Annotated in this window: 45 protein-coding genes and 1 pseudogene; 23 read left to right on the forward strand and 23 right to left on the reverse strand. The window is 68.9% G+C overall.

From position 1 onward, the window contains the following. The first annotated feature begins 40 nt into the window (after nt 1-40). From hpnJ to AC3WQZ_RS25545, 3 genes are read left to right on the forward strand one after another with little or no spacing between them, the layout of a single operon-like run. The gene (gene hpnJ / locus AC3WQZ_RS25535) at nt 41-1465 is read left to right on the forward strand and encodes a hopanoid biosynthesis associated radical SAM protein HpnJ (protein ID WP_010810964.1); all 1425 of its coding nucleotides are present in this window, start codon (nt 41-43) and stop codon (nt 1463-1465) included. Nucleotides 1466-1503: 38 nt separating this feature from the next. Then, nucleotides 1504-2307, forward strand: coding sequence for a hopanoid biosynthesis-associated protein HpnK (gene hpnK, locus AC3WQZ_RS25540; protein WP_081050141.1), 804 nt, complete (start codon nt 1504-1506; stop codon nt 2305-2307). Between the two features lie 9 nt (nt 2308-2316). Beyond that, nucleotides 2317-3321 carry a lysylphosphatidylglycerol synthase domain-containing protein gene (locus tag AC3WQZ_RS25545; RefSeq protein ID WP_037024770.1) on the forward strand — a complete coding sequence of 335 codons (1005 nt, stop codon included), beginning with the start codon at nt 2317-2319 and terminating at the stop codon, nt 3319-3321. Between the two features lie 13 nt (nt 3322-3334). Here AC3WQZ_RS25545 and AC3WQZ_RS25550 read toward each other — a convergent pair whose 3' ends face one another. Beyond that, nucleotides 3335-3979: an MlaC/ttg2D family ABC transporter substrate-binding protein gene (locus AC3WQZ_RS25550; RefSeq protein ID WP_011617691.1), complete on the reverse strand. Its 645-nt coding sequence runs from the start codon at nt 3977-3979 to the stop codon at nt 3335-3337. 171 nt (nt 3980-4150) lie between these two features. Between AC3WQZ_RS25550 and hpnN the strand changes: the two genes are divergently transcribed. After that, nucleotides 4151-6787: a hopanoid transporter HpnN gene (hpnN, locus tag AC3WQZ_RS25555; RefSeq protein WP_011617692.1), complete on the forward strand. Its 2637-nt coding sequence runs from the start codon at nt 4151-4153 to the stop codon at nt 6785-6787. 42 nt (nt 6788-6829) lie between these two features. After that, complete coding sequence (locus tag AC3WQZ_RS25560; protein WP_058696612.1) at nt 6830-7624, forward strand: MlaA family lipoprotein; 795 nt, start codon at nt 6830-6832, stop codon at nt 7622-7624. Between the two features lie 9 nt (nt 7625-7633). Here the strand turns inward: AC3WQZ_RS25560 and AC3WQZ_RS25565 are convergent, their stop codons facing one another. After that, nucleotides 7634-8068, reverse strand: coding sequence for an FKBP-type peptidyl-prolyl cis-trans isomerase (locus tag AC3WQZ_RS25565; RefSeq protein WP_010810958.1), 435 nt, complete (start codon nt 8066-8068; stop codon nt 7634-7636). 217 nt (nt 8069-8285) lie between these two features. On the opposite strand from AC3WQZ_RS25565, the gene AC3WQZ_RS25570 reads away from it, so the two are divergent. From AC3WQZ_RS25570 to AC3WQZ_RS25580, 3 genes are all read left to right on the forward strand, one after another. Further along, complete coding sequence (locus AC3WQZ_RS25570; protein WP_011617693.1) at nt 8286-9614, forward strand: tetratricopeptide repeat protein; 1329 nt, start codon at nt 8286-8288, stop codon at nt 9612-9614. Between the two features lie 61 nt (nt 9615-9675). Continuing rightward, nucleotides 9676-10047 carry a DUF6152 family protein gene (locus tag AC3WQZ_RS25575; protein WP_492301473.1) on the forward strand — a complete coding sequence of 124 codons (372 nt, stop codon included), beginning with the start codon at nt 9676-9678 and terminating at the stop codon, nt 10045-10047. 15 nt (nt 10048-10062) lie between these two features. Beyond that, a complete protein-coding gene (locus AC3WQZ_RS25580; RefSeq protein ID WP_010810955.1) occupies nt 10063-10575 on the forward strand; it encodes a DUF6644 family protein in 513 nt (170 codons plus the stop codon). Nucleotides 10576-10587: 12 nt separating this feature from the next. Here AC3WQZ_RS25580 and copD read toward each other — a convergent pair whose 3' ends face one another. Genes copD through AC3WQZ_RS25600 form a run of 4 tightly spaced genes read right to left on the reverse strand, consistent with a single transcriptional unit; the run spans nt 10588 to nt 14821 of the window. Next, the gene (copD, locus tag AC3WQZ_RS25585; RefSeq protein WP_010810954.1) at nt 10588-11520 is read right to left on the reverse strand and encodes a copper homeostasis membrane protein CopD; all 933 of its coding nucleotides are present in this window, start codon (nt 11518-11520) and stop codon (nt 10588-10590) included. Next, nucleotides 11521-11907 (reverse strand): copper homeostasis periplasmic binding protein CopC, encoded by a 387-nt coding sequence (gene copC / locus AC3WQZ_RS25590; protein WP_010810953.1) that lies wholly within the window; start codon nt 11905-11907, stop codon nt 11521-11523. It abuts the gene before it with no gap. 35 nt (nt 11908-11942) lie between these two features. Next, nucleotides 11943-12941: a copper resistance protein B gene (locus AC3WQZ_RS25595; protein ID WP_143010641.1), complete on the reverse strand. Its 999-nt coding sequence runs from the start codon at nt 12939-12941 to the stop codon at nt 11943-11945. Between the two features lie 26 nt (nt 12942-12967). Further along, nucleotides 12968-14821 (reverse strand): copper resistance system multicopper oxidase, encoded by a 1854-nt coding sequence (locus AC3WQZ_RS25600; RefSeq protein ID WP_439672110.1) that lies wholly within the window; start codon nt 14819-14821, stop codon nt 12968-12970. 165 nt (nt 14822-14986) lie between these two features. Between AC3WQZ_RS25600 and AC3WQZ_RS25605 the strand changes: the two genes are divergently transcribed. Continuing rightward, nucleotides 14987-15682: a heavy metal response regulator transcription factor gene (locus AC3WQZ_RS25605; RefSeq protein ID WP_010810950.1), complete on the forward strand. Its 696-nt coding sequence runs from the start codon at nt 14987-14989 to the stop codon at nt 15680-15682. After that, entirely contained in the window at nt 15679-17058 is a 1380-nt protein-coding gene (locus AC3WQZ_RS25610; RefSeq protein WP_439669364.1) for a heavy metal sensor histidine kinase, read from the forward strand. Before AC3WQZ_RS25605 ends, AC3WQZ_RS25610 begins: the two co-directional genes overlap by 4 nt. On the opposite strand, the gene AC3WQZ_RS25615 is transcribed toward AC3WQZ_RS25610, so the two are convergent. Beyond that, on the reverse strand, nt 17048-18094 hold the full coding sequence (locus AC3WQZ_RS25615; protein WP_492301475.1) for a LysR family transcriptional regulator: 1047 nt from the start codon (nt 18092-18094) through the stop codon (nt 17048-17050). The two genes, AC3WQZ_RS25610 and AC3WQZ_RS25615, sit on opposite strands and share 11 nt — an antisense overlap. A 144-nt stretch (nt 18095-18238) precedes the next feature. Here AC3WQZ_RS25615 and AC3WQZ_RS25620 point away from each other — a divergent pair, with 144 nt between their 5' ends. Beyond that, nucleotides 18239-19423, forward strand: coding sequence for an NAD(P)/FAD-dependent oxidoreductase (locus AC3WQZ_RS25620; protein WP_439669366.1), 1185 nt, complete (start codon nt 18239-18241; stop codon nt 19421-19423). A 43-nt stretch (nt 19424-19466) separates the two neighbouring features. On the opposite strand, the gene AC3WQZ_RS25625 is transcribed toward AC3WQZ_RS25620, so the two are convergent. Further along, nucleotides 19467-20081: a helix-turn-helix domain-containing protein gene (locus AC3WQZ_RS25625; RefSeq protein WP_439669367.1), complete on the reverse strand. Its 615-nt coding sequence runs from the start codon at nt 20079-20081 to the stop codon at nt 19467-19469. A 150-nt stretch (nt 20082-20231) separates the two neighbouring features. On the opposite strand from AC3WQZ_RS25625, the gene glnT reads away from it, so the two are divergent. The 4 genes from glnT to AC3WQZ_RS25645 are packed head-to-tail and all read left to right on the forward strand — an operon-like array spanning nt 20232 to nt 24587. Beyond that, nucleotides 20232-21626: a type III glutamate--ammonia ligase gene (gene glnT / locus AC3WQZ_RS25630; protein WP_492294139.1), complete on the forward strand. Its 1395-nt coding sequence runs from the start codon at nt 20232-20234 to the stop codon at nt 21624-21626. Nucleotides 21627-21641: 15 nt separating this feature from the next. Further along, on the forward strand, nt 21642-22550 hold the full coding sequence (locus AC3WQZ_RS25635) for a class II glutamine amidotransferase domain-containing protein (protein WP_010810944.1): 909 nt from the start codon (nt 21642-21644) through the stop codon (nt 22548-22550). After that, nucleotides 22538-23230 (forward strand): GltB/FmdC/FwdC-like GXGXG domain-containing protein, encoded by a 693-nt coding sequence (locus AC3WQZ_RS25640; RefSeq protein WP_010810943.1) that lies wholly within the window; start codon nt 22538-22540, stop codon nt 23228-23230. The genes AC3WQZ_RS25635 and AC3WQZ_RS25640 overlap by 13 nt, the downstream gene beginning before the upstream one ends. A gap of 1 nt (nt 23231) precedes the next feature. After that, the gene (locus AC3WQZ_RS25645) at nt 23232-24587 is read left to right on the forward strand and encodes an FMN-binding glutamate synthase family protein (protein ID WP_492301476.1); all 1356 of its coding nucleotides are present in this window, start codon (nt 23232-23234) and stop codon (nt 24585-24587) included. A gap of 181 nt (nt 24588-24768) precedes the next feature. Here AC3WQZ_RS25645 and AC3WQZ_RS25650 read toward each other — a convergent pair whose 3' ends face one another. From AC3WQZ_RS25650 to AC3WQZ_RS25695, 10 genes are all read right to left on the reverse strand, one after another. Then, a complete protein-coding gene (locus AC3WQZ_RS25650; RefSeq protein ID WP_492301477.1) occupies nt 24769-27192 on the reverse strand; it encodes a CHASE2 domain-containing protein in 2424 nt (807 codons plus the stop codon). Beyond that, the gene (locus AC3WQZ_RS25655; protein WP_454751049.1) at nt 27167-28858 is read right to left on the reverse strand and encodes a FecR family protein; all 1692 of its coding nucleotides are present in this window, start codon (nt 28856-28858) and stop codon (nt 27167-27169) included. Before AC3WQZ_RS25655 ends, AC3WQZ_RS25650 begins: the two co-directional genes overlap by 26 nt. Continuing rightward, nucleotides 28851-29579: a response regulator transcription factor gene (locus AC3WQZ_RS25660; RefSeq protein ID WP_010810939.1), complete on the reverse strand. Its 729-nt coding sequence runs from the start codon at nt 29577-29579 to the stop codon at nt 28851-28853. The genes AC3WQZ_RS25655 and AC3WQZ_RS25660 overlap by 8 nt, the downstream gene beginning before the upstream one ends. Nucleotides 29580-29888: 309 nt before the next feature. Beyond that, nucleotides 29889-31259, reverse strand: coding sequence for an exopolysaccharide Pel transporter PelG (gene pelG / locus AC3WQZ_RS25665; RefSeq protein ID WP_010810938.1), 1371 nt, complete (start codon nt 31257-31259; stop codon nt 29889-29891). Nucleotides 31260-31261: 2 nt separating this feature from the next. Then, nucleotides 31262-32860: a GT4 family glycosyltransferase PelF gene (pelF, locus tag AC3WQZ_RS25670; RefSeq protein ID WP_010810937.1), complete on the reverse strand. Its 1599-nt coding sequence runs from the start codon at nt 32858-32860 to the stop codon at nt 31262-31264. Beyond that, the gene (locus AC3WQZ_RS25675) at nt 32857-33843 is read right to left on the reverse strand and encodes a tetratricopeptide repeat protein (protein WP_010810936.1); all 987 of its coding nucleotides are present in this window, start codon (nt 33841-33843) and stop codon (nt 32857-32859) included. The genes pelF and AC3WQZ_RS25675 overlap by 4 nt, the downstream gene beginning before the upstream one ends. Continuing rightward, nucleotides 33836-35275, reverse strand: a complete 1440-nt coding sequence (locus AC3WQZ_RS25680; protein WP_010810935.1) for a PelD GGDEF domain-containing protein — start codon at nt 35273-35275, stop codon at nt 33836-33838. Before AC3WQZ_RS25680 ends, AC3WQZ_RS25675 begins: the two co-directional genes overlap by 8 nt. A 66-nt stretch (nt 35276-35341) precedes the next feature. Beyond that, entirely contained in the window at nt 35342-35908 is a 567-nt protein-coding gene (locus tag AC3WQZ_RS25685) for a penicillin-binding protein activator LpoB (RefSeq protein ID WP_340530739.1), read from the reverse strand. Between the two features lie 59 nt (nt 35909-35967). After that, complete coding sequence (locus tag AC3WQZ_RS25690) at nt 35968-40062, reverse strand: tetratricopeptide repeat protein (RefSeq protein WP_439669371.1); 4095 nt, start codon at nt 40060-40062, stop codon at nt 35968-35970. Then, complete coding sequence (locus AC3WQZ_RS25695) at nt 40025-42931, reverse strand: bifunctional glycoside hydrolase/polysaccharide deacetylase family protein (RefSeq protein WP_492301478.1); 2907 nt, start codon at nt 42929-42931, stop codon at nt 40025-40027. Before AC3WQZ_RS25695 ends, AC3WQZ_RS25690 begins: the two co-directional genes overlap by 38 nt. Before the next feature lie 1016 nt (nt 42932-43947). Here AC3WQZ_RS25695 and AC3WQZ_RS25700 point away from each other — a divergent pair. From AC3WQZ_RS25700 to AC3WQZ_RS25715, 4 genes are all read left to right on the forward strand, one after another. Beyond that, entirely contained in the window at nt 43948-44151 is a 204-nt protein-coding gene (locus AC3WQZ_RS25700; protein ID WP_010810931.1) for a cold-shock protein, read from the forward strand. 228 nt (nt 44152-44379) lie between these two features. Continuing rightward, nucleotides 44380-45249: a presqualene diphosphate synthase HpnD gene (gene hpnD / locus AC3WQZ_RS25705; RefSeq protein ID WP_041688204.1), complete on the forward strand. Its 870-nt coding sequence runs from the start codon at nt 44380-44382 to the stop codon at nt 45247-45249. A gap of 59 nt (nt 45250-45308) precedes the next feature. Continuing rightward, nucleotides 45309-47327 carry a squalene--hopene cyclase gene (shc, locus tag AC3WQZ_RS25710; protein ID WP_010810929.1) on the forward strand — a complete coding sequence of 673 codons (2019 nt, stop codon included), beginning with the start codon at nt 45309-45311 and terminating at the stop codon, nt 47325-47327. Then, a complete protein-coding gene (locus tag AC3WQZ_RS25715) occupies nt 47324-48010 on the forward strand; it encodes a phosphorylase (protein WP_011617714.1) in 687 nt (228 codons plus the stop codon). The genes shc and AC3WQZ_RS25715 overlap by 4 nt, the downstream gene beginning before the upstream one ends. Nucleotides 48011-48053: 43 nt before the next feature. On the opposite strand, the gene AC3WQZ_RS25720 is transcribed toward AC3WQZ_RS25715, so the two are convergent. Then, a complete protein-coding gene (locus tag AC3WQZ_RS25720; RefSeq protein ID WP_492301481.1) occupies nt 48054-49310 on the reverse strand; it encodes an Hsp70 family protein in 1257 nt (418 codons plus the stop codon). A gap of 173 nt (nt 49311-49483) precedes the next feature. On the opposite strand from AC3WQZ_RS25720, the gene AC3WQZ_RS25725 reads away from it, so the two are divergent. Next, on the forward strand, nt 49484-50683 hold the full coding sequence (locus AC3WQZ_RS25725) for a CaiB/BaiF CoA transferase family protein (protein ID WP_010810926.1): 1200 nt from the start codon (nt 49484-49486) through the stop codon (nt 50681-50683). Then, nucleotides 50680-51555 carry a citryl-CoA lyase gene (locus AC3WQZ_RS25730; protein ID WP_011617717.1) on the forward strand — a complete coding sequence of 292 codons (876 nt, stop codon included), beginning with the start codon at nt 50680-50682 and terminating at the stop codon, nt 51553-51555. The genes AC3WQZ_RS25725 and AC3WQZ_RS25730 overlap by 4 nt, the downstream gene beginning before the upstream one ends. A 5-nt stretch (nt 51556-51560) precedes the next feature. Here the strand turns inward: AC3WQZ_RS25730 and AC3WQZ_RS25735 are convergent, their stop codons facing one another. Then, nucleotides 51561-52814 (reverse strand): GGDEF domain-containing protein, encoded by a 1254-nt coding sequence (locus AC3WQZ_RS25735; protein ID WP_492301483.1) that lies wholly within the window; start codon nt 52812-52814, stop codon nt 51561-51563. 212 nt (nt 52815-53026) lie between these two features. Continuing rightward, nucleotides 53027-53776 carry an IclR family transcriptional regulator gene (locus AC3WQZ_RS25740; protein WP_010810923.1) on the reverse strand — a complete coding sequence of 250 codons (750 nt, stop codon included), beginning with the start codon at nt 53774-53776 and terminating at the stop codon, nt 53027-53029. Nucleotides 53777-54223: 447 nt separating this feature from the next. On the opposite strand from AC3WQZ_RS25740, the gene AC3WQZ_RS25745 reads away from it, so the two are divergent. Both AC3WQZ_RS25745 and AC3WQZ_RS25750 read left to right on the forward strand, forming a co-directional pair. After that, nucleotides 54224-54457 (forward strand): hypothetical protein, encoded by a 234-nt coding sequence (locus AC3WQZ_RS25745; protein WP_010810922.1) that lies wholly within the window; start codon nt 54224-54226, stop codon nt 54455-54457. Between the two features lie 161 nt (nt 54458-54618). Next, nucleotides 54619-54987: a helix-turn-helix domain-containing protein gene (locus tag AC3WQZ_RS25750; protein WP_454751045.1), complete on the forward strand. Its 369-nt coding sequence runs from the start codon at nt 54619-54621 to the stop codon at nt 54985-54987. 2 nt (nt 54988-54989) lie between these two features. Here AC3WQZ_RS25750 and AC3WQZ_RS25755 read toward each other — a convergent pair whose 3' ends face one another. Both AC3WQZ_RS25755 and AC3WQZ_RS25760 read right to left on the reverse strand, forming a co-directional pair. Beyond that, nucleotides 54990-55760 (reverse strand): class I SAM-dependent methyltransferase, encoded by a 771-nt coding sequence (locus AC3WQZ_RS25755; RefSeq protein ID WP_010810920.1) that lies wholly within the window; start codon nt 55758-55760, stop codon nt 54990-54992. A 67-nt stretch (nt 55761-55827) separates the two neighbouring features. Then, a pseudogene (locus AC3WQZ_RS25760) lies at nt 55828-55990 on the reverse strand (ABC transporter permease); the annotation flags it as partial.

Below are 55990 nucleotides of genomic sequence, written 5' to 3' on the forward strand. Positions count from 1 at the left end.
CAACCCCACCCTTCACCGGCATCCATCCCCAGAGGCCGCAATGAAAAAAACCCTGTTCCTCCAGGCCCCTTCCTTCGACGGCTTCGACGGCGGCGCGGGCTCGCGCTACCAGGCCAAGCGCGAGATCAAGTCGTTCTGGTACCCGACCTGGCTGGCGCAGCCCGCCGCACTGGTGCCGGGCAGCCGCGTGCTCGACGCACCGGCCGACGGCCTGACCGTGCAGCAGACGCTGGATATCGCCGCTGACTATGAACTGGTCATCATCCACACCAGCACGCCCTCGTTCCCCACCGACGCCAAGTTCGCCGAGGAACTGAAGCAGCGCAAGCCGGACGTGATGATCGGCATGGTCGGCGCCAAGCCCGCAGTCGATCCGGGCGGCACGCTGGGTGCCAGCGAGGCCATCGACTTCGTCTGCCGCGAGGAGTTCGACTACACCTGCCAGGACGTGGCCGCGGGCAAGCCGCTCCAGGACATCCTGGGCCTGTCCTATCGCTTGCCGGACGGCTCGCTCGAACACAACGGGCAGCGCCCGATGATCGAGAACATGGACGAGCTGCCCTTCGTGGCGCCGGTCTACCAGCGCGACCTGAAGATCGACAACTACTTCATCGGCTACCTGAAGCACCCCTATGTGTCGATCTACACCGGCCGCGGCTGCCGTTCGCGCTGCACCTTCTGCCTGTGGCCGCAGACCGTGGGCGGGCACCGCTACCGCACGCGCTCGGCCGAGAGCGTGATCGCCGAGGTCAAATGGATCAAGGAGAACATGCCCGAGGTCAAGGAGATCATGTTCGACGACGACACCTTCACCGACTTCAAGCCGCGCGTGGAAGAGATCGCGCGCGGGCTGGGCCAGCTGGGGGTCACGTGGTCCTGCAATGCCAAGGCCAACGTGCCGTACAGCACGCTCAAGATCATGAAGGAGAACGGCCTGCGCCTGCTGCTGGTGGGCTATGAGTCCGGCGACGACCAGATCCTGCTGAACATCAAGAAGGGCCTGCGCACGGACATCGCGCGCCGCTTCACCGAGGACTGCCGCAAGCTGGGCATCCAGATCCACGGCACCTTTATCCTGGGCCTGCCGGGCGAGACGCGCGAGACCATCGAGAAGACCATCGAGTACGCCAAGGAAATCAACCCGCACACCATCCAGGTGTCGCTGGCCGCGCCCTACCCCGGGACCACGCTGTACCGGCAGGCGGTGGAGAACGGCTGGCTCGAGGAAAACAAGGTCATCAACCTGGTCAACGACCAGGGCGTGCAGCTGGCCGCGATCAGCTATCCGCACCTGTCCAGGGAAGACATCTACCACGGCGTGGAGACCTTCTATAAGCGCTTCTACTTCCGCCCCGGCAAGATCTGGGAAATCGTGCGCGAGATGCTGGGCAGCTGGGACATGATGAAGCGGCGCCTGCGCGAAGGCGTGGAGTTCTTCCGCTTCCTGCGCTCGCACGAGGCCTGATCCTGGCCCACGCGCTTTCCTGTGCCTCGCAACGCGCGCTGATCGTCACCGCCGACGACTTCGGCCTGCACCCCGCCGTCAATGAGGCGGTGGAGCTGGCCCACCGCGACGGCGTGCTCAATGCCGCCAGCCTGATGGTGGGCGCGCCCGCCGTGGCGGATGCGGTCGAGCGCGCGCGCCGGCTGCCGTCGTTGCGCGTGGGGCTGCACGTGGTGCTGGCCGACGGCCCGGCCACGCTGCCGCGCGCGCGGATCCCCGACCTGGTCGACGCCGAAGCCCGCTTCGGCTCGGCCATGGCCCTGGACGGCTGCCGCTTCTTCTTCCTGCCGCGCGTGCGCCGCCAGCTGGCGGCGGAGATCCGCGCGCAGTTCGAAGCCTTTGCCGCCACCGGCCTGCCGCTTGACCACGTCAACACGCACAAGCATTTCCACCTGCACCCGACGGTGCTGTCGCTGATCCTGTCGATCGGGCGCGACTACGGCCTGCGCGCGATGCGCCTGCCGCGCGAGCAGGGCGCACCATTGCCGCTGCGCCCCTGGCTGGCGCTGCTGCGCCGGCGCCTGGACCGCGCCGGCATCGCGCACAATGACTACGTGGTCGGCATCGCGCGCAGCGGGCAGATGGACGAGGCAGCCCTGCTGCAGGCGCTGGCGCAGTTGCCCGCGGGCGTGGGCGAGATCTACCTGCATCCGGCCGTGGTCTCTGGCGAGGCCATTACCGCATCGATGCGCGGCTACCGCCACGCCGACGAGCTGGCCGCGCTGCTGTCGCCGCGCGTGCGCGCCGCGCTGGAGCGCGCGGCCAACCGGCGCGGCGGCTTTGCCGACGTGCTGGTGCCCTGATTGTTCAAGATGAAACGCATTGCTTACCTGACCGGCCTGATCGGGCTGCTGGCGCTCACCGCGCTGGTGATCCACCAAGGCGCCAGCGACATCGCCGCCATCGTGGCGCAGGGCGGCTGGCTGCTGCTGTTGCTGGTGCCCCTGCATGCACTGCCGCTGCTGCTCGATGCGCAAGGCTGGCGCGTCCTGCTGACCTCGGCCGACCCCGAGGAGAAGGCGGGGCTCGGTTTCCTGTGGTGGGTCGCCACGGTGCGCGAAGCGGTCAACCGCCTGCTGCCGACGGTGGGGGTCGGCGGTGAACTGGTCGGCATCCGCCTGACGCGGCTGCGCATCCGCGACACCACCGCCGTCACCGCCAGCATCGTGGTTGAAGTGATGCTGACACTGTTCTCGCAGTACCTGTTCTCGGCCATGGGGGTGCTGCTGCTGGTGGCCGCGCTGCAGGACAGCGGCGGGGCCTGGATCATCCTGGCCGGGCTGCTGCTGTCATTGCCGGTGCCGGTGCTGTTCGCGCTGTCGCTGCGGCACACCGCGATCTTCGAGAAACTGGAAGGCGCGGCGCGCAAGCTGTTTGGCGAAGATCACCGCATCGTCGCCTTGATCGACGGTGCGCGGCTCGATGCCCATATCCGCGCGCTCAACCGGCGCCGGCGCGAGCTGCTGGCGGCACTGGGCTGGCAACTGGCAGGGCTGGTCAGCGGCACGCTGGAGATCTGGCTGGCGCTGATGCTGCTGGGCCATCCGGTGCCGGTCTGGCAGGCGCTGGCGATCGAATCGCTGACCCAGGCCGCGCGCCACGTGGCCTTCTTTGTGCCGGCCGGGCTGGGCGTGCAGGAAGCGGTGGTGATGCTGCTGGGGCAGGTGCTGGGGATGGATGCGCAGGTCTCGCTGGCGCTGGCGCTGGTCAAGCGCGCGCGCGAGATCCTGTTCGGCGTGCCCGCGCTGCTGTCATGGCAATGGGTGGAGCTGCGCCACTGGCGGCGCAGCCGGCACACGGGCCACGCCTCGCCCTGATGGCGTGCGGCGCTCAGGCGTCAGACGCCTGGCGCGCGTTATGGGTGGTCAGGTACTTCACCAGCCCGTCGACCCCGCTGCGCGCGACGATGTCCGCAAACTGCTTGCGATACACCTCGATCAGCCACGCCCCCATCATATTGATGTCATAGATCTTCCAGCCGTTGGCTGTGCGCTGCAGCCGGTAATCGATCTGCATCTCGTCGGCATTGTTGATCACACGCGTCTGCACCACCACATCGGTGGCGCCGCTGCCGGACTTGACCGGCTGGTAGCGGAACTTGACGCTCTGCTCGCGCAGTTGCGCCAGCGACACTGCATAGCTGCGCACGAGCAGCATCTGGAACTGCTCATGGAGCTGTTGCTGCTGCTCCGGCGTGGCCGTGCGCCAGGCACTGCCCAGCGCCAGCCGCGTGGTGCGCTGGAAATCCGTGTAGGGCAGGAACTGCTTCTGCACCACCGCGGTAATCTTGGCGAGGTCGCCGGCGCGGGTGTCGGGATTGGACTGGATGGTGCCGATCACGCCCTCCACCGCGGCCTGCACCAGCCGCTCGGGGCTGGCGCGCAGGTCGCCGGGCTGGACTGCCTGGGCGTGCGCTACGGAAACCATGGCCACCGCCGCAAGCGGCGCCAGGGGAAGCAAACCGTGAATCGTCATCGATATGAGAACCAGGAAGGACGGTGAAGCGGCGCCGGCGCTGCAGCGCCGATGCCAGGCTGACAGTTTATAGCGGATCGGCCTGAATCGCGGATGCCCGGGCCGCGCATGCCGCATGCGCCACGCTGCCAGCCGATATACTCGCGGTTCGTGCTCCTTCCGGATCCGCCCATGCTGACTTCGCTGCTGACACGCATTGTCCGGCTTGCCACTGCCTGGCCGTGGCGCGTCATCATCCTGGCGGCATTGCTGACCGCCGTCAGCGGCGTCTACGTGGCCCGCAACTTTGCGATCAACACCGACATCGGCCGCCTGCTGGAATCCGACGCCCCCTGGGCGGTGCGCGATGCCGCCATCGGCGACGCCTTTCCCCAGCGTAACCAGTTGATCCTGGCGGTGGTGCAGGCGCCCGCGACCGAGCTGGCCGATGCCGCCGCCGACGCGCTGGCCGAGGCGCTGCGCCGCCAGCCGGCACGCTTCACCGCGGTCAGCCAGCCCGGCGGCGGTGCGTTCTTCGCGCGCAACGGATTGCTGTTCGCCAGCACCGATGAAGTGCGCCAGCTCACGCAACAGCTGATGCAGGCGCGCCCGCTCGTCAACGCACTCGCGCATGACCCGACCCTGCGCGGCCTGTCCGATCTCCTCGCCACCACGCTGGCGCTGCCGCTGCAGATGGGGCAGGTAAAGCTGGGCGACATGGCCAGGCTGCTGGGCAGCAGTGCACGGACACTAGACCAGGTGCTGGCCGGCAAGCCCGTCGCGCTGTCCTGGGCAGGGCTGCTCGACGACAGCCTCAAGCCCGGGCCCGATGGCCAGGTCTACAGCTACATCGCGCTCAGCCCCGTGCTGGACTACAGCGACCTGCAGGCCGGGGCCGCCGCCTCGCGCGCGATCCGGCAGGCGGCGGCCGAGCTGCAGCTGGCGCAGCGCTACCAGGCCACGGTGCGGCTGACCGGCCCGCAGGCGCTGGCCGACGATGAATTCGCCTCGGTCAGCGACGGCGCCGTGCTCAACGGCGTGCTGACGGTGCTGGTGGTAGTGCTGATCCTGTGGCTGGCCTTGCGCTCGGCGCGGCTGATCGTTGCGGTGCTGGCCAGCCTGTTTGCCGGGCTGCTCATCACCGCCGCGCTGGGGCTGGCCATGGTTGGCGCGCTGAACATGATCTCGGTGGCGTTCGCGGTGCTGTTCGTCGGGCTGGGGGTGGACTTCGGCATCCAGTTCGGCGTGCGCTACCGCGCCGAGCGCCATGACCGCGACCATATCGTCGAAGCGCTGGGGCTGGCCGCGCGCGCGGTGGGCGCTCCGCTGGCGCTGGCGGCCGCGGCCACGGCGGCGGCGTTCTTCTGCTTCCTGCCCACCGACTACCGCGGCGTGGCCGAGCTGGGGCTGATCGCCGGCGTGGGCATGATGGTGGCATTCGCCACCACCTTCACGCTGCTGCCGGCGCTGATCTGCGTGCTCAAGCCCGGCGGCGAGCCCGAGGCGCCGGGCTTCGCGTGGCTGGCGCCCGCGGACCGGTTCTTCGACCGCTATCGCAAGCCGGTGCTGCTGGTCACCCTGCTCGCGATCCTGGCAGGCGCGCCGCTGCTGCCGCACCTGCGCTTTGACTTCGACCCGCTGCACCTGAAGGACCCCAGGTCCGAATCGATGGCCACGCTGCTGGCGCTCAAGGACGCGCCGCAGGCCGGCACCGACGATGTCAGCGTGCTGGCGCCTTCGCTGCCGGCCGCGCGCGATCTGGCCGGCAAGCTGGCGGCGCTGCCCGAGGTGGCGCGCGCGGTCACGCTGCAGACTTTCATCCCCGCAGACCAGCCGCCCAAGCTGCAGGCCATCGGCCAGGCCTCGGCCGCGCTGATGCCGGCGCTGACGCAGCCCACCGCCACGCCCGCCACCGACAGCGCGCGCGTCAGTGCGCTGCGCAATGCCGCGCGGCAGCTGGCCATCGCCGCCGACGAGCATCCCGGTCCGGGCGCGGCCGAAGCCGCGCACTTGTCCGCCACGCTGAAGCAGCTGGCGGCCGCCGACGCCGCCACGCGCGACCGCGCCGAGCGCGCCATCGCCGTGCCGCTGCAGCTGGCGCTGGCACGGCTGAAGCTGGCGCTGGGCCCGCAACCCGTCAGCGAGCAGACGCTGCCGCCCGAACTGGTGCGCGACTGGATCACGCCGGACGGGCGCGCGCTGGTCAACGTCAGCCCGAAGCTGCCGCCGCCCGCCAGCGCACAGCGCGAGGCCGCGCTGGACCGCTTCATCACCGCGGTGCAGCGCGTGGAGCCGACCGCCACCGGCGGGCCGATCGCGATCCGCGGCTCGGCCGATACCATCATGGCCGCCTTTGCGCAGGCCGGCATCTGGGCGGTGGTGTCGATCACCATCCTGCTATGGATCACGCTGCGCCGCTTCGGCGATGTGCTGCGCACGCTGATACCGCTGCTGGTTTCGGCCATCGTCACGCTGGAGTTGTGCGTGCTGTTCGGCATTGCGCTGAACTTTGCCAACGTGATCGCGCTGCCGCTGCTGCTGGGCGTGGGCGTCGCGTTCAAGATCTACTACGTGATTGCCTGGCGGCACGGCAAGACCCAGCTGCTGCAGTCCAGCCTGACGCACGCCGTGCTGTACAGCGCGGCCACCACCGCCACCGCTTTCGGCAGCCTGTGGCTGTCGCAGCATCCCGGCACCGCCAGCATGGGCAAGCTGCTGGCGCTGGCACTGGCGTGCACGCTGGTCGGCGCGGTGTTCTTCCAGCCGATCCTGATGGGCCGCCCGCGCGAAGGCGCCCATCACAAACATGACAAGGCCGCCCGGTCATAATCACAAACCCGATGCGGCCGACCCCCCGATCCCCTTCGTACGATGCCTTTACGCCAGCGCGCTACATCCGTTGCCACCACCGCCATTGCCGCCGCCCTGCTCGCCGGCTGCGCCACCGGCCCGCAAGCCAGTCCCGACGATCCGCTCGAGCCGATGAACCGCGCGGTCTTCACCGTCAACGACAAGCTCGACCAGTACGTGGCCGTGCCGGTGGCCAAGGGCTACAAGGCGGTCACGCCGGAGCCGGTGCGCACCGCGGTCACCAATTTCTATTCGAACATCGCGGACATCGGCAACTTTGCCAACAACCTGCTGCAGGGCAAGGGCGTTGAGGCAGCGGAGAGCTTCATGCGGGTCGCGATCAATTCCGTGCTGGGTATCGGCGGACTGATCGACATCGCCACGCCCGCCGGGCTGCAGAAGCATTCGCAGGATTTCGGCCTGACGCTGGGCACGTGGGGCGTGCCGTCGGGACCCTACCTGGTGCTGCCGCTGTTCGGCCCCAGCTCATTCCGCGACGGCGTGGGCCTGTATGTGAATTTCCAGTTCGACCCGACCACCTATGCCGAGCCGGCGGTGCGCAATTCGATGTTCGGGATAAACGTGGTGGACGTGCGCACCAACCTGCTGGGCGCCACCGACCTGCTGAAGCTGGCGGCGCTGGACAAGTACGCCTTTGTGCGCGATGCCTACCTGCAGCGGCGCCGCTACCTGCTGGGAGAGAACACGTCGCTGCCGGACTACGACGAAGACGACGACGGCGGCACGGCCGCAGCACCCGCCGCGGAGGCGCCGGCGGGCACGCCTGCGCCCGCGCAGCCGCAGGCGCCGCGCTGACGCGGGGTCTTAGCCGCCGATCCCCAGCAGCACCACCTCGAAGGTAAGCGTGGCGTTCGGCGGAATCGTGCCCGGCACGCCGCGCGCGCCGTAGGCCGTGGCCGGCGGGCAGGTCAGCTTGGCCTTGCCGCCCACCTGCATCGCCTGCACCCCTTCGGTCCAGCACGGGATCACGCGGTTGAGCGGGAACGAGATCGGCTGGCCGCGCTTGTACGAGCTGTCAAACTCGGTGCCGTCGGCCAGCGTGCCGCGGTAGTGGACCTGCACCGAGTCGGTGGCCTTGGGCGAGGCGCCATTGCCCTTGATCAGGTGCTGGATGGTCATGCCCGACGCCAGCGTCTGCGGCGCCGCAGCGGGTGCGGCCGGGGCCGAGGCGGCCGGGGCGGCAGCGGAGGCGGCGCAGGCCAAGGTCAGGGTGCCGAGGAAAAGCGCAAGTGTTTTCATGGGAAACCTGGTCGTGAGGTCGTGATTGGGGATGCGGCAGTTTAACCGACACACGGCAACGATATGGCGGCAGCGGCATATAGCGCACAACGCACCCCGGCCGTGCGCCTTGCGGCAGGCATGGTGCGGCGCACCCCGCCGCATCCGTTACATGGGGCGTTTTGCCGTCTACGATGGTTCGTGACAGCCCCGCTGCCGCGGGCGCACGGAGATTGCCATGGCACTCACGGATTCACGGGACCTTCCGGTCTCGACCCAGAACGCCCGCTCGGTCGAGCAGTATGAGACCGCCCTGCAACTGCTGAACGGCTACTACGGCGACCCGCTCGCCGCCATCGACACGGCGCTGGCCGCCGACCCCGACTTCGCCATGGGCCACGCGCTGCGCGCCGCGCTGATGGTCACCTCTGGCGACGGCATGGCCGAGCCCATGCTGCGCCAGAGCGTCGAAGCCGGCGAAGCCCGGCACGCCCGCGCCAACGACCGCGAGCGCCGCCACATCGCCGCGGCACGGGCCTGGCTGGACGGCGAGTTCGAGCGCTCGGTCCGGCTCTACGGCGATATCGTGATCGACTATCCACGCGACCTGCTGGCGATCCAGACCGCGCATCTCGGCGACTTCCTGCTGGGGCAGTCATCGATGCTGCGCGACCGCGTGGCGCAGGCGCTGCCGCACTGGGATGCCGGCATGCCGGGCTACGGCTACCTGCTCGGCATGCATGCCTTCGGCCTGGAAGAAACCCAGCTCTACGAGCGCGCCGAGGAAAGCGGCCGGCGCGCGCTCGAGCTCAATCCGCGCGACCCGTGGGCCGTGCACGCGGTGGCGCACGTGATGGAGATGCAGGGCCGGCTGGACGACGGTATCGCCTGGCTGGACGGGCGCCGCGACGACTGGTCCGACGACAATATGCTGGCCGTGCACAACTGGTGGCACCTGGCATTGTTCCAGCTGGAAGCGGGCAGGACCGACGAGGTGCTGGCGCTGTACGACCGCTATATCAAGCGCCCCGCGCCGGCGATCGCGCTGGACCTGGTGGATGCCTCCGCGCTGCTGTGGCGGCTGCACCTGCGCGGCGTGGACGTGGGCCGGCGCTGGCAGCCGGTGGCGGACGACTGGCTCGGCCGCGGCGCGGCCGGCTACTACGCCTTCAACGATGTCCATGCCGTGATGGCCAGCCTGGGCGCGCACCGGCCCGCTGCCGCCGACCAGGTCCGCGCCGCGCTGGAGCGCGCCGCCCTGGGCAACGGCACCAATGCCATGATGTCGCGCGATGTGGGGCTGCCGGTGGCCGATGCCCTGATCGCGTTCGACCAGGGCGATTACAGCACCGCCATCGACCTGTTGATGCCGGTGCGCCTGATCGCCCACCGCTTCGGCGGCAGCCATGCACAGCGCGACATCGTCAGCCTGACCCTGCTCGAGGCGGCGCTGCGCGGCCGCCGCAGCAACCTGGCGATCGCGCTCACGGCCGAACGCGCCGCGCTCAAGCCCATGAGTCCTAGCCTGCACCGGCTGGTGCAGCGCGCCGACTCGTGCCGCGCATAAGTCTCCCTGCCGCGGCCGGGATCGGCGCCTATACTGCACCTGTCCTGACCGGAGACCACCCATGCCCAGCTTCCGCGCCCTGTTCCGCCCCGCCCTCGTTGCCGCCAGCGCCGCGCTGGCGCTGGCGGCCGTGCCGGCCATTGCCCATCACGGCTGGTCCACCTACGACGAGACCAAGCCGCTGACGCTGACCGGCAAGATCGTCGAGAGCCACTACGAGAACCCCCACGCGCATATCCGCATCGATGCCGGCGGCAAGCGCTGGCTGGCCGTGCTGGCACCCGTGTCGCGGATGGAGGCGCGCGGCGCCACCGCCGACAAGGTGGCCGTGGGGCGCGAGGTCACGCTGGTCGGCTACGCCAGCAAGGAAAAGGCCGACGAGCTGCGCGCCGAGCGCATCACCGTGGACGGCAAGACCGTCGAGTTGCGCTGAGCGGGCGCGCGCCGCATGTCGGTGCTGTTCGCGCAATGGACGGAGTGGGCCGGCGCGCTGGCGCGGCTGCCGTTCCCGATGGCCCTGCGCAGTTCGGCCTGGGCCTATCCCGCGGTAGAGATCGTCCACCTGGCCGGCATGGCGCTGCTGTTCGGCTCCATCTTCGTGGTCGACATGCGCCTGGCCGGGCTCGGCCGGCGGCTGCCGGTGAGCCTGCTGTTGCGCCATGCGCTGCCCTTCACCGTCGGCGCCTTCATTGCGGTCGCGGCCAGCGGCGTGCTGCTGTTCCTGGCCCATGCCGATGAGCTGGCCGCCAATCCCGCGTTCCTGGCCAAGCTGTGCCTGATTGCACTGGCGCTGGCCAATGTGCTGTGGTTCCACTTCGGTCCCTATCGCAGCCTGCATGCCGGGCAACCGGGCTGGGACAGCGGCGTCGCGCCGCCGGCCGGCGCGCGCGTCAGCGCCATTGTCTCGATGGTGACGTGGTCGCTGGTGATCTGCGCCGGGCGTCTGATTGCTTATGTCTGATGGCCGCGGGACTCACGGCGGCGCCGGAGACAGCATCCCCAGCATGGCTACCAGGGCCATCACCAGCGCGGCGGCGCACGCCTCCAGCAGCAGGCTGCGCCGCAACGCCAGTGTCGCCGCCCGATGCTCCCCGGCCTGCACCGCCAACGCCAGCCGCGGGCTCAGGCGGAAGCGGTTCGCGGCAGCCAGGCCAAGCATCGCCACGAACAGCGCGAGTTTTGCGACAAGCAGCCCGCCATAGGACATCGGCGCAAGATCCGGCAGCGCCGGGCCCACGATGAACCAGTAGTTGAGCGCGCCGGTCAGCAGCAGCGTGGCAACAATGATGGTGCCGATACGGGCAAACCCGTTCGAGGTGCGGCTCAGCAGCACCACCGCCGCCCGGTCCGATACCGGCCGCGCCAGCGACAGCAGCACGAACGCGGCCAACGCGCCGACCCAGGCGCCGGCGGCCAGCAGGTGCGCCACGTCGGCGCTCAGGTGGAGATAGCGCAAGGCGCCCTCATGCATCGCGCCGTGGCCGCCCCAGGCCAGCGTCGCCAGCGCAATCCCGCCGAACCCGGCCAGCGCAGTGAAGCGCGCGCCCGGCCGCCTGCGCCAGGACACGCAGGCCAGCACGAACAGCAGCAGGGCCGCCAGGCGCACCGACCACGCCAGCCCGAAATCCGTCCCTGTGACGATCATGGCGAAGACGTGGGCCTGCAACGCGGCGTAGTCGGACTCCCCTGTCATGGCCAGCGCCATCACCACAAGGGCAGCCAGCGAAAGCCCGATGCCGGCGATGGCGCAGCCCAGCGCAAGCGCCTGGCAACGCTTTGCAAAGCGTGAGGCCCGTTCCCCCCGATGCAGCGCATAGGTGCAGAACAGCGGCAGCCCGAACAGCAAGGCCAGGTCGAAATAGAGCGCCAGGCGCAGCCCGGCGGCCACCCAGTCCGGCTGCTGCAATCACTTCACCGTGAAGGCAATCTTGCCGTTGACGGGATGGGTATCGGACGACACCGCCCGCCAGTCCACCCGATAGCTGCCCGGCGGCAGCGGCTGCGTGGGCGTGATCACCATGGTCTTGGGGTCGTCGCTGCCGGAGACTTTCACGGCCATTTTCATCGGCGCATGGTCAGCCATGCCCGGCATGCCGGTCATCACCAGGTTGGCGCCGGAAAACTGGGTGACCAGGCTCTCGGAGAACTGCAGTTCGATCTTCTGCGGCGCGGCCACCTCGGCCTTGTCCGCCGGCGTGGACGACACCAGCTTCGGGTGCGCGAAGGCGATGCTGCTGGCCAGCGCGGCGGTTGCGGCAAGCAGGGTCTGGATCAGGGGGCGATTGGCATGCATGGTTGTCTCCGCTTGGGGATGATGAAGTTGTGGTGTCAGAACCAGACCCGGACACCGGCGACGAAACGCGTTTCGCCCGCCTTGCCGCCAGAGGTCCGGATCATGTCGGCGGTATTGCCGAAGGTCTGGTAGCGCTCCACGCCGATATACGGCGCGAACTGCCGGCTGAACTCATAGCGCAGCCGCAGCCCCACGGTGCCGTTGGACAAGCCGCTGCCGATGCCCACCTCCGGGTCGTTCTTGCCATAGAGGTTGGCTTCGATGACTGGTTGCAGGATCAGGCGCTGCGTCAGCAGCAATTCGTATTCGGCGGACAGCCGCAGCGCGGTGCGGCCGCTGGTGCCGACATAGGCAGTGGCATCGACCTCGAACCAGTACGGCGCCAGCCCCTGCACCCCGAACGCCAGCCAGTTGCGCGCCGGGCGCCCGCTGCCGGTGTCGTTGCGCAGGCCCAGTTGCGTATCCCAGTAGCTGGCCACGGCGTGTCCCCACAGCAGCTCGGTGCGGGCCTCGTGCAGCTTGCCCTTCGACGCTTCGCCCTCGGCCTTGAGCACCAGCTTGTCGTAGCTGTTGCCGAACCACGCCTGCGCTTCATAGGCGGCGGCATTGCTGCCATTGGCGTGGGCCCACTCCAGGCGGTCGACCAGCACCGAGGCGAACAGGTGCTCGTCGGCCATCACCAGCTGGCGTTTGTCGCCCAGCGCGTACTTGCCGACGCCCAGCTGGTAGCCGCCGGAATAGGCATGCGGATCGCGGGCGTCGGGCGGCGCGCTGCCGCCCTGCATCTTCATGTCGCCGTGGTCCATGGCAGGGGCGGCCATGCCCTGCGTGTCCGGCATCGGCGCACCGCCACCGTCCATGGTCTGGATCCCGTCCTGCTCCATGCCCTGCATCTGCCCATGGTCCATGCCCTGCATGGCGGCCGGGGCATCGTGCTGGTGCGCATGGCCGGCATGCGGGTCCTGCGCCTGGGCTGCGCCGATTGCGGTCAAGGCCAGCGCCACGGCCAGTATCGTCTTCTTGTGCCTGTGCATGGAGATTGCGAATTCAGGTTGAACCATCACGCCACCACCACTTCGCGGAACATGCCCGCATCCATATGCAGCATCAGGTGGCAATGCCAGGCCCAGCGTCCCAGCGCATCGGCGGTGACCAGGAAGCTGATGCGCTGCGCCGGCTGCACCGGGATGGTGTGGCGCCGCGCCTGGAAGCTGCCGTCCGGCGTTTCCAGCTCGCTCCACATGCCATGCAGGTGCATGGGGTGGGTCATCATGGTGTCGTTGTGCAGGATCACGCGCAGCCGTTCGCCGTGCTTGAAGTGGATCGGCGTCGACTTGCCGAACTCGACGCCGTCGAAGGACCAGGTGTAGCGCTCCATATTGCCGGTCAGGTGCAGCTCGACCTCGCGCCCGGGGCCGCGCGCATCCATGGCGCCGCCGATGGTGTGCTGGTCGGCCAGGGTCAGCACGCGCCTGCCGTTGTTGCGCAGGCCGATGCCGGGATCGTCCAGGTTGGTGCGGGCCATGTCGACGCGCATGTCGGTGCCCGGACCGTATTCGGTGCGGGCGTGGCGGGCGGTCTTGCTGGGGACCTTGAGCGGGTCGGCGGCGGCCATGGCGTGCTGGCTGTGGTCCATGCCGGCGTGGTCCATGCCCTGCATCGGCGTGGCGCCGTGCTGCATGCCGCCGTGTCCCGCATGACCGCCATGGCCGCCATGCCCGCCGTGGCCCGTCATCGCGCCCATCATGTCGGTCATGGTCAGCCATTCGGCCCGGTCTAGTGCGGGCACCGGCGCCGCCAGCCCTTCCCTGACCGCCAGCGTGCCGCGCGCGTAGCCGGTACGGTCCATCGATTGCGCGAACAGCGTGTAGGCGTCGTCGCGCGGTTCGACAATCGCATCGCAGGTCTCGCCGGGGCCGAAGCGGAATTCATCGACCGTGACCGGTTCGATATCCTGGCCGTCGACCTGCACCACCCGCAGCTTCAGCCCGGGGATGCGCACGTCATAGAAGGTGTTGCCCGAGCCGTTGATAAAGCGCAGGCGCACGGTCTCGCCGCGCCGGAACAGCCCAGTCCAGTTGCCGGCCGGCGTGACGCCGTTGGCCAGGTGCGTGAGCGTGGCGCGGGACAGGTCGGCCAGGTCGGTCGGGCTCATCCGCATCTGGTTCCACATGCTGCGCTTGTCCAGCGCCTGCTTCAGCCCGTCGCGCGAGACGTCGCGGAAGAAGTCGACCACGGTCGGCTGGTTGTAGTTGTAGTAGTCGCCCTGGACCTTGAGCTTGGTCAGCACCCGCATCGGATCTTCGTCGGTCCAGTCCGACAGCAGCACGGTGTGGTCGCGGTCGGCCCGCACACTTTCCTGGCCCGTGGCCGGATCGATGACGATGCCGCCGTACACACCGGTCATTTCCTGGAAGCCCGAATGCGAGTGGTACCAGTAGCTGCCGGTCTGCGCGACCTTGAAGCGGTAGGTGAAGGTCTGGCCGGGCGGGATGCCGGCAAAGCTGATGCCCGGCACGCCGTCCATCTCAAACGGCAGGATGATGCCGTGCCAGTGGATCGAAGTGGCCTCGCGCAGGCGGTTGGTCACGCGGATGGTGACCGTGTCGCCCTCGCGCCAGCGCAGCGTCGGGCCCGGCAGCATGCCGTTGATGGTGGTGGCAATGGCCGGCTTGCCGGTAAAGTTGACCAGCGACTCGCCGATCACCAGGTCGAACTCGGTGCCGCGCAGGACCGGCGCCGAGCCGGAGCCGGCCGGGGCAGCCTGCCCGGCGCGCTGGCCCGCATGCTGCGCCCACGCGCTGCCGCCGACGCCAGCAAGGCTGGCCACCACGCCGCCGGCAACCAGCCCTTGCACGAAGCGGCGGCGGGGTAAATCGGGCAGCACAAGGCCGGTACTGGGGTGGCGTCGCATGTCATCAGTCCTGGTAGAAAGCATGCCAAGCGTAGCCAAGGCCACCCTACGCACGTCTGACCGGAACATGACATTGCGGTAATCTTCCGGTCATGTTGGCGCCCGCGTTGCCGGCGTAGAGTTGCCGGACCCTGCCCAAAGGGCCGATCGATCAAGGAAAGTGCTGTGAAACTGCTAGTGGTGGAGGACGAGTCCAAGACCGGCGAATACCTGCGCCAGGGGCTGACCGAGGCGGGCTTTGTCGTCGACCTGGTGGCCAACGGGCTGGACGGCCAGCATCTGGCGATGACCGAGCCCTATGACCTGGTCATCCTGGACGTGATGCTGCCGGACGTAGATGGCTGGCGCATCGTGCAGGCGCTGCGCGCGGCGGAGATCGCCGTGCCGGTGCTGTTCCTGACCGCGCGCGACAGCGTGGCCGACCGCGTCAAGGGGCTGGAGCTGGGTGCGGACGACTACCTGGTCAAGCCCTTCGCCTTTTCCGAGTTGCTCGCGCGGGTGCGCACGCTGCTGCGCCGGGGCACGGCGCAGATGGCGCTGGACCGCATCCAGGTGGCCGACCTGGTGCTGGACCTGGGCCGCCGCCGGGCCACGCGCGCCGGGCGCCGCATCACGCTGACCAGCAAGGAATTCGCCTTGCTGGAACTGCTGGCGCGCCGCCGCGGCGAAGTGCTGCCGCGCTCCTTGATCGCCTCGCAGGTGTGGGACATGAACTTCGACAGCGACAGCAATGTCATCGACGTCGCCATCCGGCGCCTGCGCGCGAAGATCGACGATGAGTTCGAGCCCAAGCTGATCCAGACCGTGCGCGGCATGGGCTATGTGCTGGAAGCCCCCGAGGCAGCGGAGAACGCTGAATGAAGGGCCGGATGTCGCTGACGGCACGGCTCACCATCCTGTTCTCGCTGTCGTCGGCCGCGGTGCTGCTGGGGCTGGGCGTGCTGATCTGGCTGGCGATCGACAATCATTTCGCCGACGAGGACTACGCCGTGCTGGGCGACAACGTGCGGCTGATCCAGAAGATCGCGGCCGAAGGCCCGGCGGCGTCGCTGGCGCAACGCCTGGGCCCGGTGCTGGAACACCATGCCGGCTTCGTCGCCGAGGTGCGCGCCGCGGACGGCAAGCGCCTGTATGCCACGCAGGACTTCGATTTCGGCATGGCCCTGGCCGCCGCCGCGCAACTGCCGGCGCAGCGGCATGCCTTCACCTGGGAACAGGGTGGCCAGACCTACCGCGGCATGCGTGCGCTGGCGCAGGTGCCGCCCGGACAGCCGGGGCCGCTGCAGGTCGTGGTCGGCATGGACACGGCACTGCATGCCCACTTCATGCACGCCTTCCGCCAGTCGCTGGCCTTCTACGCCGCGCTGGCCGCGCTGGCGAGCGGGCTGCTGGGCTGGTGGGCCGCGCGCCGCGGGCTCTCGCCATTGCGCACCATGGCCTCGCGCGCGCGCACCGTCACCGCGCACAAGCTCGACGAGCGCATGCCGGTCGATGCCGTGCCGGTGGAAATGGCCGACCTGGCCGCGACGCTCAACGCCATGCTGGAACGCCTGCAGCGCGATTTCGCGCGCCTGTCGGAGTTCTCATCGGACCTGGCGCACGAGCTGCGCACGCCGATCACCAACCTGATGACGCAAACCCAGGTGGTGCTGTCGCAGCCGCGCGATGCGGACAAGTACCGCGACGTGCTGGCATCCAACGTGGAAGAGCTGCAGCGGCTGTCGCGCATGGTGTCGGACATGCTCTACCTGGCGAAGATGGAGCACGGCATCACCCTGCCGAACGCCGAGCCGATCGAGGTCGCTGATGAGGTCGCTGCGCTGTTCGATTTCTACGATGCGTTGGCTGAGGACAAGGGTGTGCGCATGGCCGTGCGCGGCAGTGGCCGCATCACCGGAGACCGGCTGATGCTGCGGCGGGCGCTGAGCAACCTGCTGTCGAATGCGCTGCGGCATACGCCGGCGGGCAAGGGCATTGTGGTGGAGATCTTGCCCGCTGCCGAACGGGTGACGGTGGTCGTCGAGAACGAAGGCGAGACCATCCGGCCTGAACTGCTGCCCTCGCTGTTTGACCGGTTCTTCCGCGCGGACAAGTCGCGGGCGCGGCCCGAGTCCGATGGTGCGGGGCTGGGGCTGGGTCTGGCGATCACGCAGGCGATTGTGGCTGCGCATGGCGGGGGCATTGGAGTGGAGTCGGAGGGGGGGCGGACGCGCTTTGTCCTGACGTTCAGGGCGTAGGGAGTGAGGGAGACTGCGCCGTGCCAGCGCTGATCGCATCCGCCGGCAACCCAGGCAGCATGGCGCGTATCGCGGGGACGAGCTCCCGCGTGAGCACCGTCCGCGTGATCCGGGCAATGTCTTCGGCAAGGTCGGACCATTCCGCCATTCGGCAAAGCAGGTAAAAATCGCGCTGGCCCAGCCGCGATGGCGGGATCGGCACCAGCTCGACCTGATCCAGCCACACCCGCGATTGCCAGAGGCAAAGGGGCGTGCTGACGGCCCACCCAAGTCCCGCAGCCACCAGGCTCAGCAGCGGATCGGTCGCATCGAACTCGAATCGACGTGCCGCTTCCACGCCGATGTGGCGCAGGTATCGCTCGACTTGCTGGCCGATGACCGAGCGCTGCGTGTACCGGATCAGCGGCAGATCGCCGACACGGTCGGCGAGGTCTTGCGCCTTGGACAACGGCAGTACATGGCTGCCTTTGGGAAATACGGCCACCCAGCTTTCGGAAAACAGAAGTCGCTGGGCAATGCGTGCTTCGGCTACCGGCACTTCGGTGCAGATCGCCAGGTCCAGCTCCCGGCCCAGCAGCTGGGCATTCAGGCCCGGGGTCAGGCCAGACCATAGCTGCATTTGCCTGGCAGACCCTGACAGCCCGCGAATCAACGCCGGCCCCAACGTCGCTGCAAAGGAGTCCACACAACCGAGCCGTATCTGGGCGTGGTCCAGCCGCACGCGCTTGCGCAACTCCTCATCCACATGCCGGGCCTCGGCCAGCAGGCGGTCCGCCATCTCCAGCAGGATGTTCCCTGCGCGCGTGGGCCTGGCAGGCCGCACTTCCCTGTCGAACAGCTGGATCCCGTATTCGACTTCGAATGAGCGGATCATCTGGCTGACCGCGCTTTGGCTGACGCCGAGCCCTTGTGCGGCAAGGGCCATGGAACCGGATTCACAGACAGCCATAAAGACCTGTAGCGCGTGCAGGTCGGGCACGCGCGCGCGGCGCCGGGTCGGGGAAATCGCGGAGGGCATGGGAGCGGACTTGGCCATGTGCTTGCCTGCAACAGGGAGCGGTGTCGGCCACTATAACTTAAGCAAATCTAAATTTTTCTATAAATATCTCTTCAACTAAGGCTCCGGGGCTGCCGTCGCTCCTAGGCTTGCATCCAGTTCTGATCCCACCAGGAAATCTCCATGCAAAGCTACGACGCGATCGTTATCGGAGCCGGCGTGATCGGCAGTTCCGTCGCCTGCCATCTCGCCCGCCAGGGCTGCACTAACGTGCTCGTGCTCGAGCGCATGCAGATCGGTACAGGAACCACCTCCCAATCCAGCGGCATTCTGCGGACGCACTACTCGGTCATCGAGAACGTCCGGCTGGCGCAAGCGTCGTGGCAGGTGTTCAACGACTTTGCCGCTTACCTGGGCGACGAAGAGGCCTCCGCGGGCATGGTCAAGTGCGGCTACCTGATCGCCGCGCCGGATGGTCCCAGGCTGTCCCCGCTGCGTGCCTCGCTGGAAGCCCAGCAGGCACAGGGGATCGAAGTGCGGCTGCTCGATGCAAAGGAAGCGCAAAGCCTGCTTCCGATTGCCCGCTTCGACGACGCTGCGCTGATCGGCTACGAGCCGGAAGCCGGCTTTGCCGACGCTTACCTGGTCGCCACCGGCTTTGCGCGGGCGGCACGCCGCCTCGGGGTCAGGATCCTCGAAGGCGTCGGAGTCGAACGGTTGTTGCTCGACGGCGGCAAAGTCGCCGGCGTTGAAACCTCGCGAGGAACCTTCCTCGCCGGCACCGTCATCAGCACCCAGAATATCTGGGCGACCGAAATCGAGCGCTGGACCGGCATCGCCAGCCCGGTCGTCCCCGAGCGCCATGCCGTGCTGGCACTGGAAGCGGCATCGCCCTATACGTTCCAGATGCCGGTGTACAAGGACCTCGGCTCTCCCGGCATGCTGTATTGCCGCAGTTACGGCGGCAGGCAGATGCTGGTCAGCGAGGGCACCGTCGGTGAGACGCTGTCGTCGCCGGACAACGAGCAAGGCGACATCAGCATGAATTACATGGTCGAAGTCGGCGCGCAAGTCGCCGAGCGCTTCCCCACCTATGCGGACGCCGGGATTGCTTCGTCCTGGACCGGCGTCTACGACGTGACGCCCGACTGGAACCCGGTGCTCGGGTGTCTGCCCGAGGTACCGGGTCTCGTGGTGGGTTACGGCTTCTCGGGCCACGGCTTCAAGCTGGCTCCCGCGGTCGGACGCGTGCTGGCCCAGGCAGCGCTGGGCATCGAGTCCGAGATTGACATCGCCCCCTATTCCCTGGAGCGCTTCCGCAATGGTGCGCTGCTGACTGGCAAGTACGGTCTCGGCGCGGTGTCCTGAGCCCCGCGTTTGCAGTGCTGCCGATCCGGGTCGCAGGGCACCATCACTCCCCTTGTCGCGGATAGATGGTGATGGACAGGAACCTGATCGGACACCTGGTCAGGCCTACCGGGCCATGCGGTATCTCGCCGGCGAAGGTCAGGGCATCGCCGGGTTCGAGCGTATAGGTTTGCTGTCCGCAGCGATACTCGACCACGCCCTCCAGCATGTACAGGAATTCGGTGCCGGGGTGCTGGAAGGTCGGGTAGCGCTCGGTGTCGTCCTCGATCGTGATCAGGAACGGCTCAAAGGCTTTCACGGGGCCCTGGTCATAGGCCAGCAGATGATAGGTATGACCGCTCCTGGTGCCGCGCCGCACCACCTCCATCCCCGCTCCATGCCTGACATGCTGCGCGGCAGCCGACGCGCCATCGTACTTGCTGAACAGCACCGCCATTGGCACGCCCAGCGCGCGGGCGATACGGGCAAGCGTATCCATGCCGGCCATGGTGCTGCCGGTCTCGATCTTCGACAGCATCCCGCGGCTCAGGCCTGCCTGTTCCGCGACCTGGGCAATCGTCAGCCTTTCCCGCAGCCGCAGTTCGCGAATGACCATGCCCACCGATTCCTCAATGTGGGGCACTTGGGCTTCAAAAGGGGGCTCGGCATGGGTCTTCATGTGGGTCTCTCAGTCATTGACGCACCAGGAGGATGATTCATGATGGGCACATTTGTTGCTCCACAGGAATCATCGCAGATTTGCGTCCCAGTGAGCAAGTCATGCGCCTGGCGCTGCGAGGCGCATTCCAAAGTCGGAAGGAGCCGATCCATGAAGTCAGAGTTGAGTGCGCATCTTGCGGCGCCAGCCGGGGCGCTGACCCCGGCTCCGCGGTTCAACACCGTCGAAGACGCTCAAGACTATCTGCTGGCGCGCGGCGTCAGCTACGTCCTCGCGCAGTTCGTCGATATCCACGGCGTCGCCAAGGCCAAATCGGTGCCAGTGGCGCATCTTGGCTCGGTCCTGGCAGAGGGTGCGGGCTTTGCCGGCTTTGCCATCTGGGGCGTCGGCATTGAACCGCATGGCCCGGACTTCATGGCTCGCGGGGATCTCGACACCATCGGGCTGGTGCCATGGCAGCCGGGCCTGGCCCGGATCGTATGCGAAGGGCATGTCGATGGTGCGCCATGGCAGTACGACAGCCGGGTCGTCCTGAAGCGGCAGATCGCCAGGCTCTCGCAAGGTGGCTACACGCTTTATACCGGCCTCGAGCCTGAGTTTTCGCTGCTGCGCCGTGACGACAAAGGCGGCATCGGTCCGTGCGACCCGAGCGATACGCTGGCCAAGCCTTGCTACGACTACAAGGGGCTGTCGCGCACGCGTACTTTCCTGGAGCGTCTGTCCAACGGACTGCGCGCCGCGGGAATCGATGTCTACCAGATCGACCATGAAGACGCCAACGGGCAATTCGAACTGAATTACACCTTCACCGACTGCCTGACGTCTTGCGACCATTTCATCTTCTTCAAGATGGCGGCATCGGAAATCGCCAACGAGCTGGGCATGGTGTGCTCCTTCATGCCGAAGCCGTTTGCAAACCGCCCCGGCAACGGCATGCATATGCACATGTCGATCGGCGATGGCCAGCGCAACCTGTTTGCTGACAAGAGCGACCCGCGCGGGCTGGACCTGTCCCAGCTGGCCTATCACTTCCTTGGCGGGCTGCTGGCCCATGCGCCGGCGCTCACGGCGCTTTGCGCGCCCACCGTCAATTCCTACAAGCGGCTCGTGGTGGGCCGTTCCCTCACCGGCGCCACCTGGGCTCCCGCGTATATCAGCTATGGCGACAACAATCGCTCGAGCATGATCCGCATCCCCAAGGGCCGGCTGGAACTGCGGCTGCCCGATGGCGCCGCCAACCCGTATCTCGCCACAGCGGCCGTGATTGCGGCGGGGCTTGACGGCATCGACCGGAAGCTCGATCCCGGCGCACCGCGCAACACCAATCTCTATGAGTGGAGCGAGGCGCAGCTGGCCGAAGCCGGCATCGGCCTGCTACCCCAGAACCTTGGCAGCGCGCTGGATGCCCTCGAAGCCGATGCGCTGATAACCGAGGCACTGGGACCCGTTGCGCAAGAGTTCCTGAAGCTCAAGCGCATGGAGTGGCTCGAATATCAACGGCATGTCTCGGACTGGGAAGTGAAGCAGTACCTGGAATTCTTTTGAAGAAGGAATCACGCTATGTGCGGAATTGTTGCATTGTTAGTCAAGACATCTTCGCTGCGGGAAAAGCTTGGCGAGCTGATGGTGCCCATGCTGATCGGCATGACCGAGCGCGGCCCGGATTCAGCGGGATTGGCGGTGTTCTCGGCGCCTGTGGAAGAACGCCACAGGAAGATCAGCGTCTATGCCGGCTACACCGATGACGGCGAACGCTATGACTGGAATCGCCTGGCCGACGCATTGAATGCGGCCCTCGACGTGCACGCAACCGTGCAGGCACAGGGGAACCATGGCATCGTGACCTTCCGCGGCGGGCCAGAGCGCGTCAAGGACTGGATCGCCGCGAACGACCCCAAGCTGCATGTGTTCTCGACGGGCCGCAGCATCGACCTCTACAAGGACATCGGCACCCCGGCTGAAGTGGCAGCCCGTTACCGCTTCGCCGAACTCCAGGGCAGCCACCTCGTCGGCCATACCCGCATGGCCACCGAATCTGCCGTCACGCCCGATCGCGCACACCCGTTCACCGCCGGCGAGGACTTTTGCCTGGTGCATAACGGCTCCCTGTCGAATCCCAACGGCATCCGGCGCATGCTGGCGCCCCATGGCATCCACTTCGACACCGACAACGACACCGAGGCGGCAACGCGTTTCCTGGAATGGCGGCTGCGCGAAGGCGACACGCTAGAGCAGGCGCTGCAGGCAGGCTTTGATGTCCTGGATGGCTTCTACACCTTCCTGATGGGAACGCCCACGGAACTGGCGCTGATCCGCGACCCCTTCGCCTGCAAGCCCGCGGTAGTGGCCGAAACCGACGACTACGTCGCCATCGCGTCGGAATTCCGCTCGCTGGCCCACCTGCCCGGCGTCAGGCACGCCCATGTTTTCGAACCAGCACCCGAGGAGATGTACGTATGGAAAGCGTGAAGTTTGACCTCGCGGTCACGCCGCTGCGCGAAGTCAACCAGTACCTGCACAAGGACGTGCCTGCGCAAGGCGGCTTGCGCGTGCAGATCGACAACCCGAACGGCGCGCACGCGATCGCCGCCGGATTGAATGCGCCTGTCGACGTGGTCATCGAAGGCCATGCCGGCTACTACGCCGCCGGGATGAATCAAGGCGCCACCGTGACCATCAACGGCAGCGCCGGAACCGGCGTCGCCGAGAACATGATGAGCGGCAAGGTCCACGTCAAGGGCTTCGCCTCCAACGCCGCAGGCGCCACTGCCCACGGCGGGCTGCTGGTGATCGACGGCGATGCCGGCCTGCGTTGCGCGATTTCGCTGAAGGGCGCCGATATCGTCGTCGGCGGTTCCGTCGGCAGCTTCTCGGCGTTCATGGCGCAAGCGGGCAACCTGGTGGTGCTCGGCGACGCCGGCGAAGCGCTGGGCGACTCGCTCTACGAAGCCGCCATCTATGTGCGTGGCAAGGTGAAGAGCCTGGGCGCCGATTGCGAAGAGAAGACCATGGGCCCGCGCGAACGCGTGGTGCTGGCCGGCCTGCTCCACCGCGCCGGCCATGTGGATGTCGACCCGTCGTCGTTCAAGCTGTACGGGTCTGCCCGCACGCTCTACAACTTCCATGTCGATAACGCAGGAGCCTATTGATATGAATGCCCCGACCCAACTGCAGGACCTGGCATCAAGTTCCACCCAGACTCCACCGCGCTATTCCGCGACGTTCGACCCGGCTACCCTGGCCGAAATCCGGCGCGCCGCGGCCACCGGCATCTACGATATCCGTGGCGGCGGCGCCAAGCGCAAGCTGCCGCATTTCGATGACTTGCTGTTCCTGGGCGCCTCGGTCAGCCGCTATCCGCTGGAAGGCTACCGGGAGAAGTGCGGAACCGACGTCGTCCTGGGAACGCGCTACGCCAAAAAGCCGATTCACCTGAAGACGCCGGTCACCATTGCCGGCATGAGCTTCGGCGCGCTGTCCGCCCAGGCCAAGGAGGCACTGGGACGCGGCGCCACCATCGCCGGCACGAGCACGACGACGGGCGACGGAGGCATGACACCGGAGGAGCGCGGCCAGTCGCAGACGCTGGTGTACCAGTACCTGCCCTCACGCTACGGCATGAACCCCGACGACCTGCGCAAGGCTGACGCCATCGAAGTCGTGATCGGACAGGGCGCGAAACCCGGTGGCGGCGGCATGCTGCTGGGACAGAAGATCAGCGCGCGCGTGGCAAGGATGCGATGCCTTCCCGAAGGCATCGATCAACGCTCGGCATGCCGGCATCCGGACTGGACCGGCCCCGACGACCTCGAGATCAAGATCCTCGAACTGCGGGAAATTACCGACCGGGAGAAACCCATCTACGTCAAGGTTGGCGCCACCCGCCCCTACTATGACGTGGCCCTGGCGGTCAAAGCCGGCGCCGATGTGGTGGTGCTCGATGGCATGCAGGGTGGCACCGCCGCGACGCAGGAAGTGTTCATCGAGCACGTGGGTATCCCCATCCTCGCGGCCATCCGGCCCGCGGTGAAGGCGCTTCAGGACCTGGGCATGCATCGCAAGGTTCAGCTGATCGTCTCGGGCGGCATTCGCAACGGCGCGGACGTCGCCAAGGCCCTCGCCCTTGGAGCAGATGCCGTTGCCATCGGCACGGCTGCACTGGTCGCGCTGGGGGACAACGACCCGCGCCATGCCGGCGAGTACCACAAGCTCGGGACCGTTCCGGGGGCTTACGACGACTGGCATGAGGGCAAGGATCCCGCAGGCATTACCACGCAGGATCCGGAACTGGCTTCTCGCCTGGATCCGGTACAGGCCGGGCGGCGCCTGGCAAACTACTTGTCGGTCATGACGATGGAAGCGCAGATCATCGCGCGTGCCTGTGGCAAGTCGCACCTGCATAACCTGGAGCCCGAAGACCTCGTTGCACTGACCATCGAGGCGGCGGCGATGACACAGGTGCCGCTTGCCGGGACCGCGTGGGTGCCCGGGCAAGGTGGGTACTGAGTTCAAGTGGCACCCAAAAAAGCCGCCCACGCCAGTTACGGCCATTGGGGGAGCTGGCGTGGGCGCGAAGACCGCCGGATGCGGCTCCAGCGGCGATACGATGCTACGCAAATCCGCCTGTGGCGACTGCCAACAATTGTGTCGGCGGCCGTAACGTGGCTTGCGGCCATTGCTGTGCCGCTCAGGCCACAGGCAATTCGATGCGGAACACCGCCCCCGCCCCAGCCGCACTGCGCACGCTGGCCTTGCCACCATGCCGCTCGGCCACGGCCCGCACCAGCACCAGCCCCAGACCCGTGCCTTCCGGCGCGCCCTGCTGCCCCTCATGCAAGCGCGCGAACGGTTCGAACAATCGTGCCTGGTCGGCCTCGGCAATCCCCGGCCCATGGTCCTGCACGGCAACGACAAAGCTGCCCGGCTCACGCGTGAGCGAGACCGTCACGGTCCCCGCTTGCGGGCTGAACTTGATCGCATTGCTGACCAGGTTGGCGATGGCGCGCGCCAGCAGCGTCGGTTCACCCTGCAGCACCGCGGGCTCGTCAGGCAGGTCGATCTGCAGCGTCACGTCGCGGGCCTTGGCCAGCGCCCAGAGCTGGTCCGTCGCATCCAGCACCAGGCCACCCAATTCCACTTCCATGAACGCCAGGGTCTTCGACTCCGCGCGCGCCACGCTGATGAAGTCGTCGGCCAGCGTCATCGTGCGGCGTGCATGGGCGGCGATGCGTGCCAGCACGCCGCTGTCCGTGGCGACGTCGCCGGCGGCTGCCCCATCGCGCCGCGCGCGGCGCTCATGCAGCTCGATCAAGGCCAGGATCGATGCCTGCGGCGAGCGCATGTCGTGCGACAGGAAGCGCAGCATCTGCTCGCGCTGGCGCTCGGCAATGCGGATCGCGGTGATGTCGATCACGCTGACGATCAGGCCGGCCACGGCGCCGGCCTCGGCGTGCAGCGGCGCGCCATGCAGCAGGTAGCGGCGGTCGCCGCGCCCGGCCACCTCGATGCCGCCGTCGGGAACCGGGACCGGAGCGATGCGGGCGCCGGCGTGGCGGTCGTGCAGCGACTGCCAGTACGCCAGGGCCGGTGCCGGCGCGGGAAAGATTGCCTCGATCAGCGCGCGGATGGCGGCCCGCGGCGGCCCGGCCGCGCCCGGCGCATGAGCGGGCTCGCCGTCCAGCACCGCGGGCGCCAGCGCCACGCAGCGCCGGTTGGCCAGCATCACGCCGCCATCCAGGTCGCAGATCGCGGTGGCATCGGGCAGGCTTTCCAGGCCATCGGACAGGAAGCGGCGCGTGCCGCGCAGTTGCGCGCTCATGCTGTAGACGGCGCGCATGCGGCTGTCGAGCGTGGCGCCGGTATGGCGCGGCGCGGCAATCAGGCCGGGTTCGCGTTCCAGCCGCGCCAGTTCGTCGGTAAGGAAGCGCAGGGCCGCCTCCTGGCGCAACCAGCTCCACAGCGGGTAGAACAGCACGCAGCCCAGCGCCGCGGCGGCGGGTGCAAACCATAGCCGCGCCAGCGCCAGCAGCAACAGCGAGCCGCCCAGCAGGGCCGCCAGCAGCAGCCCGGTGGCCACCAGCGCGCCGCGCGGGGGCAGGCGCAGCGCGGCCAGTGCGGCCAGCAGCACCGCCAGCAGCGTGCCGCCGACCTGCCACGCGCGCGGCACCGCCACAATCGCATCGCCGTCGGTCAGCGCCTGCACGGTATTGGCCAGGATCTCCACCCCGCTCATGCCGCGGCCATCGCGCGACACCGGCGTCGGCAGCACGTCGCCCATGCCGGTGGCGAGCGCGCCGATCAGCACGGCCTTGCCGGCAAAGATGGCGGGGTTGGCGCGGCCATCCAGCACGTCGCGCGCTGACACGCGGGCAAAGGTGCCGGGCGGGCCGGCATACGGGATACGCAGGCGGCCGCTGCGCTCCCAGCCGTTGGCTTCGGTGATCCGGGCCGGCTCCTGGCGCGCGATGCCGGGCGGCTCGGCGGCGCGACCGAACGCCGCCATCACCGCGGCCAGGTGCGGCACGCCGGCGGCGGCCACCGGATGGGGCCCTTCGCTCAGATAGACCTGGCGCGCCACGCCATCGGTATCGACCACCATGTTGATATGGCCCACCGCGGTGCCCAGCCCGGCCAGCGGGTAGCGCACCAGCATGCCGGCGGGGCCGGATTCGGCCACCACCGGCAGCACCACGTTGCCGGCCCGGGCCAGGCTGCGGGCCAGCACGGCGTCGTCTTGCGGATAGCGGGTGTCGCGCTCGGACAGGATCACGTCCACGCCGATCACGCGCGGCCCGCCGGCGGCGATGCGCTCGACCAGCTGCGCCAGCACCGCGCGGCGCCACGGCCAGCGGCCGATGGCGGTGATGCTGGCGTCATCGATGCCGACGATGACGATGTCGTCGCGGGCCGGATGGTGCTGGGCGCTGATGGCGATGTCGTAGGCGGCCAGGTCGGCGCGCTCGGCCCAGCCCTGGCGCGCGGCCAGCACCACCAGGGCCAGCACGGCAGCAAGCAGCAGGCACCATTCGATCAGCGTGCGCTGCCCGAAAGCGTGCCCGGGCGCGGCCGGCGCCGGGCCTGGCGCGTCAGTTGAGCCGGATGCGGCCACCACCGTCCGGCCGGTCGCCCGACCCGATTGCGCCGCCCTGCGAGTCGCGCAGGAGGGCATTGACTTCAATGCGCTGCGGCGCGGAGAACGCCGCCGGGTCAGGTGTCACCCCCGGCGCCGCACGTGCCACGCGGATGAAATAGACGCCGGGCGCGGGGCGCGGCAGGTCAATGGCATTGGTGGTGGTGTGCTCGTCGGCCAGCAGTGTGGCAAAGCCGGCATCGGCCGACACCTGGACCCGGTAGCCCGCGCCGGCGCCGCTGCCCTCGGGCCAGCCGATATGCAGCGCGCCGCCGTCGTCCTGCAGGGTCGGCACGGGCGGCTTGGGTTCGACGCTGAACGGGACCGCGTCCGACCACGGGCCCGGCCGGCCCGCCGCATCGACGCTGCGCACGCGCCACCACCAGCGGCCCGGCACCAGCGCTTGCGTGGCGGCGGGCTCGGAGGCCGCCTGCACCACGGCGTCGCGCGTAAAGGCCGAATCGGCGGCCAGCGCCAGTTCGTAGCGCGCCGCGCTCGGCACGGTGGCCCATTCGAAGGCGACGGCTTCGGCATAGCGCACCGCATCGGCGGCAGGCTGCTGCGTGAACGGCGCCGGCGGGTTCAGCCGCACCGACACCGGTGCCTGGGCGTCATGGCCGGTCAGCTGGTGCTTGTCGATGGCACTGACGCTCAGGTACAGCGTGCCCTCGGGCAGGCCGTCGACGCGCGCGGTCGTGGCAGTGGCGCCACTGGCGGTGCCGGTCCAGACCAGTTCGCTCAGCGCCGCATCGCGCGCCACCAGCACGCGGTAGGCGGTGGCGCCCGGCACCGGCTGCCAGGCGGCCTCGAAGGACGGGCCCAGCACGGTATCGGCCGGGGGCAGCAGGGCCGGCGCCGGCAGCAGCGCCACCGGCTGCGACAGCTTGCCGCCGGCCGACACGCCGATGCCATAGCCGGCACCGACCGAAGCCGCCGCGGTCATGGCACGCTCTGCTGCCGGCCTGGCGCGGGCACCCCGCGCCGCACTGACGCCGACGCGCCCTTCCAGCACCTCGCTGCGGCTTCCTGCCGTGTCGGCCGAGACCCGGTAGCGGGTGCCGCGCACGCCGGTCACCATCATCGGCGTATGCAGCTCGAAGCGCCCGACGCCGCCGCCCTGCGGTGCCACGCGCGTATCGGCGGCACCCTTCTCGATGCGGATCACGGTGTCGGTCAGGCCGCTGCGCGCGAACATGCGCAGCCGGCTGACCGAGAGCGTGGTGGCCGGCGGCACCGTGACGCGGCTGCGGTCCGGCAACTCCAGCGTGACCGAGCCGCCCGCGGGGGTCTCGATGCGCGTGGTTTCGTCCAGCGTCATGCCGGCCTGCACCGGCCGGCCATTGGCGCGGACCGCGCCGGCCACATGGACCACACGCGCCGACGCGGCCTGCTCGGGAATCTGGCTGAGCGGGATGCGCAGGCGCGAGCCGGGCACCAGCCGGTACGGATCGGCCACGCCGTTCAGGCGCTGCAGCGTGCGCCACCCCTGCTCGGACGCCATGTAGCGCGAGGCCAGGCCGATCAGCGTATCGCCCGGCTCCACCAGGTAGATAAAATCGGCGCCTTCCGCGCCCGCGGGCCCGGCGTGCGCCGGAACCGCCATGCCGGCCAGCAGGGCCAGCGCGGCACCACCGATCACCTTACGCATCCGCCCCGGCCTCATCCGCCTCCACATCTGCCGCGGAAGCCTCTTCAAAGCGATAGCCGTGCGAGTACACGGAGGTCAGCCGCACGCCGTTCTCGGGGCGCAGCGCCAGCTTGAGGCGCAGCCGCGAGATATGCGTATCCAGCGTGCGCGAGCCCGCGCCCATGGCGCGGCCCCAGACGGCCTGCTCCATCACCTCGCGCGCCAGCAGGCGCCCGGTATTGCGGAACAGGAACAGGGCCAGCTCATATTCTCGCGGGGACAGCAGCGCCGGCTCGCCGCCGACGGTGATGGTGCGCGCGTGGGTATCGACGATGTAGTTGCCGCGCCGGATCAGCTCCACTTCCTGCGCCGCCTCGGGGTAGGCGCGGCGCAGCAGCGAACGCACGCGGGCGATCAGCTCGCCGGCGCGGATGGGCTTGAGCATGTAGTCGTCGGCGCCCACGGTGAGGCCGTCGACGATGTCGGATTCGGCGGTGCGGCTGGTGACGAACAGGATCGGCGGCATATTGCCGGACTTCTGCCGCACCCAGCTGACCAGCTCATAGCCGCTGGTGCCCGGCAACTGCCAGTCGACCAGCAACAGGTCATAGGCGCGCTCGCGCAGCGCGCGCAGAAAATCCGCGCCGTTGGCGTAGGACTCGCACTCGAAGCCGGCTTCGCTCAATATCTGCCGGATCAGTTCGGCCTGATCCGGATCATCCTCCACGGAGGCAATTCGCATACCTCTACATCCTTCTGCCAGCTTCCGACTGCAACTGCGGTCTCTGCCACGGCATGTCGACGGCTCGGCCGGCAAGTCATTCCTCATATTCACCCCCAGGGGGCGCGGCCGTCGATCTGATCCGACGGGCCAGGCCGAAGCCCGCCGGCTGCCGCCATGTTACCCAATCGCAGGCCCTTCCGTCGAGATGCCCCGACGAGGGGTGGTGGCGGCAACTGCGCCGATCCCTCCGCGATCGTCTTTCGATCTGCATCATCCTTGCCGCCATCGCGCCGCCCGGGGAGCCGGCCGGCGCGGCCCCGGCAGGGCCTATTGCAGCATGTAGGTCTCGTACTCCAGCCGGTCCAGCTTGCGGTCCAGCAGGTACAGCGCCAGCGCCACCACCACCAGCAGCGACACCGCAAAGCCGTAGCCGTACCAGGCCGGCCCCAGGTGCAGCGTCAGCAGCGTCAGCGCGAAGTTCAGCACCACGAAGGTCGCGGTCAGCAGCAGCACCTCGCGGCGGCGGTCCAGGTAGAAGTAGATGTTGAGCACCCCCAGCAGCACCACCTGCAGGCTGGCGCCGATCACGTCCACGTAAAGCAGCGGCAGGTACAGCTCGGAAATGCCCAGCAGCCGCAGCACCCACACGCCCACCGCGAACAGCAGCAGCGCGGCGATGGCCTGCACCTTGACGATCTCGTACAAACCCAGCCGGATGGTCTGGACCATGGTGTTGCGCATGTCCTCGATATGCTCGAGCGAGCTGCCGCCGCGCACCGCGTTGTAGAACGCGTCGTAGTACTCGACGAAATCGGTCTCGATGCGCACCAGGAACACCGCCATGCCCGGGATGATTGCCAGGTAGGCCAGGAACACCGGGATGTCGTAGATGATCGACGCATGCAGCGGCCCGATCACCTGCTGCCCGGTGGAGGGCGCGTACCAGAACATGAACTTGTCGATCCAGATGCCCAGGTTGTAGAGCAGGCCGATCGCCACCAGGCTGGGGTAGGCATGGCGGCGCTGGAACACCTCGAACGACATGAACTGGCGGCTGGTGTAGTTGCGGTAGATCAGCGTCACCATGCCGGTCAGCAGGCACAGCTGGCCGGCGGCGAAACCGCCCAGCAGCCCTTCCAGCCCGTGGCCGCGCAGCACCAGCGCGGCGCCGACCGAGATCGCGTAGCCCAGCAGGAAGGTCCACACGATCGCCTTGTACTGCTTCATGCTCGACAGGAAGATCGCGGCAATCCAGATATTGCTCAGCACCACGAAGCCCGCCACCATCAGCAGCCGGTACAGCACCGACTGCTCGCCGAAGCTGAATACCGCGCACGCCACGCCGATGCCGCCCGACAGCACCGTCGCCAGCAGCGCCACCGCGTGGTAGTTGCTCAGGACCAGGTGGTCGCGCTTCTCGAACAACCGATCCGAGGTGAAGCGCGTGAACGCCAGCTGCATCGGCCCGGTCAGGATCAGGCTGCCGGCGATCAGGTAGGTCACCGACACCTGGAACTGCGTGATCAGCGAGCCCGGCACCACGAAGGGCAGGCTCAGCATGCCGATCAGCAGGATGCCGACGATCGACAGGATCCATGGCCCGGAGCTGATGATGCCGGCATACGCGTAGGCGCTCAGCATGCCCGACAGGTTGTCCCGCCGCAGCATCTTGCGCAGCTCGAATCCAATGCCAGCCATGCTCAGGCTCCTCCGTGGACCGGGCAGCGCGCGGGGTTGCCGCCGCCCTGCCGCTCAGGTCCGCCATGCCCGGCGCCGTCTGCCTGCGCCATCAGCCGTTGATACAGTTCGCGGTAGCTGCCCACCATGCGGTCCTGGGTGTAGTAGCGCTCCACGCGCGCCACGCCGGCGGCCTGGGCCGCCTGCCAGCGCGCCGGGTCCTGCAGCAGCCCGAGCGCCGCCGCGGCCAGGGCCGCGGGATCGGCAATGCGCACCACCTCGCCGGCCGAGCCCAGCGCGGCGTCGTCGCCGGGCAGGCCGAACAGCAGCTCGCGGCACGAGCCCACGTCGGTGGTCACGCACGGCACGCCGGCGGCAAAGCCTTCCAGCACCACCAGCGGCAGCGCCTCGCTGATCGAGCTCAGCACCAGCACGCCCACCTGCGGCAGCAGCGCGTCGATGCGCTGGAAGCCCAGGAACTTGACCTTCTGGCCCAAGCCCAGGCTCTCGGCCAGGCTGCGGCATTCACGCGCGTAGTCGGGATCCTCGTCCTCGGGGCCGGCGATCCAGCCTTCGGCGTCGGGGTACTCGCGCACCACCGTCAGCATGGCGCGGATAAAGGTCTTGACGTCCTTGATCGGCACCACCCGGCCAATCAGGCACAGCACCGGCGGCACGCCCGGCTTGCGGCGGGCGCGCAGCGGCGCCAGGCGCGGCAGGTCGATGCCATTGGGGATGCTGCGCGTGCGCACCTCAGGCGCGCCGTCCTGCACCTGGCGGCGGCGATTGCCCTCATACAGCGCGACGATGTCGTCGCCGGCGTCGTAGCAGACCCGGCCGATGGTCTCGAAGAAGCGCACCCACAGTTCGCGGAAGTAGCTGATCTGGGAGATGTCGCGCTCGAACACATTGCGGTTGTCGCGGATCCACTGGCTCTGGAACAGGTCGATCTTGCGTTCCTTGGTGTAGATGCCGTGCTCCGACACCAGCAGCGGGCGCTGGTTGCGGTGGCGCAGCAGCGCCCCGAGAAAGCCCGCATAGCCGGTGGAAACCGTGTGGTAGACGCGCGCCGGGATCAGGTTGTCGGCAATGCGCACCAGCTGCCACAGCGGCTTGTGCATGATGCGCACGGTCCAGAAATAGTCCGTGAACGACGGGTCCGTGCAGAAGCGCCGGTATTGCTCGGTGATGGTCTGCCAGGCGCGGCGGCTGTACAGGAAGGCGTCCTCGCCCAGCGCCCCACCCTCGCGCAGCGCCGGCATCAGCTCGCGCATCATGGCGCCGGCCTCGGCCTCGCGGCCCGGGTCGCGCAGCAGCTCGTGCAGGCGGTCCGAGGCGTCGAACGCCTTGGCATCGCCGGTGCTGCCCTGGACCAGCGGCGGCGGCGGGAAGTCGTACAGGTAGTGCGTTTCCAGGTGCACCACGTTGGGCGGCAGCTGGTAGGCCATGTCGCCATAGTCCTCGCGCCGGCTGCCGATAAAGACGATGCCGAAGCGCAGGTCCGGGAACGCGCGGATCATCTGGTTAACCCAGCTCGACACCCCTCCGCTCACATACGGGAAGGTGCCTTCGAGCAGCAACATGACGTCGGCCGACGTCGCTTTTACCAGGATCTTGCTCATGATTGCCAGTACCGCAGCAGGGGCCGCACCAGCGGGAGCGGCGAGGGGCTGTCAAACGATGCCATCAGCTGGCGCACCGCGGCATAGTCGCGTTCCAGGTAGGCGGCCTCGGCCAGGTGCGGCAGCACGCGTTCGCGCGCGAAGCCGAGGGATTCGGCGCGCTGCAGCCATTCACGCGCCTCGCGCGGGGCATTGCGCGCCAGCGCCAGGCGTCCGCGCATGTACCACAGCGAGGCATTGCTGTCGTCGTACTGCAGCGCCGCGCTGGCGTAGCGCTCGACCTGGCTGGCGGTGTAGCGGTAGACGTCGCCCTGCACCAGGTTCTGGTAGATCAGTTCCCAGTACAGGTCTGCCAGCCGCTTGCTGATCTCGGCGCGCTCGCTGGCGCTGTTGGCGCTCTCCAGCCGCGGCAGCTCGGCCAGGATCTGCTGGGTCAGCTGCTTCTCGGCGCCGTCCAGCATGCCGTAGGCCAGCAGCCGCACGTCGTCGACGCTGTCGGCCAGCAGTTCGCGCAGCACCGGGCTGGCGGTGCGCGCCGGCATCGACTGCATCGCCACCAGCGCGGTCATGCGCTCGGGCAGGGGCGCGCGCGCATTGCCCAGCTGCGCACGCAGGCGCGCGCCGCCGCCGTGGGTGACGCGCGACATCAGGTGCGTGACGAACTCGGGCAAGCCCACGGTGCCGATGCCGCTGGTGTCCACGCGCCGCGGGAACAGCTTCGAGAACAGGTAGCTGCCCAGGCACACCAGCGCGCCGCCCAGCGGCACGAAGAAGCAGAACAGCGCGAGAAAGCCATAGCTCCATCCGAACGGCACGCGAAAGCGCCGCGGCAGCAGGCGCCACAGCAGCAGCGCGGTCAGCGCGGCGGCCACCGCCTGCATGCCGAAGAAGGCCAGCAGCAGCGCGGTGCTGTTGCCGGCGCGCGCCAGCAGCGCCAGCGCGGCGATCTGGGCGACGAGCCCGCTGGCGCCGAGCTTAAACATGGGGCGCTTCCCCGGCCGGCAGCGTGGCCGGCGCGATCGCGCCATCCACCTGGGCCCGGCGCAGCAGCTTGACCAGCGCGTCTTCCGAGCCGGCGCCGGGCACCGCCAGCGTATAGACGCCGATGCCCGCACTGGTGAAGTCGGTGCCGAACTGCGCGCGCAGCATGTCTTCGATGCGCACCAGGTAGGCCGCCACCGCCTGCGCATCGGACAGCGGCATCAGCGTCAGCATCGCGCGGTGATGGGCGTTGACCACCGGCCACGCCACATCCAGCGCGCGCCGGCTGCGCACCACCTGCTCGAACAGCGCATCGCGCTCCGGATCCGCGTCGAACACCAGCGCCACAACCGAGCTTTCGATGCCGGTCTCGCGCCGCAGCCGCGACAGCCGCGCATAGTCCAGCGCAAACGGGTATGGGCAGGCCGGCAGCGCCGCCTGGATGGTGCGGGTGGCGCCGGCGTGCTCCACGCCGTCGGCGTAGTAGCCCAGCAGCACCATCAGCATCTGCAGGTTCTCGTAGGTCAGCGACAGGAACGGCATGCGCTCGACCACCAGCAGGCCGATCAGGTGGTCGGAGCCGGCCAGCACCGGCGCCACCGCCACGTAGCGCGTCTGCGCGCCATGCTGCAGGCCGTCGGCGCTCAGGTGCGCCAGCTGGCGCGTGTCCAGGCAGTGGCGCACCAGCGGGTCGGTGGTGTCGAGCGTGAATTCCGGGCCGATGCTGGCGACCGGGACGCCATCCACGTGCTCGCCATCGCAGGCATGGAGCGCGGCTGCCTCAAGCTGGCAGGCCTGCGCCACCACCTGCAGCATCGGCTGCGCACCGGCCAGCACCTGGCCGGTGCGCGCGGCCTCGTCCAGCGCCACGCTGCGCAGCTGCGACAGCGTGTCGCGCAGCGTGGTGGGCCGCGCCAGCAGGTCGTTTTCCAGCCGCTCATGCGAGATGCGCAGCAGGTAGTGGTTCTTGGTCAGCGCCGCCAGGCGTTCGTCCAGGTAGCGGTTCACGGCGCGGGCGCGCGCCAGGCGCGTGCCCCAGATATCGCCGAACTGTCCGGCCACCAGCACCAGCAGCAGCCCGCCGAGGAAGAACAGGCGCGGGAAGGGCCCTGCCATCACGCCGGTCTGCTGGTAGAAGTACCAGCCGCCCAGCAGCATCAGCACGCTGCCCACGCCGATCAGCGTGCCATAGCGCAGCGCCAGGATCACCGGCAGCAGCCAGGCCCACGGAAAGCCCATGCCGAGCAGCAGCGGATTCTGCGGCAGCACCAGCCACGCCAGCCCCATTGCGGCCAGCATGGCCACCACCAGTTCCACCACGGCCGCGCGCCCGCTGACCGCCGGCGCCAGCAGGCGCGCATAGCGCCCACCCAGGCCGATGCCCTGTCCTTGCCGCGCGCGATATGTCTTGTCAGCCGTATTGGCCACGCTCATCCCCTTGCTTCAACCATTGCATCGCCGCATCGGTGTGCAGCCTCTTCCTGGTGGCTTGCCGCCGCCTCAGCCTTGCATCAGCGGCGCCAGCAGGCGACGCAGCAGCTTCTGCGCGGTGCCCGACAGCGAGGCGCGGCTCCAGCCGCTGTCGCTGCCGGTGGCCGACCACACCACTTCACCACTGTTCACGTCCAGCAGCTGCAGCGAGATGCCGACCGCAGGCTCGCCGTCCACGCCCACCTTGTAGCGCCATTCCTGCACCGCGCCGGTCAGCGCGTAGCGGGCCTTCTCGGCACGCGCCCATTCCAGCGCCTTGCCCACGGCTTCGCGCTCGGCCGGCTCGAACAGCGTTTCCGGGTTCAGGCTGGCCGGATAACGCTTCAGGCTGGCCACGCCGCCGGTCTTCAGCAGGCTCTCGGCAATCGCCTCGGCGCGCAGGCCGGCCTGCGGCGTCTCGGTGTAGTTCACGATCGGCAGCACCGCGATGGTCTCGCCGCGGGCCAGCGCCGGCGCGCGGCCGACATCCGTCACCGCACAGCCTGCCAGCCACAGTGCCGCGCCCAGCGCGCCGCACCATGCCGCCAGCCGCCTGGCCACTGTCTTGCCCGTCATTGCCGTGGTTTGCTTGTTCATCTTCATCCCCTTTTCCATGTCCTGTTGTTACCCGATCCCTGCCATCCGCTGCCGCCGGCTCAGTACAGCCAGCGATAGCGCATTCCCAGTTCCGTCAGCGGCCTGCCACCGTTGCGCGCCGCGGTCTCATGCGAGATATACAGCGCCAGGTGGTCGTTGCCGAATACCGATCCGGCCACCCCGCCCTGCACGCGGAAGTTCTGCCGTGCGCGCGTGTCGCGCAGCAGCCCCACTTCACCGAACGGCCGCCACTTGCGTGTGTATTCGTCCAGCAGCTCAGTGCCGAAGCCGAACAGCACGCCGGCCTGCGTGAAGCCCTGCGGCATGTAGAACGCCGGCGTGGCTTCGTCGCCGACCGGCACCAGCGACGCCATGCGCGGCGTCAGGCTGCCGCCGTTGGCACTGTAGTTGGCATGCGTGCCGACCACGCGCACGGTGTAGTCCGGATACGAGGTGCGGATCCTGTAGCCGGCCTCGACGTCATAGACCATGCCATGCCCGAGCGCGCTGCGGTCCTGCCCGCGGAAGCTGCTGTACTCGATGCGCGCGCCGACGAACTCGCGCAGGCCGAGGCGCCAGGTTGCGCCCAGCCCCACGACGTCCTTGGCCCCGCCCACGCGCAGCGGCGCCGATTCGTCGGCCGGCTGGTTCAGCCCGGCCAGCGTGCTGAACTGCAGCCGGCCCTGCTGGTTCCACTCGCCGAAGAAGCGCGCGGTCGCCATTGTGTCCAGCCCCTCGCGGTAGCCTGCCGTGGCACGCCAGCGCTTGCTGTTGTCGCGATAACCCAGCGACAGGTCGGCGCGCCGGTCGGACGACGGCACGTTCACCAGCTGCTGCGGATCGGTGCTGCGCTGGTCGCGCCAGGTGCCGCGCAGGTTCAGGTCATACCCGTCCCACAGGCGCACGCCACCCGCGAGGCTGCCTTCGGTATATTCCAGCGGCTTCTGGTGCATGAAGCTCACGCGCGGCTCGATCGCCTGGGCGTTGTAGAGCAGCGTCTCCTGCAAGGAGTCCTGCAGCGTGTCATCGGAACGGGCCCGCTCCTGGGTTTCGAAGGCCAGCGTCTGCGCGGCGCTGATGCGGTTCAGTTGCTGGTTGGCCTCGATCTGGTTGGCCACCGGCACGCGGCCGGCCTGGCGCTCCAGGATACGGTCAAGGCTGTTCATGTCCTGCCGGTCCAGCGCGATCGCCACCTCGGCATAGGCCGGTCGCTGCAGCCGGTTGACGTACTGGCGGGCCAGCCAGCTTCGCGCCAGTTCGTTGGATTCCGCGGACATCGCCCATGCCAGCGCGGCATCGCGCCCGGCAGCGGACAGCGCGGCATCGCGGCGGGCCGCATTGCGCGCGACCTCCGCGGACGCGGGCGCGGTTGCCGCCTCATGAAGCGGCGGCAGCCCGGCCACCTCGCCCAGCTGCGACGGCGCGCCCGCCATCGGCGGCACCAGTTCGCGCGCCGCCGTGGAAGCGCGGTCCGCGCGCAGCATCTGGATCACCAGCGCGCGCGAGACATCGCCCGAGGCAAAGATCTGCCCCAGCGCCACGGTCTGGCGGCGCAGGTCCGCGCGCGAAGGCGCGCCGGACTCGTTCTCGTACTCTTCGTCGCCGTCGGTGTTGTCGGGCCGCAGCCGGGCATAGCGCACCCCGCCCTGGGACCAGCCATGGTGCAGGTCGATCCAGGCCTGGCGGCGCACGCGCCAGGCCATGTCGGTCTGGCCGATGGCTTCATAAGCATCGGCCATCAGGCTGAGCCAGAGCGGATCGGCGCTCTTGCCGTCGTTGAGCTTGCGCAGGTAGTGCATGGCCGCGCGCCCGTCCTGGAAACGCATATGGCCCGCGGCGAAGGCGCCCCACAGGTCGGGGTTGTCTTCCGCGTCGTCCTTGACGCGGCGCATCACCGCGCGCACTTCGGTATCGCTGCCCTGGTCGACCAGCGTCCACAGCAGCGCCGCCAGCGTTTCGCTGTCGGCATCGCGCAGGCCCGCGGCGCGGCGCAGGTCGGCCAGGGCGTGGTCGCGCTGGCCGGTCACGCGGTAGTACTCCGCGCGCCGCATCAGGAAGCGGCTCGACTGCGCTGCCGCCTGGCGCTGCTCGGGCGTCATGTCCTGCAACAGGCGCCCGATACGCCGGTAGGCGTGGGCACGCGTGTAGTAGTACAGCGCCAGTTCCAGCGATTCCGGCTTGCCGCCGCGGCGCCAGTCGGCCTCGGCGATGCGCCCGGCGTCGATCGGGGTCTTGTCGTAGTAGGCGATCAGGTTGGAGAAATCCGCCTCCTGCGTGTCGCGGACCTCGTCCAGGCAGTCGTTGCGCGCCGGGCCCGCCGGCCTCTCCATGCAGTGCTCGTCCTGCGTCTGCGCCGCCGCCAGCATCAGCTGGCGATAGCCGTCCTTGAGCAGGTCGTCGCGCTGGTTCAGCCGCGCCAGCTCGGTAAAGGTGCGCCAGTAGAGGATGTCATCCTTCCCGGCCGTGGCACGCGCCGGCAGCATGGCGTCCAGCGCCTGCGCCAGCTTGCCGCGCACATAGAGCAGGTTGGCGAGCTTCAGCGCATAGGCGGGGCGCGGGCCGAAGCGCTGCTGCATCTGCGTATAGATCTGGAACGCGCGCTCGTCCTTGCCGGCGCGCTCGGCCAGCGCGGCGTGGCGTTCCATGATGTCGCGAGCCCTGGGGCCGTGGCTCAGGCCTTCGAGGAAGCGCATGGCCTCTTCCGGCTCGCCCAGGCGTTCGTAGGCAGCCACCACCTCGTCCACGGTCTTCAGGTCCGAGCCGCCCGCGCGGTGGCGCAGCGCGGCCAGGTAGGCGCGATCGTCGGACAGGCCCGGGGCGAGCCGCATCACTGCATCCCACGCGCGCTCGTCGTTGGTGGCGCGGGCATAGTCGAGCCAGCTCTTCAGGGCCACGGCCGGCTGGCGGTTCCATTCGGCCACCTGCGCCAGCCGTTCGCGCCAGATCGCCTCGCCCGGCAGCCGGCGCACCGCGGTCTCGGCCACGCGCTGCGCCTGGTCGAGCTTGCCGGCTGACAGGAACACGCGATAGGCGAGTTCGTAGTCGTCGGCGTTGAACGGCTTGTCGGCTGGCTCCGCCGGCGCCTGCGCGGGCGCAGCAGCTTGCGCCGCAATCTTGCGCGTACCCAGCTGGCCGGAGGCGGCCAGCGCTTCACGCAAGGCCAGGCCGCGCGGCCCGTCGAGGAAGACCAGGCCGCGCTCGGCCCACGGCTGGCTGGCGGCGATACGCCGCGCCTCGGCCTGGCGTGCGGCCAGCGCCGCCGGGCCGGCATCGCGCGTGCGCGCCGAAACCTTCAGCAGCCGCTCGACATAGCGGCTGGCCTGCTCCGGCTTGTTGGCCGCCAGCGCCAGCTTCGTCAGGTAGCGCAGCACCTCCGGATCGTCCAGCAGCTTGCCGCCGTGGCGCTCGGCCTGCGCCAGCGCTTCGTCCAGCAGGTTGCCTGACTGCAGCGTCTGCACCGCCTTCAGGAACAGCGCGCGCCGCTCGGCCAGCGTGGTGGCGGCCGCCTGCTGCGCGAACAAGGCGTTGGCGGCGTTGCGATAGTCGCCGCCCGCGATCGCCATGTCGGCCAGCTGGCGGTTCCAGAAGGCCGCGTTGTTGCGGTCCTGGCTGGCCAGCGCCGCATAGAACTTGCGCATCGCGTCCTGGGCGCCGGCCTGGCGCGACTGCGTGGCCAGTGTTTGCAGGTCGGCCAGCCCCCAGCTGCGCCCGGCAGCCTGGTCCAGCAGGCTGCGCAGCTGCACCAGGTTCTGTTCGCGCTCAGGCGTATCCGGCAGCGCGGCCCAGGCGCGCTGCTGCGCGATCTCGATGCGCGTGCGCAGGATCTGGCCCGACAGGTCGGTGCCCTGCACCGCCTGCATGCGCGCCAGCATGGCCTGCGCCTCTTCCAGCCGGCCGGTGCGCGCGTATTGTTCGGCCAGCACGCCCATGAAACCGGGGTCGTCGGGCGTGACCTTCCACCAGGCTTCCAGGTAGGCCATGGTCAGCCCGTCGATGGTGCGGCCCTGGCCCAGCAGGCGCTCGCGCAGAGTCTCGCGCGGGAACATCAGCGCCAGGCCGATCCCCACCATCGCAGTGAAAGTCAGCACCAGCGCCGGCGGCAGCAGCCGCTCGCGCTCAACCGGCGCAGCGGACTTCGACTTGTTGCCTGGCATGGTTCGGATCGGTGACGGGTGCGGTATCCACGCGCAGCGTGTTGCGCTCGCGGACGGCCTGTACGGGCTTGCCATCGACGCTCACACGGCAGTTGCCGGCGTTGGCAAGACGGAAGAATGGCTTGAAGTAGCCGCTGAAGGCGAAGCGCGTGACGCCATCGCGCTGCGACCAGTCGCGCACGATGCCGTTGGCTTCGGCCAGCTGCGGCGCGGCCGGGGCGGTGACTGTGTCGCGCACGGCGAAGCGCGCATCGCCGCCATCCAGGTGCAGGTAGACGCCGCCGCCCGGTGCCGGCGAGGTGCCGGTCACGCCGTGCGCCGCGCCCACGTCGGGCATGCCCGCGCCGCTCCAGCGCAGGTTGCGCAGGTTCCCGTCGCCGCGAACGATCCATTCAGCACCGGTGCCGCCCGGCTGGCCGTCGCCCACATCCCGCGCCACGGCCATGTCCTGCCAGTCGAGCACCTTGCGCACGTAGTCGGTGGAGTGCAGCGGCAGCAGCGGCTGCGCCAGCACATAGTCATAGACCTTGCGCAGCGCCTTCAGCGACGCGGCCTTGGTGCCCGAATAGCTGTGGTAGTAGATATTGACAGGCTTGAAGCGATAAGGCTTGTCGGTCAGCTCGTAGGTCTCGATCACGCGCTCGAAGCCGTAGAACGGGCCGTGCCAGAGGTTGGTGTAGACGTTCTCGTTCTGGTTGGGCGCAAACACCTGGAAGGTGCCGCCGGGCTTGTTGATGCCTAGCGGCGCGATCGCGGTCCAGCTCGGGTTGCTGCGCGTGATCAGCGTATCGCCGCCGTTCATGTTGAGCACGCGCGCCTTCTCGGTGAGCCGCAGCGCCTCGGCCGGCGGCTGGCAGTCGCCCGACCACAGCAGCATGCTGACCGGCTTGCCGGCCGGCGCCAGCGTGCGGTTGATGTAGTCGATGGAGCCGCCGATCTCGCGGTTCAGGTCCATGCTGTAGCCGGGGATGCTCAGGTGGAAGGCCTCGTCGCCCTCGACCACCGCGGCGCCGCTGGATTGCGTTGGCTGCCCTGGCTGGGCCGGCACGGTGCGCGACCACTCGAACGGATGCGAGAAGGTATGGCTGGCCACCTCGACATAGGGCTGCGCGAAGATCTTGCGCGCGATCGGCTCAAGCTCGGCGCTGAGCCTGGGGTACATGCCGTCCTTGCTGACTTCGCCCTGGATCACCGACATCGTCATCGGCAGCCGGTAGCGGTCGAAGATCTCGCGGAACAGCACCTCGCCGGAGAAGCCGCCGCCGGGAATCTCGGCGCGCGAGGCAAAGCCGTCGCCGTCGATATGGATGGTCAGCAGGCGCCGGCCGTTCTCGGTGGTGACATCGGGCACGGGCATGGCGGGCAGGCGCAGCGCCGCGCGCAGGAAGTCCAGCGGCTGCACCACCCAGCGGCTCTGGCCGTTGCCGTTGCCGCTCTGGCGCACCGCATACGGCCCCAGCACATAGCCGCCCCACGGCGTGATCGCGGCGGCGTCATAGGTCAGCGTGCCCGAACGCAGGCGCAGCAGCGAACGGTAGCCGGCGCCGTCCGGCACCTGGATCGCTTCGGCCTGGGTGCGGTCGGGGGCCACCGGCATCTCGAAGCCCATCATCCGGTCCTTGGCCAGCACCTCGACCGGGCCCGACACGCGGCCCTTGACTGCCTTCAGCCCGAAGCTGCGCGCCACCGTGCCGCTCACGCTGGTGCCGAAGTCGTTGAGGAACACCACCGGCATGCCCTGCGCCATGCGCGCCTGCACCCAGGCATGGAAGCGTCCCGGCTGCGCCGTGACATTGCCTGACAGGTACACCACCACGCCGGCGTAGCGGTCCGGCCCGATCTCGGGCAGGTCCTCGCTGGTCTCGGCGAAATCCACGCGATAGCCAAGGTAGTTGAGCGGCATCGAGACAAAGCGCACACCCTCGGAATCATCGATCGACACCCCGGGGCGGCGCTCCTGCACCACCAGCACGCGCCGGGGCAGCACCTCGACCTTGCCGATGCCGACCGTCTGCAGCCCGGGATCGGCCACATAGGGCGTGATCCCCAGCGCGCGGATGCGCTGCGCGGTTTCGCGTGCGCAGCGGCGGTCCGCCGGCGGACAATAATCGATCGAGATCACCGGCAGGCGGTATTGCTCGCGGATGGTGCGCGCCTGCGCCAGCAGCCAGTCGCGGTCAGCCTGCGCAACGTCGACATAGCGGCCCTGGGCCTGGTTCCAGCCGCGGAACAGCGACTCGAAGGCAACGGCATAGGCCAGGTCATGCACCTGCGGCAGGATCTCGAAGCCGCGGTTGAAGACCAGGCGCGCCTCGGGGTAGCGCGCCTTGATCGCGCGGATCACGCGCACCAGCCCCGCTTCCTGCCGTGCGCGCTCGGCGTCGGTCCTGGCGGCAAGCTGGTAGGAATCGAGGGTATCGAGGAAAAAGCCACGGAAGCCGCGCTGCCACAGCGGCGCGATCACCTTGTCGACATAGAAGGCGGGCCAGCCGTCGGCTGCCTGGTCGATGACCGGCGCGTTCCAGGCGTCATTGCGCCCGACGAACCAGGCCTTGGGGATGTCCTTGAAGTAGGCGCGGCTCTCCAGCACCTCGCCCACGCTGACATAGGCAAACCAGGCCGTGGCCGGCGTCGCCGCCTGGCGCGGGTCGAAGCCGCTGTCGGGCTCGACCACGGCGATGTCGAAGGCTTGCAGAGCGTCAACCGGCGGCTTGGCGCCGTAGTGCAAGGCGATCGACGGCATGGATGGCGCCTGCGCCGCGGGCGCCGGCGCGGCCGCAGCCGTCGCCGCCCCGAGGGCCAGCGCCAGCGCGATGCCTTGCACCCGCTGCGCCATGCGCATCCCTACCCACCCCGATCGGAACGGCATGCGGCCGCCCCGGTTCCCTTGTGCTTCCTCCAGCTGCTTCACAGGCTTACTTCCCCTTGTCTGCGCACGCCGGCAAGTGCCTCACGCACGACATTCCCTGAGGCGGTCGCTGCCGCCTTGTGTCCGACTGTGGATCTCAGAATCGGAAAAATCTGATGGTATCCGGAAACGAATGCTAGGACAGACGCATGGATCACATTGTCAACAATTGTCCCAACACTGAGACATTGAGCCGGCTCGCGCGTTAACGCGCGCCACCGTGCTGCGGGCGCACGTCAGCCGCGCTTGCGGTACGGGCGTACGGCGGGCGCGGCTCGGCTCGGCTCAAATGCAAACAACGAAAACAGTCCAGGTCCCGTGCGCGACGGGTGGTGGGGCTGTCCGCAACCGAAATTCCGGACAGCTAGGTTTGAAACGCCATGATGTTCCCCGTTCCGAGCTTTTATGTATGGGCCCGCATACAGTGGGCGCGCTCATGTATGTCTGTGCACGACGCGAGCGCGGCCACCGGCCTGGCCTTTATTGTCAGCATAATGATATATCCGGGCCGCGCCGGCTTCCCCCGAACGCGGTAGGGATTGGGTGCCGTAAGAATTTGTAAAAAAGATGGCACGCCCATGCACCGGACGACAGCCATTATGCACGGCGGTGTGGCATCGCGCTCGCTGGCGGTGCACGCACAACCAAACCCGCGATAAAAAAATCAGGGAATTCACTGAACTGAAGCTGAAGTAGAAAACGCTAATATCTCCTATCGGAACCTCTCATCATGATTAGGCGCTTAGCCTGATTGACACGCCGGGAAAATTCGGCAGAATGATTCCCACTTGTGCAGCGCCCATGCGGTGTGTCTTTTGGTGTTGTCGTTCCGTGACGTTTTCGGTTGTCACGACAGCGACATATCGAAGTCATATGGAATGCGCTGGCGGGGAACATAAAAAGGATCCGCTGGGTGCGTTGCACACGGTGTATAACGAGCGTTTTCGCTCATTTTGAAATTCAAGGTTGAGATAGATATGGAAACCGGTACCGTTAAGTGGTTCAACGACGCCAAGGGCTTCGGCTTCATCACGCCGGATGAAGGCGGCAACGATCTGTTCGCGCACTTCTCCGCAATCGAAGGCAATGGCTTCAAGTCGTTGAAGGAAGGCCAGAAGGTACGCTACGTCAAGGCCATGGGCCAGAAGGGCGAGCAAGCCACCAAGATTCAGGCCCTCTGATACCGGTGGATTCCGGGCCGGTCCAGCGGACCGGCCGGAAGGAAAGCCCCGCAGCTCCGGCGCGGGGCTTTTTTTATTGGCGCGCCGGCACCGGGGCCGCCGCTGCGGCAGTCTTGCGACGAGTGAAATTGCTATAATCGGCCGACCCACAACCGCCCTCCCGCCAGTGGGCGCGCACGGATGCTGCGCGATCAGTGCGGGACGGTATGCAGCGTGTCGAGGAGTTACGTGGCCGGTACTCAAATCGCAACGCAAGACACCCCTGTCGCCGCCGACCATGGCAGCCAGGCGGGCCCGGCGGCCTCGGCCGGCAGTTCCTTCCATGCCGCGCTGCGCATCCTGCCGCCAGCGCAGCGCCAGGCCATGTTCGAGATCTATGCGTTCTGCCGCGCGGTCGACGACATCGCCGACGGCAACGCACCGCGCGCCGAGCGCCTTGCCGCACTCGATGCCTGGCGCCACGACATCGCCGCCTGCTACACCGGCAATCCGCCTCGCGCCCTGCAGCCGCTGAGCGCGCAGATCCGCGCCTTCGACCTGCAGCAGCAGGATTTCCTCGCCGTGATCGACGGCATGACCATGGACGTGGTGCAGGACATCCGCGCCCCCGACGCGGCCACCCTCGACCTGTATTGCGATCGCGTCGCCAGCGCTGTCGGCCGGCTGGCGGTGCGCGTGTTCGGCCTGGAAGAAGCGTGCGGCATCGCGCTCGCGCACCACCTGGGCCGCGCACTGCAGCTGACCAATATCCTGCGCGATATCGACGAAGACGCTGCCATCGGCCGGCTCTACCTGCCGGCGGAAGCGCTGGCCGCGGCCGGCATCGGCGCGGACACGCCCCAGGCCGTGGTGGCCCACCCCGCCGTCGGCCAGGCCTGCGCGGCCGTGGCGCGCGAGGCCCAGGCGCACTACGACCAGGCCTACGCCATCATGGCGCGCTGCCCGTCGCGGCAGGTGCGCTCGCCGCGCATCATGGCCGAGGTCTACCACCGCATCCTGGCGCGGCTGCGCACGCAGGGCTGGCGCGCGCCGCGCCAGCGCGTGCGCCTGCCGCGCGCCCAATTGCTCTGGATCTTGCTGCGCCACGCCATTGGCTGAGCGCTGCCCCCGATGCATGCCGGGCGCGGCCGCGCCGTGCGCCGGCACAAGGAGTCTGCATGTCGATGAACGAGACCGCCTTTGCCACGGCAGTGCCACGGATCGCGCCGGCCAGCGCGGGGGACAGCCCCGCGCCGCGCGACGCCGCGCAGGCATTGGACCAGGGCATCGGCCGTGCGATCGACGCGCTGCTGCACCAGCAGCGCCCCGACGGCCACTGGGTCTACGAACTGGAAGCCGACGCCACCATTCCCGCCGAATACGTGCTGATGGTGCACTACCTCGGCGAAGCCCCGGACCTGGAGCTTGAAGCCCGCCTGGCCCGCTACCTGCGCCGCATCCAGAATCCCGATGGCGGCTGGCCGCTGTTCCATGAAGGCCGCTCCGACGTCAGCGCCAGCGTAAAGGCCTATTTCGCGCTGAAGATGGCCGGCGACGACCCCCAGGCCGCGCATATGCAGCGCGCGCGCCGGGCCGTCCACGCGCTGGGCGGCGCCGAGGCCAGCAATGTATTCACGCGCACGCTGCTGGCCCTGTACGGCGTGATGCCATGGTCGGCGGTGCCGATGATGCCGGTCGAGATCATGCTGCTGCCGCAGTGGTTTCCGTTCCACCTGTCCAAGGTCTCGTACTGGGCGCGCACGGTGATCGTGCCGCTGCTGGTGCTGAACAGCCTGCGCCCGCAGGCGCGCAACCCGCGCGGGGTCGGCATCAATGAGCTGTTCGTCGGCAACTGCCATACGGTGGGGCTGCCGCCGCGCGCGGCGCACCAGCACGCCGGCTGGTACACGGTGTTCCGCGGCCTGGACGCGCTGCTGCGCGTGGCCGAGCCGCTCGTCCCGCGCACGCTGCGCCGGCGCGCCATTGCCGCGGCGCAGGCCTTCGTGCGCGAGCGGCTCAACGGCGAGGACGGCCTGGGCGCCATCTTCCCGGCAATGGCCAACAGCGTGATGATGTTCGACGTGCTGGGCGTGCCGCCCGACGATCCGGCACGCGCGCTGGCGCGGCAATCCGTCGAGCGGCTGCTGGTCGAGCACGGCGACGAAGCCTATTGCCAGCCCTGCCTGTCGCCGGTGTGGGATACCGCGCTGGCCGCGCACGCGCTGCTGGAAGCCGGCGAGGCGCGCGCGACGGCCGCGGCCGGGCGCGGCCTGGACTGGCTCAGGCCGCTGCAAGTGCTGGACGTGCGCGGCGACTGGGCCGTGCGCCGCCCCCTGGTGCGCCCCGGCGGCTGGGCCTTCCAGTACGCCAATGCCTATTACCCGGACGTGGACGACACCGCCGTGGTGGCCGCCGCGATGAACCGCTACATGCGCGCGCACGATGTGCCGGGCCGCTATGACGAAGCCGTGGCGCGCGCCGCCGAGTGGATCGTCGGCATGCAGGGCGGCGACGGCGGCTGGGGCGCGTTCGAGCCCGAGAACACGCATCTCTACCTGAACAACATCCCCTTTGCCGACCATGGCGCGCTGCTGGACCCGCCCACCGCGGACGTATCCGCGCGCTGCCTGTCGATGCTGTGCCAGATCGGCGCCACGCCGGGCAAGAGCGAGCCCGCCGCGCGCGCCCTGCGCTACCTGCTGGCCGAGCAGATGCCCGACGGCAGCTGGTTTGGCCGCTGGGGCACCAACTATATCTATGGCACCTGGAGCGCGCTGTGCGCGCTGAACGCAACGGGCCTGACACCGGAAGCCCCCGAGATGCGCCGCGCCGTGGCGTGGCTCGAGCAGATCCAGAACGCCGACGGCGGCTGGGGCGAGGACGGCAGCAGCTACCGGCTCGACTACCGCGGCTACGAGCCCGCGCCGAGCGTGGCCTCGCAGACCGCGTGGGCGCTGCTGGCGCTGATGGCAGCCGGCGCCGCGCAGCATGCCGCGGTGGCGCGCGGCATCGACTACCTGCTGCGCACGCAGCAATCCGGCGGCCTGTGGCATGAGCCGCGCTTCACCGCCGTGGGCTTTCCGCGCGTGTTCTACCTGCGCTATCACGGCTATGCACGCTACTTCCCGCTGTGGGCGCTGGCGCGCTACCGCAACCTGCAGCGCGGCGGCGCGCACCAGGTGTCGTGGGGGCTGTGACGGCACCGTTCGTGCTGGTCGTCACCGGCATGGCGTTCGAGGCGCGCACCGCCGCCGGTCCGCATTGCCGCGTGGTGCACGGCCTGCGCGGACTTGCACTGGAACAAGGCGTTTCCGCGATGGCAAGCCGGCATTGCATGGGCATCCTCAGCTTTGGCGTGGCGGGCGGGCTGGATCCCGCGCTGGCGCCGGGCGCCCTCGTGCTGGCGGACTCGGTATGCGCGGCCGGCGAACGCTACGACACCGACATGACCTGGACCCGGGCGATGCACGCGGCGCTGCCGCATGCCAGGGTCGGGATACTTGCCGGCGCGGACCAGCCGGTGCTTTCGGTTGCCGCCAAGCAGATGCTGCACCGGGCCACGGGGGCGCTCTGCGTCGACATGGAATCGCACCTCGCCGCGCGCATGGCGGCGGCTTGCCGGCTGCCGTTCGCGGCCTGCCGCGTGGTGATCGACCCGGCCAGCCGCGCGGTTCCGGCTGCCGCGGCGGCAGGCATGGGTGAAGACGGCAAGACGGATGTCGGCGCGGTGCTGGGCGGGCTCTTGCGCGCGCCGTGGGAACTGCCGGCGCTGATGCGGCTGGCGGGCGATGCGGCGGCCGCGCGCGGCGCGCTGCGGGCGGCACGGCTGGCGCTGGGGGATGAATACGGCTTGCGCGATATGCGGACGCAGGCCGGCTGACGTCTGAGCTGGCCGCTGGGCTGCTCAGACGCCAGCCTGCCCCTCACCCAAACTTCCTCACCGCATCCAGCGCCAGCCCGCTGCCGATGCTGCCGAACCGGTCCCCTTCCACGCAACGCGCTTGCGGCAACAGCGCCGCCAGCCGCTGCCGCAGCAGCGGCACGCTGCTGGAGCCGCCGGTGAAAAAGATGGTATCGACCGCGGCGCCATCGACGCCGGCTTCCACCAGCAGCTTCTGCACGGTCTGCTCGGTCTTCACCACCAGCTTGTCGATCGACGCATCGAACTCGTCGCGCGTGATGGTCAGCGTCAGCCCCTGCTCCAGCCGGTGCAGGTCCACGTCGGTGCTGCCGGCGTCGGACAAGGCGATCTTGGCGGCTTCCACCTGGATCGCCAGCCAGTGCCCGGCGCGCTCGCGGATCAGCCGCACCAGGCGGTCGAGCTTCACCGTATCGGCCGCGTCGCGGTAGTTGTCCATCACCATCGACCACGCCTTGCGCGTATAGACCAGGTTGATGGTGTGCCAGCTGGCCAGGTCGAAATACTGGCTGGAAGGCATCGCCTTGCCGTTGCGCAGCGCGCTGCCCAGGCCCAGCAGCGGCATTGCGCGCGCCAGGCTGAGCGCGCGGTCGAAATCAGTGCCGCCGATATGCACGCCGCCATTGGCCAGGATGTCGTCGCGCCGGTCGCTGCGCGCGGCGCGCTCGGGCGACAGGCGCACCAGCGAGAAGTCCGAGGTGCCGCCGCCGATGTCGGCCACCAGCACCAGTTCCTCACGCGTGATCCGGGCCTCATAGTCGAAGGCCGCGGCGATCGGCTCGTACTGGAACGCGATCTCGCCGAAACCCGCGTCGCGCGCGATCTCGGCCAGGGTGTCTTCGGCGATCTGGTCGGCGGCCGGGTTCTCGTCGATGAAGAACACCGGGCGGCCCAGCACCGCACGCGAGAATTCCGCGCCGGCGGCCTGCTCGGCACGCGTCTTCAGCTCGCGGATGAAGTGCGCCAGCAGCTTGCGGAACGGCATCGCCTGGCCCATCACCTCGGTGCTGTCGTCCATCATCGAGGTGCCAAGCAGGCTCTTGAGCGAACGCATCAGCCGGCCTTCATAGCCGGCCAGGTAATCGCCCAGCGCGGCGCGGCCATAGCTGACCAGCGGATCCTCCGCGTGGAAGAAGATCACCGAGGGCAACGTCACCTTGCCGTCCTCCAGCGGCAGCAGCGCCGCCGGCCGCGCCGGATGGCTCCAGCCGACCGTTGAGTTGGACGTGCCGAAGTCCAGGCCGCATGCGTTTGACATCATTGATTCCGTTTCCTGCAAGACACCACTAAAAAAGGCCCGCGCGCCAGCGGGCCGCGCGGACGGGGCGCCATTGTATGGCAGGTGCCGGCCAGGCGCCCGGCTTGACACGCCCAAACGCGGCTCCTATCCTCCGCATGTTCTCTGTTAAAGATCATCATTCTGTTGTACAGAACATGAAAAAGCCACTGCGCCATATCCGCGTGCTCGACCTGACCAATGTGCTGGCCGGGCCGTTCTGCTGCCACCAGCTTGCCCACCTGGGCGCCGAAGTCATCAAGGTGGAAACCCCCGGCACCGGCGACCTGGCCCGGCAGCTGGGCGCCGATGCCGAGCTGAACCAGCGCCTGATGGGCGTGTCGTTCCTGGCCCAGAACCCAGGCAAGCAGTCGGTCACGCTCAACCTGAAGCACGCGCGCGGCAAGGAGGTGTTCCGCAAGCTGGTGCAAAGCGCCGACGTGCTGGTGGAGAACTTCCGCCCCGGCGTGATGGACCGGCTCGGGCTGGGCTACGAGACCCTGAAGCAGGACAACCCGCGCCTGATCTACTGCGCGATCTCGGGCTTTGGCCAGGACGGGCCGCTGGCCGGGCTGCCGGCCTATGACCAGATCATCCAGGGCATGGCCGGCGTGATGAGCATTACCGGCGATGCGCAGAGCGCACCGTTGCGGGTCGGCTATCCGGTCTCGGACACCATCGGCGGGCTGACCGCGGCGCTGGCGGTGTCGGCGGCGCTGGCGGACCACCAGCGCACCGAAGGCTATTTCGTCGACGTATCGATGCTGGAAGCCACGTTGGCCACCATGGGCTGGGTGGTGTCCAACCACCTGATCGCCGGCAAGGTGCCGGCGCCGATGGGCAACGAGAACATGACCGCCAGCCCTTCCGGCACTTTCCGCACCGCGGACGGGCTGCTCAATATCGCCGCCAACAAGCAGGAACAGTTTGAAGCCGTGTGCCGCGTGCTGGGCCGCCCCGAGCTGGCCGCCGATCCGCGCTTCGCGCAGCGCCAGGCGCGCCTGGCCAACCGGGGCGAACTGACACAGGCGCTGGAAGCAGAGCTGGCGAAGAAGCCGGCCACCGAATGGTGGCCGCTGCTGACCGAGGCCGGCGTGCCCGCCGGCCCGGTGCTGGACGTGCCACAGACGCTGGCGCATCCGCAGGTGCGCGAGCGCGGCATGATCGGCGAGTTCGCCGATGCGCCCGGCGTGGGCCGCGATATCCGCGTGGTGCGCACCGGCTTCAAGCTCAACCGCGAGGCCCCGGCCGTGGACACGCCGCCGCCGGAGCTGGGCCAGCATACGCGGCAGGTGCTGGCCAGCCTGGGCTACAGCGATGCGGACATCGACCAACTGAGCGAGGAGCGCGCGATATGAGCGGCATCGAAACCAGCGGCCAGCCCCGGGATGACGCCATGGACCCGGGCCAGCGCCTGTCGCAGGACTGGTGGCGCACCGGCATCATCGACATGCGCCCGGGCGAGATCCGCTACCGCGGCTACCCGATCGAACAACTGATCGGCCGGGTCTCGTTTGCGCAGATGATCTGGCTGATGCTGCGCGGCGAGTTGCCCGGCCCCGGGGAGGGCGAGCTGCTGGACGCGGCGCTGATGGCCGCGGTCGACCACGGCCCGCAGGCGCCCAGCATTGCCATCGCGCGCATGGCGGCCACCTGCGGCGTGGGGCTGAACAACGCCATGGCTTCCGCCGTCAACGTGCTGGGCGACGTGCATGGCGGCGCCGGCGAACAGGCGGTGGCGCTGTACCAGGACGTGGCGCAGCGGCTGGATGCGGGCGGCGCCATGGACGACGCCGTCACCGCCGCGCTGCGGCACTACCGCGACCTGCACGGCAAGTTCATTGCCGGCTTTGGCCACCGTTTCCACCCGGTCGACCCGCGTGCGCCACGGCTGCTGGCGCTGGTCGACCAGGCCGCGGCCGATGGCGTGGTCAGCGGGCGCTACGCGGGGATCGCGCGCGCGGTCGAGGCGGCGCTGGGTGCCGGCCGCGGCAAGCCCATCCCGATGAATATCGATGGCGCCACCGCGGTGATCTATGCCGAGCTGGGCTTTGCCGCACCGCTGGCGCGGGGGCTGTTCTGCCTGTCGCGCTCGGTCGGCATCCTGGCGCATGCCTGGGAGCAGACCTGCGAGGGCGGGCGCAACAAGGGCCCGATGCCGCGCCAGTTCCTGTGGACCTATGACGGTACGCCGCAGCGCGACGTGCCGGAGCCTGGCCGGCAGGCATAACCGGGTCAGCCGGCCAGGTCGGGCTCTGGCTCCAGCAGCGGCGCGGGCGATGCGCTCGCGGCCGCCGGCACCGCCATGGACGAGGCCAGCACATAGCGGTCGCGCCCATGTTCCTTGGCGTGGTAGAGGGCGCGGTCGGCATCGGCAAACAACAGGCGCCACAGCGCTTCCTTGCTGCCCGGGCCGCCGCGCAGCTGCGCCACGCCAATGCTGACGCTGGCATGGCCGCGCCCGGCGGGCAGTTCAATCGCGCGCACCTTGCGCAGGATACGGTTGGCCAGCGCCGAGGCCTGCTGCTCGTCGGTATGCGGGCACAGGATGCAGAACTCTTCGCCACCGTAGCGCCCGGCCACGTCCGAGGCGCGGCGCGAGTTGTCCAGCGCATGCGCGACTTCGCGCAGCACGGCGTCGCCAGCGTGATGGCCGAAGGTATCGTTGACCTGCTTGAAATAATCGATGTCGATCACCAGGCAGGACAGCGCCTGCCCGTCGCGCTGCCAGCGCGCCACCAGCGACAGTGCCGACATCTCCAGCGCCCCGCGGTTGAGCAGCCCGGTCAGGGCATCCACGCGCGCGCCGCTTTCGTTGTGCGCGACGATCTGCTCCATCGCCATCACGGTGAAGCCGAACAGGCCCAGCAGCGTGGCCATCAGCGGCGCCAGCAGCCAGGCCGAGCCGGCCGGGCCGGCAAAGAACAGCGTCAGCGGCGCGGCGCCCGCACCGCCCGCCACGGGCAGGTTCATGGCATGGCTGAAGCCGGCCAGCTGCGTGGCCAGATGCACCAGGCTGGCCACCAGCACCAGCGGCGCGCCGATGCTGCGGCGCCCGCGCCCGGCACGCGCCAGCGTGGCAAAGGTGGCCAGCGAGACCAGCGCCAGCAGGCCGTAGACGATGCGCAGCACCACCTGCTGCCCGTCGGGCATGCCGCTGGTGGCCGCGATCAGGCCAAGCCCGATCACGCCCGCGGCGGCCAGCGCCGCGGGATGGGCCGGCACGCCGTAATAGACCCGCACGCCGCGGTAGATCAGCAACCAGCCAGCCACGAACGCCAACGCTCCCAGCGTGCCCAGCTGGCCGGTGCCGCTGGCCGCGCTGATGGCCAGCGCCAGGCCCGCGGCCGACACCAGTACGTGCCCGAACGCCCACAGCCGCCCCGCCTCGCTCGCGCGCAGCGCGAACACCAGCCCCGCCGCAATAATCAGCGTGCTGCAAAAAAACACCATCATCACCACCGCAATGGTCTGCTGGTCCAAGTGCACGGGGATTTCCTCAAGGATGCCGTCTGCCGCGCCGTCATATCGAGCGGCGGGCATCAGGCCACAGGGGCGCGACGCAGGCATCTCTCGCACTTGTTTTCACAAAATGTGACATGCGTTGTTTTCAATGCCAGCCGCATGATAGCCCGCGCATGCAGGCGCGTGGCACCCCCGACAAGCCGGGTCGGGCCGGCTGCACACGCAAGCCCGGCGGCTCAGCCCGCGGAGGCATTGTCCGTAATGCTGTCCGGAAAGGTGCCGCCCAGCGCCTGGGTCAGCGCGCGCGCCGCATGCAGCACATCGACGCGGAAGTCTTCACGGTAGCGCGAGGCCGGGCAGGTCAGCGTCAGCGCGCCGCACAGCACATCGCCGGGACCGAACACCGGCGCCGACACCCCGGCAAGATCGGGGCTGCGGTCGCCCACCAGTGCCGCCACGCCCTCGTGCCGGATGCGCTCGTAGAGCGTGCCGGACTCGCCGGCAAAGGCGCGCAGCACGCGCGCGCCGGCGCCCCGGTCGCGCGGCAGCAGTTCGCCGGCGCGGACATGGTCGCGCACCGGCTGCGGCGAATCGACGCGGTACAGGCACAGCCGGTGCTCGCCCTGCTCGACATGGAAGGCCGCGCTTTCACGCGTGATGCGCACCAGCTCGCGCAGCGCCGGCATCACCACCGCCTCCAATGAGAACGACGCGGCGTAGACGGCATTGAGCCGCGCCACCTCGGGCCCCAGGCCATAGCGCCCGTCGGACTGGCGCCGCACCAGCCCGGCGTGCTCAAGCGAGGCCAGCAAGCGCAGCAGCGTGCTCTTGTACAGGCCGCTGCGTTGCGCCAGCTCGGCCAGCCCCAGCGCGGTATCGCCGAGACGGAACACCGACAGCACGAACAGCGCCCGGTCCACGGCGATGGCGCCGCCCGCGGCGGCGTGCTTGTCGGCTTCTGAAACCTGTGCGGCTTTGCGTGGCATGGCGGACGGCGGCGATCCTGGCTGGACCGGATGACGGAACGATGCGCCAACGTATAGAACGCACCCCGGCTTGTCAATCCGCCCTGCTCCGTGTCAATGACCCGGCACACGTGCGGCGAGCTCGCGCAACAGATGCCGCATGCGTCCACGTATCCGCCCGGCGCGCTGGCGTTTTTCTGCAACACCGTGGCCGGCCTCTGCCGCCGCCCGGGCCACTGCCAAAGCGCCTTCGCCGCCCCCTCGGCTACCGCATGCGCCACATTGCTTGCGCGTACTCGCCACTCCCGGCTTTGCAAGCGGAATTAGAGGGAAAGTTACCTGCTTTTGATTCAGCAGCCGCTGCACGGGGTGGATAAAATCATGTGTTGCTGACCTTCGCGCAATCCCTGCGCTGCTTTCCGTACCCTCGCTGCAATGTCTCACCGCCGTGCTTTTCCCGACCCTGGTATGACCGTTCCCGCTCTCTCGCTTGGCGCCATCCTGGATGACCTGCGTAGTGCCCCGCGCCCGCTGACTTCCGCGGAGTACACATACCTGGCCCACCTGCGGCAGCGTATCGTCACCGGCGACGCAGACCTGTGGACCACGCTCGAGACCGCGGGCGTGCCATGCAGGGAACGCCGCCTGTCGCCCGAGGTGGTGCAGGCACTGACCGCAATCGGCCATTTGCCAATGCACTGAGCCCGGCGCACGCCACCCCACATTGCAGAAATTTCCCCGGATCATTTCGGAAAACCGCACCCTCCAGCCTGCCTGCGTCCCGCTACGATCGATTTCCTTTCGATTCGCCGGGCACCGTGCTTTCAGTCAACTGCCAAGCATGCCCCGGCCACGGCCCAGCCATGGCTTACCCATCCAGCAACCGGCGCGTCAGCTTCCTGTCGTTGCGCGCCTATGTCGCAGTGATGCAGCACCGTGATGCCGTCCGCGCCGCGCAAGCGCTGCGCATCCATCCGCAAAGGCTGTACTACCACATCCGCGGCCTCGAGGCCGCGCTCGGCAAGCCGCTGTTCAGCACTTGCAGCCCGGACTGGCTGCCGACATCCATGGGCGTGACCGCACTGCCCAAGGTCGTCGCCATGCTGGCCATCTGGGATCAGATCGAGGCCGGCATCCGTGCCAGCCAGCCTGCCGCGGCGGCCCGGGAAGCCGAGCCCGGCGCCATTGCGCGCTACGGCGCCGCATTCTGGGTGCGGCAGGCGACGATGTAGCGTCAGGCCAGCCGTTCGCAGCAATAGGCCTCGGTGCGATAAGGGAAGGCAACCTCGGCACGGCCCGCCAGCGCGGGATGCCCGTCGATGACCGCCTGCAGCCGTGCGCGCACGCGGGCCTGCTCCGCTGCCGGCAGCGCGGCAATGAAGCTCACCGACATCACCCGGTCCACGATCACCTGCTGCGGCGCCCCCACATGCGTGTAGGGCTGGCACTGCAGCGCCAGCGGCCCAAAGCCCTCGGCGGGAAAGACCCGCTTCCAGTCACCCCTGTAGAAACGCGGCGCGTCGCCTTCATACGGCGTCATGATGGCTGTCAGCTGCGCAACCCAGTCCACGCTTTCATCGCGCACGTTCCATACCAACCCGAGCCGGCCGCCAGGGCGCAGCACGCGGCCGATTTCCGCCATCGCGCCCGCATTGGCAAACCAGTGGAAGGCCTGCGCGCAGACCACGGCATCGACGCTGGCATCGGCCAGCGGAATGGCCTCGGCACTGCCTTCCAGCGCCTGTACCGACGGCAGCGCCACGGCCAGCTGAGCGCGCATCTGCGCCACCGGTTCGACTGCGATCACCGTCGTGCCGGTCTCCGCCAGCCGGCGCGTGAACTTGCCGGTGCCAGCGCCCAGGTCCAGCACGGTGCGGCCGGCGCGCAGGCCCAGCGTGCCGCGCAGCCAGGCGTCGATTTCAGCGGGATATTCGGGGCGTCCGCGCGCGTAGGTATCGGCCTGGCTGGCGAATCCCTGTGCGGCGGCCTGGTGGATGGCGGTCATGGGCGAGCTCCGGTTGCGTACCGGAGGCGTAGCCTACGCCCCATGCCGGCACGGGGCAAGCGGGCGGCTAGTGCTGCATGCCCCAGCGGCGCACCGTCAGCCATTCCAGCGTGGTGAACACCAGTCCCTCCACCAGCAGCCCGATCAGGATCACCGCGGCCAGCCCTGCAAAAACGCGGTCGGTGTAGAGCTCATTGCGGTTCTGGAAGATAAACCAGCCCAGCCCGCCC

This window comes from Cupriavidus sp. FW305-26, assembly GCF_058787975.1.

Bases quoted from the DNA above. Each gene is read 5' to 3' on its own strand.
- AC3WQZ_RS25720 (WP_492301481.1), bottom strand. From the start codon at position 49,310: ATGATGTCAAACGCATGCGGCCTGGACTTCGGCACGTCCAACTCAACG.
- AC3WQZ_RS25745 (WP_010810922.1), top strand. From the start codon at position 54,224: ATGACCGTTCCCGCTCTCTCGCTTGGCGCCATCCTGGATGACCTGCGT.
- AC3WQZ_RS25725 (WP_010810926.1), top strand. From the start codon at position 49,484: ATGAAAAAGCCACTGCGCCATATCCGCGTGCTCGACCTGACCAATGTG.
- AC3WQZ_RS25565 (WP_010810958.1), bottom strand. From the start codon at position 8,068: ATGAAAACACTTGCGCTTTTCCTCGGCACCCTGACCTTGGCCTGCGCC.
- AC3WQZ_RS25645 (WP_492301476.1), top strand. From the start codon at position 23,232: ATGAATGCCCCGACCCAACTGCAGGACCTGGCATCAAGTTCCACCCAG.
- AC3WQZ_RS25600 (WP_439672110.1), bottom strand. From the start codon at position 14,821: ATGCGACGCCACCCCAGTACCGGCCTTGTGCTGCCCGATTTACCCCGC.
- pelG (WP_010810938.1), bottom strand. From the start codon at position 31,259: ATGGCTGGCATTGGATTCGAGCTGCGCAAGATGCTGCGGCGGGACAAC.
- AC3WQZ_RS25635 (WP_010810944.1), top strand. From the start codon at position 21,642: ATGTGCGGAATTGTTGCATTGTTAGTCAAGACATCTTCGCTGCGGGAA.
- AC3WQZ_RS25655 (WP_454751049.1), bottom strand. From the start codon at position 28,858: ATGCGTAAGGTGATCGGTGGTGCCGCGCTGGCCCTGCTGGCCGGCATG.
- AC3WQZ_RS25755 (WP_010810920.1), bottom strand. From the start codon at position 55,760: ATGACCGCCATCCACCAGGCCGCCGCACAGGGATTCGCCAGCCAGGCC.
- AC3WQZ_RS25640 (WP_010810943.1), top strand. From the start codon at position 22,538: ATGGAAAGCGTGAAGTTTGACCTCGCGGTCACGCCGCTGCGCGAAGTC.
- AC3WQZ_RS25695 (WP_492301478.1), bottom strand. From the start codon at position 42,931: ATGCCGTTCCGATCGGGGTGGGTAGGGATGCGCATGGCGCAGCGGGTG.
- copC (WP_010810953.1), bottom strand. From the start codon at position 11,907: ATGCATGCCAATCGCCCCCTGATCCAGACCCTGCTTGCCGCAACCGCC.
- AC3WQZ_RS25730 (WP_011617717.1), top strand. From the start codon at position 50,680: ATGAGCGGCATCGAAACCAGCGGCCAGCCCCGGGATGACGCCATGGAC.
- AC3WQZ_RS25620 (WP_439669366.1), top strand. From the start codon at position 18,239: ATGCAAAGCTACGACGCGATCGTTATCGGAGCCGGCGTGATCGGCAGT.
- AC3WQZ_RS25625 (WP_439669367.1), bottom strand. From the start codon at position 20,081: ATGAAGACCCATGCCGAGCCCCCTTTTGAAGCCCAAGTGCCCCACATT.
- AC3WQZ_RS25690 (WP_439669371.1), bottom strand. From the start codon at position 40,062: ATGCCAGGCAACAAGTCGAAGTCCGCTGCGCCGGTTGAGCGCGAGCGG.
- AC3WQZ_RS25560 (WP_058696612.1), top strand. From the start codon at position 6,830: ATGCCTTTACGCCAGCGCGCTACATCCGTTGCCACCACCGCCATTGCC.
- glnT (WP_492294139.1), top strand. From the start codon at position 20,232: ATGAAGTCAGAGTTGAGTGCGCATCTTGCGGCGCCAGCCGGGGCGCTG.
- shc (WP_010810929.1), top strand. From the start codon at position 45,309: ATGTCGATGAACGAGACCGCCTTTGCCACGGCAGTGCCACGGATCGCG.
- AC3WQZ_RS25570 (WP_011617693.1), top strand. From the start codon at position 8,286: ATGGCACTCACGGATTCACGGGACCTTCCGGTCTCGACCCAGAACGCC.
- AC3WQZ_RS25610 (WP_439669364.1), top strand. From the start codon at position 15,679: ATGAAGGGCCGGATGTCGCTGACGGCACGGCTCACCATCCTGTTCTCG.
- AC3WQZ_RS25685 (WP_340530739.1), bottom strand. From the start codon at position 35,908: ATGAACAAGCAAACCACGGCAATGACGGGCAAGACAGTGGCCAGGCGG.
- AC3WQZ_RS25615 (WP_492301475.1), bottom strand. From the start codon at position 18,094: ATGGCCAAGTCCGCTCCCATGCCCTCCGCGATTTCCCCGACCCGGCGC.
- AC3WQZ_RS25675 (WP_010810936.1), bottom strand. From the start codon at position 33,843: ATGTTTAAGCTCGGCGCCAGCGGGCTCGTCGCCCAGATCGCCGCGCTG.
- hpnJ (WP_010810964.1), top strand. From the start codon at position 41: ATGAAAAAAACCCTGTTCCTCCAGGCCCCTTCCTTCGACGGCTTCGAC.
- AC3WQZ_RS25575 (WP_492301473.1), top strand. From the start codon at position 9,676: ATGCCCAGCTTCCGCGCCCTGTTCCGCCCCGCCCTCGTTGCCGCCAGC.
- AC3WQZ_RS25700 (WP_010810931.1), top strand. From the start codon at position 43,948: ATGGAAACCGGTACCGTTAAGTGGTTCAACGACGCCAAGGGCTTCGGC.
- AC3WQZ_RS25750 (WP_454751045.1), top strand. From the start codon at position 54,619: ATGGCTTACCCATCCAGCAACCGGCGCGTCAGCTTCCTGTCGTTGCGC.
- AC3WQZ_RS25740 (WP_010810923.1), bottom strand. From the start codon at position 53,776: ATGCCACGCAAAGCCGCACAGGTTTCAGAAGCCGACAAGCACGCCGCC.
- AC3WQZ_RS25550 (WP_011617691.1), bottom strand. From the start codon at position 3,979: ATGACGATTCACGGTTTGCTTCCCCTGGCGCCGCTTGCGGCGGTGGCC.
- AC3WQZ_RS25595 (WP_143010641.1), bottom strand. From the start codon at position 12,941: ATGCACAGGCACAAGAAGACGATACTGGCCGTGGCGCTGGCCTTGACC.
- AC3WQZ_RS25660 (WP_010810939.1), bottom strand. From the start codon at position 29,579: ATGCGAATTGCCTCCGTGGAGGATGATCCGGATCAGGCCGAACTGATC.
- AC3WQZ_RS25680 (WP_010810935.1), bottom strand. From the start codon at position 35,275: ATGAGCGTGGCCAATACGGCTGACAAGACATATCGCGCGCGGCAAGGA.
- AC3WQZ_RS25545 (WP_037024770.1), top strand. From the start codon at position 2,317: ATGAAACGCATTGCTTACCTGACCGGCCTGATCGGGCTGCTGGCGCTC.
- pelF (WP_010810937.1), bottom strand. From the start codon at position 32,860: ATGAGCAAGATCCTGGTAAAAGCGACGTCGGCCGACGTCATGTTGCTG.
- AC3WQZ_RS25580 (WP_010810955.1), top strand. From the start codon at position 10,063: ATGTCGGTGCTGTTCGCGCAATGGACGGAGTGGGCCGGCGCGCTGGCG.
- hpnN (WP_011617692.1), top strand. From the start codon at position 4,151: ATGCTGACTTCGCTGCTGACACGCATTGTCCGGCTTGCCACTGCCTGG.